This window comes from Acinetobacter sp. SwsAc5, assembly GCF_013391485.1.
GTDB lineage: Bacteria > Pseudomonadota > Gammaproteobacteria > Pseudomonadales > Moraxellaceae > Acinetobacter > Acinetobacter towneri.
This window is the reverse complement of sequence record NZ_JACAXD010000006.1, coordinates 57,672-115,342: the sequence shown is the minus strand read 5'-3', so window position 1 is coordinate 115,342 and position 57,671 is coordinate 57,672. Positions and strand designations below refer to the sequence as shown.

General features: G+C 37.9%; 55 protein-coding genes (2 of these 55 cut by a window edge). 19 read left to right on the top strand and 36 right to left on the bottom strand.

All coding sequences use genetic code 11. The annotated features are described in order from the left end of the window. The 5 genes from HYG89_RS05165 to HYG89_RS05145 form a co-directional block, all read left to right on the top strand. Positions 1–766, top strand: the 3' end of a protein-coding gene (locus HYG89_RS05165; RefSeq protein WP_178866426.1) for a conjugal transfer protein TraG N-terminal domain-containing protein. 2,513 nt of this gene lie to the left of the window's left edge; 766 of the gene's 3,279 nt are visible here — the last part of the coding sequence; its start codon lies beyond the left edge, outside the window; it ends in the stop codon at positions 764–766. A gap of 147 nt (positions 767–913) precedes the next feature. Continuing rightward, positions 914–3,889, top strand: coding sequence for a conjugal transfer protein TraG N-terminal domain-containing protein (locus tag HYG89_RS05160; protein WP_178866424.1), 2,976 nt, complete (start codon positions 914–916; stop codon positions 3,887–3,889). A gap of 137 nt (positions 3,890–4,026) precedes the next feature. Continuing rightward, positions 4,027–5,505, top strand: coding sequence for a hypothetical protein (locus HYG89_RS05155; RefSeq protein ID WP_178866422.1), 1,479 nt, complete (start codon positions 4,027–4,029; stop codon positions 5,503–5,505). A gap of 14 nt (positions 5,506–5,519) precedes the next feature. Continuing rightward, on the top strand, positions 5,520–6,080 hold the full coding sequence (locus HYG89_RS05150) for an outer membrane beta-barrel protein (protein WP_178866420.1): 561 nt from the start codon (positions 5,520–5,522) through the stop codon (positions 6,078–6,080). A gap of 12 nt (positions 6,081–6,092) precedes the next feature. Next, positions 6,093–6,662, top strand: coding sequence for a hypothetical protein (locus tag HYG89_RS05145; RefSeq protein WP_178866418.1), 570 nt, complete (start codon positions 6,093–6,095; stop codon positions 6,660–6,662). A gap of 52 nt (positions 6,663–6,714) precedes the next feature. On the opposite strand, the gene HYG89_RS05140 is transcribed toward HYG89_RS05145, so the two are convergent. After that, positions 6,715–7,257, bottom strand: coding sequence for a DUF2726 domain-containing protein (locus HYG89_RS05140; RefSeq protein ID WP_178866416.1), 543 nt, complete (start codon positions 7,255–7,257; stop codon positions 6,715–6,717). A 194-nt stretch (positions 7,258–7,451) separates the two neighbouring features. Between HYG89_RS05140 and HYG89_RS05135 the strand changes: the two genes are divergently transcribed. The 4 genes from HYG89_RS05135 (at position 7,452) to HYG89_RS05120 (ending at position 12,444) form a co-directional block, all read left to right on the top strand. After that, complete coding sequence (locus HYG89_RS05135; protein ID WP_178866414.1) at positions 7,452–8,606, top strand: tyrosine-type recombinase/integrase; 1,155 nt, start codon at positions 7,452–7,454, stop codon at positions 8,604–8,606. Positions 8,607–9,423: 817 nt separating this feature from the next. Continuing rightward, entirely contained in the window at positions 9,424–9,954 is a 531-nt protein-coding gene (locus HYG89_RS05130) for an H-NS family nucleoid-associated regulatory protein (RefSeq protein WP_178866412.1), read from the top strand. A gap of 334 nt (positions 9,955–10,288) precedes the next feature. Further along, positions 10,289–11,131: a ParA family protein gene (locus tag HYG89_RS05125; RefSeq protein WP_178866410.1), complete on the top strand. Its 843-nt coding sequence runs from the start codon at positions 10,289–10,291 to the stop codon at positions 11,129–11,131. Positions 11,132–11,178: 47 nt separating this feature from the next. Further along, the gene (locus tag HYG89_RS05120; RefSeq protein WP_178866408.1) at positions 11,179–12,444 is read left to right on the top strand and encodes a ParB N-terminal domain-containing protein; all 1,266 of its coding nucleotides are present in this window, start codon (positions 11,179–11,181) and stop codon (positions 12,442–12,444) included. 66 nt (positions 12,445–12,510) lie between these two features. Here HYG89_RS05120 and HYG89_RS05115 read toward each other — a convergent pair whose 3' ends face one another. The 4 genes from HYG89_RS05115 to HYG89_RS05100 form a co-directional block, all read right to left on the bottom strand. Continuing rightward, positions 12,511–12,852: a hypothetical protein gene (locus HYG89_RS05115; RefSeq protein WP_178866406.1), complete on the bottom strand. Its 342-nt coding sequence runs from the start codon at positions 12,850–12,852 to the stop codon at positions 12,511–12,513. Positions 12,853–13,061: 209 nt separating this feature from the next. Next, positions 13,062–13,940, bottom strand: coding sequence for a hypothetical protein (locus HYG89_RS05110; RefSeq protein WP_178866405.1), 879 nt, complete (start codon positions 13,938–13,940; stop codon positions 13,062–13,064). 644 nt (positions 13,941–14,584) lie between these two features. After that, positions 14,585–14,971, bottom strand: a complete 387-nt coding sequence (locus HYG89_RS05105) for a hypothetical protein (protein ID WP_178866403.1) — start codon at positions 14,969–14,971, stop codon at positions 14,585–14,587. Positions 14,972–15,312: 341 nt separating this feature from the next. Next, positions 15,313–15,696 carry a hypothetical protein gene (locus HYG89_RS05100; protein WP_178866401.1) on the bottom strand — a complete coding sequence of 128 codons (384 nt, stop codon included), beginning with the start codon at positions 15,694–15,696 and terminating at the stop codon, positions 15,313–15,315. A gap of 578 nt (positions 15,697–16,274) precedes the next feature. Between HYG89_RS05100 and HYG89_RS05095 the strand changes: the two genes are divergently transcribed. Continuing rightward, complete coding sequence (locus HYG89_RS05095; protein ID WP_178866400.1) at positions 16,275–16,655, top strand: H-NS family nucleoid-associated regulatory protein; 381 nt, start codon at positions 16,275–16,277, stop codon at positions 16,653–16,655. Between the two features lie 123 nt (positions 16,656–16,778). Here HYG89_RS05095 and HYG89_RS05090 read toward each other — a convergent pair whose 3' ends face one another. From HYG89_RS05090 to HYG89_RS05060, 7 genes are all read right to left on the bottom strand, one after another. Further along, the gene (locus HYG89_RS05090; RefSeq protein WP_178866398.1) at positions 16,779–16,955 is read right to left on the bottom strand and encodes a hypothetical protein; all 177 of its coding nucleotides are present in this window, start codon (positions 16,953–16,955) and stop codon (positions 16,779–16,781) included. Positions 16,956–17,122: 167 nt separating this feature from the next. Beyond that, positions 17,123–17,563 (bottom strand): hypothetical protein, encoded by a 441-nt coding sequence (locus HYG89_RS05085; protein WP_178866397.1) that lies wholly within the window; start codon positions 17,561–17,563, stop codon positions 17,123–17,125. 240 nt (positions 17,564–17,803) lie between these two features. Beyond that, positions 17,804–18,262: a hypothetical protein gene (locus HYG89_RS05080; protein WP_178866395.1), complete on the bottom strand. Its 459-nt coding sequence runs from the start codon at positions 18,260–18,262 to the stop codon at positions 17,804–17,806. 230 nt (positions 18,263–18,492) lie between these two features. Beyond that, complete coding sequence (locus tag HYG89_RS05075; protein WP_178866393.1) at positions 18,493–18,924, bottom strand: hypothetical protein; 432 nt, start codon at positions 18,922–18,924, stop codon at positions 18,493–18,495. Between the two features lie 328 nt (positions 18,925–19,252). Beyond that, a complete protein-coding gene (locus HYG89_RS05070; RefSeq protein ID WP_178866392.1) occupies positions 19,253–20,656 on the bottom strand; it encodes a hypothetical protein in 1,404 nt (467 codons plus the stop codon). 163 nt (positions 20,657–20,819) lie between these two features. Further along, entirely contained in the window at positions 20,820–22,238 is a 1,419-nt protein-coding gene (locus tag HYG89_RS05065) for a hypothetical protein (protein ID WP_178866390.1), read from the bottom strand. A gap of 262 nt (positions 22,239–22,500) precedes the next feature. Then, a complete protein-coding gene (locus tag HYG89_RS05060; protein WP_178866388.1) occupies positions 22,501–23,466 on the bottom strand; it encodes an ArdC family protein in 966 nt (321 codons plus the stop codon). Positions 23,467–23,737: 271 nt separating this feature from the next. On the opposite strand from HYG89_RS05060, the gene HYG89_RS05055 reads away from it, so the two are divergent. Next, on the top strand, positions 23,738–24,082 hold the full coding sequence (locus HYG89_RS05055) for a hypothetical protein (protein ID WP_178866386.1): 345 nt from the start codon (positions 23,738–23,740) through the stop codon (positions 24,080–24,082). 123 nt (positions 24,083–24,205) lie between these two features. Here HYG89_RS05055 and HYG89_RS05050 read toward each other — a convergent pair whose 3' ends face one another. Continuing rightward, a complete protein-coding gene (locus HYG89_RS05050; RefSeq protein WP_178866384.1) occupies positions 24,206–24,622 on the bottom strand; it encodes a hypothetical protein in 417 nt (138 codons plus the stop codon). 228 nt (positions 24,623–24,850) lie between these two features. Between HYG89_RS05050 and HYG89_RS05045 the strand changes: the two genes are divergently transcribed. Both HYG89_RS05045 and HYG89_RS05040 read left to right on the top strand, forming a co-directional pair. Next, on the top strand, positions 24,851–25,351 hold the full coding sequence (locus tag HYG89_RS05045; RefSeq protein WP_178866382.1) for a hypothetical protein: 501 nt from the start codon (positions 24,851–24,853) through the stop codon (positions 25,349–25,351). Positions 25,352–25,400: 49 nt separating this feature from the next. Then, positions 25,401–26,465 carry a hypothetical protein gene (locus tag HYG89_RS05040; RefSeq protein WP_178866380.1) on the top strand — a complete coding sequence of 355 codons (1,065 nt, stop codon included), beginning with the start codon at positions 25,401–25,403 and terminating at the stop codon, positions 26,463–26,465. A 53-nt stretch (positions 26,466–26,518) separates the two neighbouring features. Here the strand turns inward: HYG89_RS05040 and HYG89_RS05035 are convergent, their stop codons facing one another. Both HYG89_RS05035 and HYG89_RS05030 read right to left on the bottom strand, forming a co-directional pair. After that, positions 26,519–27,403 carry a DUF6685 family protein gene (locus tag HYG89_RS05035; RefSeq protein WP_178866378.1) on the bottom strand — a complete coding sequence of 295 codons (885 nt, stop codon included), beginning with the start codon at positions 27,401–27,403 and terminating at the stop codon, positions 26,519–26,521. Beyond that, complete coding sequence (locus HYG89_RS05030) at positions 27,403–29,334, bottom strand: hypothetical protein (protein ID WP_178866376.1); 1,932 nt, start codon at positions 29,332–29,334, stop codon at positions 27,403–27,405. The genes HYG89_RS05035 and HYG89_RS05030 overlap by 1 nt, the downstream gene beginning before the upstream one ends. Before the next feature lie 158 nt (positions 29,335–29,492). Between HYG89_RS05030 and HYG89_RS05025 the strand changes: the two genes are divergently transcribed. After that, the gene (locus HYG89_RS05025; RefSeq protein ID WP_178866374.1) at positions 29,493–30,299 is read left to right on the top strand and encodes a hypothetical protein; all 807 of its coding nucleotides are present in this window, start codon (positions 29,493–29,495) and stop codon (positions 30,297–30,299) included. A 62-nt stretch (positions 30,300–30,361) separates the two neighbouring features. Further along, the gene (locus HYG89_RS05020) at positions 30,362–30,586 is read left to right on the top strand and encodes a hypothetical protein (protein WP_178866372.1); all 225 of its coding nucleotides are present in this window, start codon (positions 30,362–30,364) and stop codon (positions 30,584–30,586) included. A 201-nt stretch (positions 30,587–30,787) separates the two neighbouring features. Here HYG89_RS05020 and HYG89_RS05015 read toward each other — a convergent pair whose 3' ends face one another. The 6 genes from HYG89_RS05015 to HYG89_RS04990 all read right to left on the bottom strand — a co-directional run bounded on the left by HYG89_RS05015 (position 30,788) and on the right by HYG89_RS04990 (position 35,789). Continuing rightward, positions 30,788–31,486, bottom strand: a complete 699-nt coding sequence (locus HYG89_RS05015; RefSeq protein ID WP_178866370.1) for a PIN domain-containing protein — start codon at positions 31,484–31,486, stop codon at positions 30,788–30,790. Between the two features lie 400 nt (positions 31,487–31,886). Further along, positions 31,887–32,324, bottom strand: coding sequence for a hypothetical protein (locus tag HYG89_RS05010; protein ID WP_178866368.1), 438 nt, complete (start codon positions 32,322–32,324; stop codon positions 31,887–31,889). Positions 32,325–32,356: 32 nt separating this feature from the next. Then, entirely contained in the window at positions 32,357–33,499 is a 1,143-nt protein-coding gene (locus HYG89_RS05005) for a hypothetical protein (protein WP_178866366.1), read from the bottom strand. Between the two features lie 9 nt (positions 33,500–33,508). Beyond that, on the bottom strand, positions 33,509–34,003 hold the full coding sequence (locus HYG89_RS05000; RefSeq protein ID WP_178866364.1) for a hypothetical protein: 495 nt from the start codon (positions 34,001–34,003) through the stop codon (positions 33,509–33,511). A 65-nt stretch (positions 34,004–34,068) separates the two neighbouring features. Continuing rightward, complete coding sequence (locus tag HYG89_RS04995; RefSeq protein ID WP_178866362.1) at positions 34,069–34,689, bottom strand: hypothetical protein; 621 nt, start codon at positions 34,687–34,689, stop codon at positions 34,069–34,071. A gap of 59 nt (positions 34,690–34,748) precedes the next feature. Continuing rightward, on the bottom strand, positions 34,749–35,789 hold the full coding sequence (locus tag HYG89_RS04990; protein ID WP_178866360.1) for a tetratricopeptide repeat protein: 1,041 nt from the start codon (positions 35,787–35,789) through the stop codon (positions 34,749–34,751). A gap of 53 nt (positions 35,790–35,842) precedes the next feature. Here HYG89_RS04990 and HYG89_RS04985 point away from each other — a divergent pair, with 53 nt between their 5' ends. The 4 genes from HYG89_RS04985 to HYG89_RS04970 all read left to right on the top strand — a co-directional run bounded on the left by HYG89_RS04985 (position 35,843) and on the right by HYG89_RS04970 (position 43,113). Continuing rightward, positions 35,843–38,956: a hypothetical protein gene (locus HYG89_RS04985; protein ID WP_178866359.1), complete on the top strand. Its 3,114-nt coding sequence runs from the start codon at positions 35,843–35,845 to the stop codon at positions 38,954–38,956. A gap of 3 nt (positions 38,957–38,959) precedes the next feature. Next, on the top strand, positions 38,960–40,768 hold the full coding sequence (locus HYG89_RS04980; RefSeq protein WP_256733931.1) for a type IV secretory system conjugative DNA transfer family protein: 1,809 nt from the start codon (positions 38,960–38,962) through the stop codon (positions 40,766–40,768). Positions 40,769–40,777: 9 nt separating this feature from the next. Beyond that, positions 40,778–41,062, top strand: a complete 285-nt coding sequence (locus HYG89_RS04975) for a hypothetical protein (RefSeq protein ID WP_178866357.1) — start codon at positions 40,778–40,780, stop codon at positions 41,060–41,062. Positions 41,063–41,340: 278 nt separating this feature from the next. Next, positions 41,341–43,113 (top strand): UvrD-helicase domain-containing protein, encoded by a 1,773-nt coding sequence (locus HYG89_RS04970; protein ID WP_178866354.1) that lies wholly within the window; start codon positions 41,341–41,343, stop codon positions 43,111–43,113. Positions 43,114–43,157: 44 nt separating this feature from the next. Here the strand turns inward: HYG89_RS04970 and HYG89_RS04965 are convergent, their stop codons facing one another. The 15 genes from HYG89_RS04965 to HYG89_RS04895 form a co-directional block, all read right to left on the bottom strand. Beyond that, positions 43,158–44,753: a conjugal transfer protein TraH gene (locus HYG89_RS04965; RefSeq protein WP_178866352.1), complete on the bottom strand. Its 1,596-nt coding sequence runs from the start codon at positions 44,751–44,753 to the stop codon at positions 43,158–43,160. Continuing rightward, complete coding sequence (traF, locus tag HYG89_RS04960; RefSeq protein ID WP_178866350.1) at positions 44,753–45,865, bottom strand: conjugal transfer protein TraF; 1,113 nt, start codon at positions 45,863–45,865, stop codon at positions 44,753–44,755. The genes HYG89_RS04965 and traF overlap by 1 nt, the downstream gene beginning before the upstream one ends. A gap of 9 nt (positions 45,866–45,874) precedes the next feature. Then, the gene (lepB, locus tag HYG89_RS04955) at positions 45,875–46,486 is read right to left on the bottom strand and encodes a signal peptidase I (protein WP_178866348.1); all 612 of its coding nucleotides are present in this window, start codon (positions 46,484–46,486) and stop codon (positions 45,875–45,877) included. Positions 46,487–46,510: 24 nt separating this feature from the next. Beyond that, positions 46,511–46,846 carry a hypothetical protein gene (locus tag HYG89_RS04950; RefSeq protein WP_178866347.1) on the bottom strand — a complete coding sequence of 112 codons (336 nt, stop codon included), beginning with the start codon at positions 46,844–46,846 and terminating at the stop codon, positions 46,511–46,513. 4 nt (positions 46,847–46,850) lie between these two features. Beyond that, positions 46,851–47,711, bottom strand: coding sequence for a hypothetical protein (locus HYG89_RS04945; RefSeq protein WP_178866345.1), 861 nt, complete (start codon positions 47,709–47,711; stop codon positions 46,851–46,853). Between the two features lie 2 nt (positions 47,712–47,713). After that, the gene (locus HYG89_RS04940) at positions 47,714–50,302 is read right to left on the bottom strand and encodes a TraC family protein (protein WP_178866343.1); all 2,589 of its coding nucleotides are present in this window, start codon (positions 50,300–50,302) and stop codon (positions 47,714–47,716) included. Positions 50,303–50,528: 226 nt separating this feature from the next. Further along, the gene (locus tag HYG89_RS04935; protein WP_178866341.1) at positions 50,529–50,936 is read right to left on the bottom strand and encodes a hypothetical protein; all 408 of its coding nucleotides are present in this window, start codon (positions 50,934–50,936) and stop codon (positions 50,529–50,531) included. A gap of 198 nt (positions 50,937–51,134) precedes the next feature. Next, positions 51,135–51,818 carry a type IV conjugative transfer system lipoprotein TraV gene (traV, locus tag HYG89_RS04930; RefSeq protein WP_178866339.1) on the bottom strand — a complete coding sequence of 228 codons (684 nt, stop codon included), beginning with the start codon at positions 51,816–51,818 and terminating at the stop codon, positions 51,135–51,137. Beyond that, on the bottom strand, positions 51,818–53,155 hold the full coding sequence (locus HYG89_RS04925; RefSeq protein WP_178866337.1) for a TraB/VirB10 family protein: 1,338 nt from the start codon (positions 53,153–53,155) through the stop codon (positions 51,818–51,820). Before HYG89_RS04925 ends, traV begins: the two co-directional genes overlap by 1 nt. A 12-nt stretch (positions 53,156–53,167) precedes the next feature. Further along, on the bottom strand, positions 53,168–54,127 hold the full coding sequence (locus HYG89_RS04920) for a type-F conjugative transfer system secretin TraK (RefSeq protein WP_178866335.1): 960 nt from the start codon (positions 54,125–54,127) through the stop codon (positions 53,168–53,170). 12 nt (positions 54,128–54,139) lie between these two features. Then, positions 54,140–54,775: a TraE/TraK family type IV conjugative transfer system protein gene (locus HYG89_RS04915; protein ID WP_178866333.1), complete on the bottom strand. Its 636-nt coding sequence runs from the start codon at positions 54,773–54,775 to the stop codon at positions 54,140–54,142. Beyond that, positions 54,775–55,062 (bottom strand): type IV conjugative transfer system protein TraL, encoded by a 288-nt coding sequence (locus HYG89_RS04910; protein ID WP_178866331.1) that lies wholly within the window; start codon positions 55,060–55,062, stop codon positions 54,775–54,777. The genes HYG89_RS04915 and HYG89_RS04910 overlap by 1 nt, the downstream gene beginning before the upstream one ends. Positions 55,063–55,076: 14 nt before the next feature. Continuing rightward, on the bottom strand, positions 55,077–55,625 hold the full coding sequence (locus HYG89_RS04905) for an OmpA family protein (protein WP_256733930.1): 549 nt from the start codon (positions 55,623–55,625) through the stop codon (positions 55,077–55,079). A 53-nt stretch (positions 55,626–55,678) separates the two neighbouring features. Beyond that, complete coding sequence (locus tag HYG89_RS04900; protein WP_178866327.1) at positions 55,679–56,365, bottom strand: hypothetical protein; 687 nt, start codon at positions 56,363–56,365, stop codon at positions 55,679–55,681. Next, positions 56,346–57,671: the 3' portion of a GspE/PulE family protein gene (locus HYG89_RS04895; protein WP_178866325.1), read on the bottom strand. It continues 156 nt past the right edge of the window; 1,326 of the gene's 1,482 nt are visible here — the last part of the coding sequence; its start codon lies beyond the right edge, outside the window — the gene reads right to left on this strand; the stop codon is at positions 56,346–56,348. Before HYG89_RS04895 ends, HYG89_RS04900 begins: the two co-directional genes overlap by 20 nt.

Genomic DNA, 57,671 nt, shown 5'->3' with positions numbered 1-57,671 from the left:
AATGGGTGAGCGTAATGCACGTTTAGGTGGCCATCATGACCAACAGACCATTGAGAAGTTAGGTATTTTCTTTGCGGCGACAAACTCAAACAATTCAGATGTGACGTTGGCCGCAATCAGTACAGTTTCAGGTATTGGTTTATCTGACCGTTTCAATGAAAATTCGTCTATGTATAACATCCAAGGCGGCAATGATCATATTAATGCAATGAATAGCAATATCCGTAATGATGGTATTACCAATAAGGATATTAATGCACTGGATAAAGCTGAACGAAATAACATCAGTCCTGAACGTATGGGGCAGATTGTAGATAAATCCATAATTGCGACCGCAGCAGCGGTTGGATTAAGCAATAAAGAGCTTAAAGATGCTGAAAACAATGTAGTTGTCGATTACAAGCATTTAAATTACGAGCAAGAACGTGCACGTATTCAAAGCGGGTATGAGAAAGATGCCAAAATTCTTGTGGAGAAGAAAGACCTTGGCTTGACCAATCCGGATGGAACTTTAAAGGACCCTAAACTGAATGATCCGGTGAACGGGAAAATCCTTAAAACGACAGAATATGATGATCAACTGAAAGAAGCTGTTGAGAGAGGTGATCGAAACGCGGTCGTTGAAATTCTTACCAAGGAAAATGAGGTCTTAACAGGCATTGATGCTCAAAATCAGGCGGCAGCAATCAGGGCGGCGGCATTGGAATCGATACCTCAAGATTCAAGGCCAAGTGGCAGCACCAAGGCACAAACTCAAGTTGATTGATTATTAAAATAAAAGTAAGTGGTTATCCACTTACTTTTTTTAATTTAATTTGTTTCTGTAATGTTTGCTTATCTATTTTAATTTTATTAGTTTAACATTTATAATATTATTTAATATTGTTAAAAAAACGATAACGGAATTTAAAATATGGCTGACCCATTTGTTATATATACCATGGGCGATACCAATTTGTTCATGGCAGCCTTGAATGGCGTTGCAATGCTCTTTAATGGTCCCGACCTGTTTACGGGTAGTGGCTATATGAAATTGGGCTTTGGTGCATTTTTTGGTGCAGTCATTCTTCTGACAATCATGGTATATAACGCGGCATTTAAGCGGCAGTTTGAACTCAGACTGCTATTAGCACCGTTATTCTTATATATCATTTTAACCATGCCCAAAGTGGATGTTGCTTTAGAGGATATTTATGGCCAAGATGCTGTAAAACGTGTAGACAATATTCCTATTGGGTTAGCTATTCCGGCCGCTGTAGCCAGTGGTATCAGTGTCGTTTTAACAAATATTTTTGAACAGGCTTACAGCGTAGTCTCAGGCCATCAATCTATGATGCCGCGACTGACTGACGATGGCTTTGTGACTCCATTAAAACTGCTAAATGCTTTAAGGTCAGCAGCGACCATGGAAGGCTCAAGCAGCTTGTACCAAACAACTAAAAATTTCTATTCAAACTGTATTAATAACAACCCGCACTTCAATGCAGAACAATATAGAAAGTCTGCAAAGCCACTCGAATACTTAGCAACAGCAGGGGGTCAAGCAGGCGGTCTTGTATATATTATTCAGGAAGGTACAGGGAGTGATAACCCACAGGATTTGGTGACATGCCAACAAGCAGGGCAGATTTTAATATCTACAATGGATTCATTCATTGATGGCAATAAATCACCACAGGACACGTACAATATTATTGGTGATGTCACTAAATATAACTTACGTTCTGTGCTGAATGGTCAAATGCTTAGTAACGGATCAGCATCAGGTTCATCACCTAACAGCACAGCCAATTCGCGTGGAGCAGGGTTAACCGGTTATGTTTTTGAAGATGTATCTGACGCATTTGCTTCTATTGCTCAGGTTTCAGAAACACAAGCCCGTAATTTCGTTGCAGCAACATTATTTAACCCATATATGGAATCAGCTGCTTACTGTTCTGACCAAAGTTCAGGTCTTACCGGCATGGCGAAATGTACCGCATGGGTATCAGCAACTAACCAGTGGGAAGAAAAGAATGCCGCATCAGCAACAGGTTTTCTAAAAATGATGCAAGATGGTCAGAACATTCTGATCATGCTTTCTTTCCTACTATTCCCGATTATTGTTATTTTTGTGATGGTTCAGGGTGTTGGTTCATTCAAAATTCTTGGTAACTATTTAGCATTCACCGTTGCAGCCTACTTATGGGTTCCAATGGCATCTATCATCAACTTCTATATTCAGAACGAATTAGCAGAAGAATATTTCAAGGTTATTGCATCTACTGGCACTGACACATTGACTCTTTTCACAGCTTCGCAATTTTACGGTGCTGTAGCGCAAAAATTGAGTTTGGCCAATGGGTTGCTTGCTAGTGTACCTGTACTTTGCATGATGCTGTTCTCAGGCATGATGATGGGTATGAATCAGTTGACTTCACGTATGAATAGCGCTGATGGCGGCAATTATGATGCGAAAGTTAACTCGCCGGACATCCAAAAATCTGCTCCTATTGCGACTACGAACTCTGCTATTTCCATGAATGGTAGTGGTGTTGCTGAACGTCAAGGTTTGTTAGATGCTAATTTCCAAAGTTCAAGATCATATACAGCAACTCAAGCAGCTGCTCAAGAAAACAGTCAAGCTCATTCAGAAATGAATGCCAAGATGATAGGTTTACAACACGCTATTGCTGCTAAAACAGGTATTAGAAGCAGCAATTCAACTGGCTTAACCAATGCAACGAGTGAAACGAATGGTCAGGTATCCAATACATCCGATGTGGTAACTGATGGTTCGATCAATTCATCTGCGCATACAACCACTAATGCAGTTACAGCTAGTACGGCAGATAACAGAAATGAAACGGATGCTTTAACTAAGGCAACACACGGTGGATTTAATGGAAATGCTCAACTGAATACACCAACAAAGGGTGTAATGCGTAATGCTGATGGCTCAGTCAAGAAAGATGCCAATGGCAATGCCATGACGGAGAATAAGAATTGGGCAAGCGCGAGTGTTGGTGGGGCAGCCGGTTTTAATATTACTGGCACTGATGCTACCGCACACAGTTCGGGAGTAAGCCTGAATAAAGCCGATGGTGAGAACTTCAATGAAAGTAAAGGCAGTCAGTTTAACCGCAATCATCAGCAACAATCCGGTACGAATAACGCCTTCCAACAAGTATTTACGAATACTTCGGCCAATGAATATCTGAATAGCAAGGAAGTACAGGAAGCTATCAGCAAAGATGAAGATTTGAAAAAGGCTTGGAATGAAGCTAAAACGGCTGTGGACAAATCCACCTATACCCAACAAAAAGCAGAATCGATGGCAATGTCAATCGGCGGTAACATTGGTCAAGTTGTAGGTTCCGCTAATTACAATCAGGGTGGGGTTCAGGCGCTTAATAATGCTATTGCATTGAGTAGTGATCGTGAGGGTATTCAGCAACGTAGCCAAGAGTTCATAGCTCGCGGAAACATTGCGGGTAGTGATGCACATAAACAATTGGCAGGCTCTATTGTTGCGAGTCTAAGTTCGCCTGATGCAAATGTACGTGCAGCAGCGCAAAACCTGATTTCACCGAATTCTGCACAGCGTATGAATGATCTGTCAGCTAATGTCGGCAACACACAGATTCAGGCTCCGGAACGTCAAAACTATGGTCCGATTAATACAGGTTCTCTTGATCCATCAAGAGCCAATAACATTCAACCTGTTGGCAACAATAATCTAGGTCATACACCACGTATTGCGGCTTCTCAAGCCCCACCACCAAACAAACCAACTCAGCCTACCGCTACGCCTGCACCGCAAATTCCTCAAGCGAACAACTCTAATAATGCCGTTTCAAGTGCAGCACCGGCAGCGGAAGCGATTCTAGGAGCAACGAGAAAGCAGTAAGATTTATTATATTTAATAAAATAACCCGCAATTAAAGCGGGTTATTTTATTAATTTTTATTTCTTTAATGTTTTTATTTTTTATAATAATTGATACTATAATGTTTAAAATATTTTTGGCAAAATTTGGTCAACATTATGGATAGAAATATAAAACAAGAGTTTTATGAAAAGCTGATGAATCAAGGTATCTGTAAGATTAACAGCGTACCGCTACCATATAACATCAACCATTTCTCGACCTATGTTGAATGCCCTTACTACAATACCAGTGACACATCTTTCGCAATTCAATATTTGCGTTCAAACCTTTATTTAGAAAACTTGCGTACACAACCCTTGATGGTTTCAAACCTTCCGGTTGCATACTTTTCTGAAAATGAACTATGGATGCTGCTTAAACAAAATGTATATTCAATCCTGACATTTCCTGTAGGGGAAATCTCAGAGGAAATGTATGTCTATGCAATTGGGAAAGACCCAATGCTATTCGCGTTTCTTGGAACCAAACATCAAAACATTGAGATCGTTAAGTACATCATTGACTTTGAGCCTTTAATGCTTGAATTCGTGCATGATGACCTACGTTACTACTGGTTATGTGAAGCGGCTGTATCCCGTAACTGGCAGGCAATCAAGCATGTACCTACGGGTGATGTTCTTGATGAAGGAATTATTGAAAAGGCTTTAACTCATAAAGATGCCTTTATTATTGATATCGTTCCAAGCAATTTCCTGAATCAAGATATCTATGCGCGGCATTTTAAAACCCATCCGAAAAAGAGTATTGATGCAATCGTAAGTGCTCTACTTAATGTTCGTGATGTTGAATTACTTATTAATTTGATGGATACGACAGAGAATTTTGCTGTTGCGCGTCTGTTCAAGGAAGTAAACCCTAAAATCCTGTGCTCTAATGATCGGGAAGAAGCGCTATTAAAGCTATTTGCTTTACGTCCTAAATGGATTCATTACATTGATCCGGTAGCAATCACACCTAGAATTTTTGAACAGTCTATTGCAAATAATGAACTGGTTGCATTAACTCCGCTTACATGGTCAGCAGATATAATCAAAACTGCATACAACACCAACCGCAAGGCATTTATCAATATTCCAGTTTCACGCATGGGTAACATTGGTGAAGATCGTATGTTCCAAATCTTGCTGTCAGCTATTGACGAGGGGTGGATCAACGAATTACCGGCACACTTTTTCTCGAATATCTTGCTCGACAACGAGAACACTCATGCCTTATTAATGGAGCATCGTCCACAATATTCAGCAGTTGTAGCCAATAGTGATGATTTCGATTTTGATTTGCTGTCTAAGTTTGACTTTTCGGTAGATGAACTACTGCGGGTTAATGTAAAAGCAAATGAGTTAAGTGACGATCTGCTTGACCGCAATATTGCAAATTACGTTCTTTTAAACGATAGCGATAAAACCATGGAACGATCTATCAAGTTCCTTCAATCATATCCGCATCATCATGCTCAGATTCCGCAGAAATACCTTGAAAATAAAGATAATGCGCTGACCATTGTTGAGGGCGCTCCGATGGTATGCCGTTATCTACCTACCAATCAAGTATTTGAAATTTTCAAGAAGTTTTAATAAAGGGGTTTTTTGTGAAAACGCAGATTCTTTACGGTTTAAGCATGATGACGGTACTGGCGTGTTCAACGGGTGCTCATGCTTTAACTACTTATATGGGGTTAGACATAGCTCATAATGACGGTACGCTAAAAAAAGATAGTTTGAAGAAAACCAATCTTGAGCTTGAACAAAGTGGGATGTCTTATGGCTTAACTCTTGGTGCAGCAGTTACCGACCATATTGCTGTCGAAGTCTTTTACAGCAAATATGAGGATGGAACAGGCACTTTTGATGTACTTGGAGAAGAACTTGAAGTAAAGCAACAAGGGTATGGGGCTAGTGTAAATTTCCGTCATGATATCGTGGGTGATATCTATGGTGTGGCTACGCTTGGTATGAAACGCCTAGATACTAAAAAGGTCGTGTATAAAGATGATTTTGTGATGCTAAAACATGACGACAACACCAGTTTCAAGCCGTTCTTTGGCGCGGGTATTGGTGTAAAAACAACTGACCGGATCAACCTTGAAGCAAAGTATTCTCGATTTGAAGATATGAATACGATTAGCGGCACATTTATTTACCGTTTCTAAGACTGGATAGACATGAAAGCGATCACAAAATTAACAGCAATGACTCTATTAGGCTTTGCAGGGGCTACATCAGCTAATGCTTATTATGAGGATGAGAAAAATACAAAGTTCTATATTGGGTCAGATATAGCACGAATTAATGGGAGTGTTGAAGGTAAAAAAATCTTTATTAACAAAGAACAGGACCTTACCAATTGGGGATTCACGACCGGTTATGAGTTCAACAGTATATTCTCATTAGATGCTTACTATAGTGAAGATGATAAATTTGATATCAAAAACTACGGTGTCCGTTTCAATGCTCGACCAGTAATTTATGGTCCGATCTATGCTGTAGGAACATTAGGTTTAAATCAGACAGAATTTGTAGCTAAAGGTGCTCCGTTGACAGACAATCCATTTGCACCGGATTTTGATCGTAATGGCAATGCAAACTATGAACAACATAAGGATAAAACTGGTATTGATTCACTTTATGCTGTGGGGCTTGGATACCGCTACCAACAAGTAGACTTTGAAGTGAAGTACCATAAATTCGGTGACTTTGACGGCGTAATGGGATCACTCATGGTCCGTTTCTAAATAACAGATATTAAATAAGGAACCATATAGTTCAGCTATATGGTTCCTTTTTTTATGCTGATTTTTTTATTTCTTCGATTCTCAGTGGGATATAGTAGTTAATAGCTTCTGCAATCTGACGATCTGAAACACTATAATCAATTCTTAAAGTAGGAATACCGGCAGATGACGTTATAGCATCTCTTTTTTTGTCGCGCTGCTTCACCCGTGATGATCGGTGACTAGACCCGTCAATCTCTAAAATAAGTAAGACATTGAATTCTAGGTCGGAAATTAACATATCTACGTGATTTCTATTATATTTGTTTCTAGTCCTGACTTCACTACTTGTTAAAAACGCACTAAAACTAACCTGAGTATGCAATAAAACATTGTCAGGCAACATTGCATTAATTTTATAATAGTAGTCTTGTTCATAATCCATCAAAAGTTTTTTAGAATATACCGCATCCTCGATATATTCACTTACACTATCATCAGGAACATCAACTGACTCCAAAGCCACTTCCTGATTGGGTTTGTTGCTGACACTTCTAAAGATAGAGATTATGATCAGAAGGGTTAAAGCTAAAAATCCTATAGCTATATAAAACATAATCCACAAACTGAACAACTATTTAAAATTAATTATATATGATATTTTTTTCACAAACATTAGATAAGAGAATTTAAAACAATTTAATAAATTTTTGGGTTATAAGATTTATATTAATATTCTAATTGCTTTAATATTTTATATATTTGATCTAAAATAAAATTGATTTTGTATTAACAATAAATGGCCAATAGATGCTTCATAAAGGAAATAGCTTAATCGCTACAGACTTGGACCGTTATCTTTCTGCGAACAATCCAATCGGAGCCAATTCGGACTTTGACTTGATCAACGCATGGCTACAACACTGTGCCAGTAACTCCAAGAATACCTATGATAGTTATCTCAAAGAGGTTAAAAGGTTATGTATCTTTTGTGAGTCTATTGGTACTCATTTCACTCAGATCACGGCACTGGAAATCAATGAATACTTGGCGATTCTCAAGGAACCGCCGCCACACTGGTTGAAAGACAATAAAAGTACGGTTAGCCGATCTACTCAAATTCTGTATAAACCCTTGGCTATAAATTCTGTTGAGTATGCCCAAACCGTATTAAAGAATTTCTATGGTTATCTTCAAGATGCAGGGGTGATATCAATCAATCCGGTGAACCTCTCTGTCAAAATCAAAGCTGATACACCTTATGATCAGGCAGCCAAAGCTTTATCTTTTGCGGCGTGGGATTATCTCAGTGTTTGGCTAAAGCACGAAAGCGAAAAGGCAAACCATAAGAATAGAAGTAAGGCGATTAGAGATCGATGGCTAATGCACTTACTATATCATTCAGGTGCGCGGCGAGGATCAATTGTCGATCTGACAATGAACGCTTTTAAAATACAGGATAAAGGGCAGTACCGAGTTTGGACATTTGAGTTCATGCAAAAGGGCAACAAACCTCATGAAGTCATTGCAACCGATGAGCTAATTGATGAATGGACTTATTACAGGAAGGCGATTGGATTACCAAGCTTTCCATCAGGTGATGAGGGTCATATTCCTTTAGTTACAGCTGTAAGTAAGAATCCAAGTTCTATTCTGAAATCTACTAATAGCATTTCAACACGGGGAATTAACTATGTAATTTCAGAGTGTTTGGAATTGGCAGCAAATGACTGCGAGGATTATTTCATTTCAGAAGAATTGAAGAATACAACTTGCCACACATTCCGGCATACCAATGCAACACATCGATTAAGACTAGGGGCAGATTTGGTATCAACTCAAAACCATCTTGGCCATAGATCAATTAATACCACCATGATTTATTTAAGAGATACTCAAGAACATCAAGTAGAGAATACCCAAATCTTAAATCAAAATTTGAAAAAACGAAGTAAAGATTTCTAATATCCAATAACCGTGATAAACCCCGTAATGGGGTTTTTTTGTAATAAATAGGGCTTTCAGTTACAAATACTTACATATAGATATCTAAGTATACATCTGCGAACTAATTTGCATTTTGCTCAATAAATAAGCAGTTCTTAATGTTTTCTAAATCATTTTAAAAGGGTTTTAGAAGGCTTAAAAAGATGGAATTTGCTCAAGTTTAGTGAAGTTAAAATAAACTATAAGTAAATTTAGAGCTTTAATTTATAAAATCTAATGCGTAATAACTCTATTTCTAAATGCTAAATGTTCAGAGAAATTAATTTCAAAAGTAATGCTTTTGTAAATTGGATTGAACCCATGTAACAGTAAAAAACATTAGCATAATCTTACAAAAATGATAGGAATTGTTGACAAGCACATGGCTAAAAATCCGGCATTTATTACTGCCCATAATAAAAGTTATGAGCAGTAATCAGGGGAGTGGTGCTATAACCGGCTTATTTCATTGTGATTATCCTTGGCTGTAATGTTGAGCTAATAGCTCAACTTTTCAGGGTTTTAAGCATTTACACCCCTAAGATCAATAGACTAATTTGCAAAAAAGATTATGATGATCGGAATAATTCTTTTACATTCTCTTACAAAGTATTGCTATTGTTGTGGGCAAATGTTTAATATTACCTAAATAAACATTTCCAATATTATTTTATGCTAGTTTAATACTTAGATTCAGTTCGATTCTGGAAATCAGCATTAAATAAATTGGTTAATGATCTAGGAAGAAACTACTGAGTAGTTAATTTCCCATCTGAATAGACAGAAAGGTTCCCAAATGAATATGGTTAATCGAAACAAAAAAACTAAAAGCAATGAGCTTGCAAAAGCAGACTTAATTGCTAACTTGGATATGCCGGACATTTTACAGGCACTACAAGATGCAAATGACGTATTAGAGTCTCGTAAAAAACTTGATGCTAATGAAGCTGAATTGCAAATTGTTAAACTTGTAAATCAATATCAAATTCCCTTTGATCGACTGACCGATCTGCTTAAATCTTCAAATGCGATCTATGGCAACCATGGTCGTGTTAAGAAAATTTATGTGGATAGAAAGAATAAACGTAATAAGCCTTGGAGTGGCGTTGGTCGCCCGCCAAACTGGATTCGTGCAGCTATCGAGGAAGGTATCGACATTGAACAATTTGCTGTTGAGACAACTGATGAAACTCAACATACAAGCACTTGGTTCTTTAACCCTGCCCGACCTACTCAGCGTTGGAATGGTATCGGCGCTAAACCAATTTGGTATAAAGAGCTTGAAGCACAGAATGTTGATATGAGTCAGTATATGACTGTGCTATAAGTTATTGTATGTCTATTCAACGAAAGCACCTTTTTAAGGTGCTTTTTTTATGCCTAACTATTATCGAATAATAAAACAATCTGAAAACGATTCTATTTATAGAAAATAATTTTAATAATATTTTGCTTTTCTTTAATGTTTTTATCTATTGTTTTCTTATGTTTTATCTGCTAACACTATCAAACCACCTTTTTTTGTCTATTTTTTGATCTTTTTCTTAACTTTTAAAAGTGTCCCATTTTTTTGGACGGGTTAAGAGGGTTTGTTTTTCGATTTAGATGAGCAATAATGTTTGCATTAGCTCAAACATATTAATTTCTAAGGTGCGTTATAAATGAATAAAGAACAGGAAGGTCGCGTAATTCTCTTAGCGGCGCAAAAAGGTGGTGTAAATAAAACTTCAACCATTATTAATATGAGTTCTGTTTCGCATGGCGAAGGAAATAAAAGACTTGTTGTTGTTGATTTAGATGCACAGCGCTCAACAATTAAATGGAATACTAAATTCCGTACGGCAGAGACTTTGAAATCTGTTGATGCTTATTTCCCTGCGGTTACTGAGATTCCCGAAGGTATTACTCTTGAAACACTCATAGAGCTTTTACGTCCTAAGTTTAATGAAATCTACTTAGATACAGCCGGTTATATTGGTGATAAAACTGGCGAAGCTAAACGTATCCTAGAAGAAGCGATTCCACTTGCTGATTTCATTATTACCCCTGTTCGTGTAGGTCGTTTTGATGTTGATTCAGCATTTGAAACAATGGAATTCATTAATGATGTACTTGAAGAATCAGGTAAAACAGACGTTACCCGCGTACTGTTAGCCACTGATGTTCGTGGCCGTGATAAAAGCATGAATTACCTTAAAGAGGAACTCTTAGCTGAACGCATGGGTGAATTTAAAGATACATGGACATTATTAGAATCTTATATTCCATCATCGACTATCGTGGCAAAGAACATCGATAAAGGTGGTTCAGCTTTTATTCCTCAACGTGTTAATAGTGTTATTACAGCTACGGTCAAGGCTTATCGTGAAATGCTTAATGTTGGTGGTATCAAGTCTCGCGAACAATCTGAAAAAGAAATTCTTGCAAGTGTGACCAAAGAATTAGCCAAGTTGAAACGAGCTGCTAAGAAAGCGGTTGCAGAAGTAGAAGAAACTGAGGACTAAGCGATTTTGCTAGTCCCGCTTAATAAAATAATTTCGTAGGGAAAATTATGAATAGTAGTAAGTCGTTACTTGCAGAAGCCTTAAATGGTATGGGCATCGATTCAACAAACCCACCTTCAACGAAGGAAAAAATTGAAACCAGTTCGCACCAAGAGTCTTTAGTTGAAATCAAATTAGAGCAGATTGCGATTGCGCCACAGGTGCGTAAACGTATTGCTGATGTAAATGATTTGGTTGAGTCAATCGGTAAAAAAGGGTTAAACCAAAAGTGTGTTGTCCGTCATTTCTTAAACGATGATGAAAAGGCTAGATTAACTAAGTTATATCCGAAGGCTAAATATGTTCTTGTTGTTGGCCATCGAAGAATGACTGCCTTGAATATATTGGGCAAGAAATCAGAGAGTTTCTTGCTTAAACCTAAAGGCTACTATACAGATATTTGGCAAGTTCTCGAAGATCAGCTTGATGAGAATGAAAACCGCGAAAACATGAGCATTTACGATCATGCAAATTCCATGTTCCTTGCACATCAAAGTAAGCCGGAAGCGACATTTGAAGAAATTGGTGCTGCATTTAAATATAGTAAAACAGTAGTTTCCAAATATATTCGTATTGCCACTTATATTCATGAGGAAGCAGAAAAAACCCTAAGTAGTTGGGGTGTCACCTCTGTAAATTCTCTATATCACATTGCAAAATTTATTAAGGATGGTTTGGACTGGCAATCACTGTTAAAGCAATATGCAGTAGATAAAGATGGTAACTTTGACCCTTCAAAAATTACTGACAAACTTGTTACTCAAATCAAAGATGATATTGAGAATCCTAAGCCTGAACCGACTGAGGTTCCACCAGTTGAAGCAGCTGTAGATATTGATCCATTGATTGTTAATGGTGTTCAGGATCAGCAACCGACCGATCAAGCACCGGTTAATACTATCCCTGCATCTTCTGATCCAGTTGAGGAAGTTGAAAAGCAAGATACCTCTACTTCGCGTGGTGAACCATCAACTACCAATGTACCGGCTTCTGCAAATCCAGTGTCACAGCCGGCGACAAATGCTAAGGCTGAACCATCTGACAATACCAAGTCTGAACCAGTAGAAACACATAAAACTGAACCTACTACGGCGCAACCGGTGATAGCTTCAAATAAAGCCGATTTCTTGAAAGGTATTGCTTTCGTTCTTGGCCAAGACCCTGATTGTGATGCTAAAGCGATTGCAAATATTCTGAATAATGGCGAGTCCGGCTTTGAATTGGATGCCCATTGTCAAAGTATCTATGATGAATTGATCCAGTTGGTTAAGTAGTCATAAACTCTATAGAGCAGGCTCCCTACCCTGCTCTTTTTTTTTGGGAAGGGGAATCATTAATGATTATAGTTTTGGTTCGATACGTTCATTATTTTTAGTTGGTTCCGTACGATCAGTCTGCTGTCTGTCATTTAAATATTTACTCGCCGCCTTTAGCAAAGCAGAAGGCAGTTTTTCGGATACAGAATTAATAGTATTTTCAGCAGCATGAATTACTAAAAGAATCATAATAAATTTTGCCCAAACCAATGAAGCCACTGAACACAACATAAGCACAATCAACCAAATCAGAAGTGAAAAACCAAAGACTGAGGTTAAGAGGGTGGCAACCTTAATTCCGATCAGGAATATCACAAATATTGGTCCCATGAACAAGATAAACTTTAGGGTACTGTTCTTCTGCATTGCATATCCTTAATTATTTTGATGTTTGTTATGGTCATTATACCAAAGGTACTTATATCCCTACTAACTTCATATTTTTTCGTAGATAGAATTCATTGAATAGAACAGCCAAATAAGGACAGAACATGGTAAGAGGATATAAAGAGCATATAGAAAAGAAAAAAGCTATTCGAGGGAATAGCTTTTTTAGTAAGGATAGTAAGAGCTGATTAGGCTGATACTTGATGTTGTGAACAAAATTCAAAAATTGCGCAAAATTCTTGTAAAAGATCAAATTGCTGACAAACTTCAAAAACGACAGTTATATCAGAAATCAAATTTTTCAAGATAACGACAATTTGCAAATTACCAATTGGGCGTAAACAGTCAATGAGTCGCTGAAAAAAGGAAACTTCATTGCTTTTAGGTAAACGACCAACAGTGTTCAGCTTATTTACATAAGCTTCTATCAACATGCGTTGACGTAAGCTGAGAACTGGTTCATGAAAACAAACTCCAGTATAGAAGTTTAAGCAAGAATGAGTTACATCAGTACAGAAATTGAAATAGTGAGGTATATCATTAACTACAGAAGCAGTATCAGAATAAGTAACGGTACAGCAAGCATCAATGATGGATTGAGCATCATCTAAAATTGCTTCGATACTTTCCTCAGATAATTCAAGAAGGCTTGGAACAAGATTGGGCAATGTATGGAGACTATGAAAAACAGGAAGTGAAGTAGCTTTGCGAAAAGACCACACATTACCTAATTTAATTTTCTTGCGTCCAACATTTAACAATATTGTCTTAGAATGAATAAACATTCCGAATGCCAACCATACAGCCAAACTCGAAATCGGTTTATCGACATCTAGTTTTCTAAAATCCCATGTAATAGAAGATACAAACTTGTTGTGATGCAAATCAAAACCAAAAGGAAAATTAGTCTTAACAGCTAACAAAGTTTCTCTTAAATCAATGGAATAATTGGTATTGCCGTGGCAATGGGGCTGTATATTCTCGAAACCATAACGTAAATAGCTATGGATTCGCTGAACGTAACGTGCACCAGTTGGTGTGCCTACTTTAGAAACTAAAGCATTCATGGTGATACTCCGATTAACGCTCGGATGACGGAAAGGTACGCTTTTGCGTTAGACCAAACCCGTCATCAAGCACTATTAAAAAATAATGATGAATAAGGTTAGGTCAGCAAAATAAATGCGACATTTCAGGAACTATCGTACTTGCTGATTTGATATTGTTCAATAGTTTTATTTTTAATAGCCAAACCATATAGCGGATAATTTTTTTATATTCAAAAAAATCCGGACACCGCCCCTCTATTCAGTATCATTGTAGGCTTTGAACCCTGAGTAACGATTGACGGGATCACATAGGTATAGCGAATCGTCACAGGCATCCGGAACGCCACGGCGACTTCATCAGAACGTGATTCATAATAAGTCTCTTTATCTTGAGTAGACTCATACGGGGTTGGTGGTATCAGCTCCCCTTCTGAATTGAAGTTCTCTTTCAATATATTCAAGCATTTAACAAAATACAATTATTACACTGATAAGACGGGCTACTGCCATAATAAGCTTAAAAGAATGCAGCATTTTGGTATAGATTTCCGCATGAACGAAGAATAATTTCATTCAATGATTTTTGATCCAACCAAACCCCAATAAAAAAAGCCATCATAGAAATTTCTAGGATGGCTTTTTAATTGAATGGGTGCATGAAGTTAATCACGCACCTGTAACTGTTCAGCGTATTTGGTATAGGCATTGGCTATAACGACTAGAGAAGCCAATAAACAGCCAAGTCCAATAACTAAATACATCATGATTGCGTATGTAGACAAATCTACTGCACCAATCAAAGGATTGACTACACCCATAGAAAGCATGATTGCAGCATAGAAGCACAGCGAAATAGAACAAAGCAAAGACATGAAGAACGTCATTGATCGATAGCAAAGGATCAGGACCATATAGGTGACTACTAGACTGGCCATGAGTCCTGTAAATACACCAAAGGCATAAGCTGTTTCGGTTGGTGCATTCAGGCAAGTCAGCGAAATGATTGCTAGAACAAACAGAACAACTAAAGCATTTTGGATATTATTCATAAATTGATACTCCGGATTACGCTCGGATTGCGGAAAATTTGTTTGCACAAATCCCCCACAATAACCAAGCATGGAATTGTTAGGGATTTTACTTTTGTGCAATAAAACACAAATCTTCAAAAAGAATACTAACTGTCTATGTCAGTCATTTCTAGTATTGAAATCGGTTTTTTGAGTGATAAAGGGGCTTAAATCAGAGCGATATCACAGAAAAACAGCTGAAAAAGCGCGGATTTGAACTTGCGCCGTAGCGGTACTAAATTGGACGGTATCAGAAATGAGAAAAAGCTATTCAGAATAAATCTAAATAGCTTTTTAGAAGGATAATTATTGATGATGAATCAATAACTGAATTCAAAACAACTATCAATGTATGAAAGCATTGAAATTGATTTGGTGATATCTATAACTTTGAAATCAAAGTCATAAGCAACTGTATTAAGTCTCCAATCAACATAAGCCCTAATGAAATTAGCATTTATGATGTCGGATGAATTAATTAAAATATCAATTAACTCAGGTTTAGCCAAGTGAACTGAAACATCAGAACAAACATAGTCACGGTATGATTTAACTAAATCATATCGAGCCAAAGCCATGTATAAACCTAATGGACCAGTAATAAGGCGCATACCCAAAGAAGCAAACATCGTATTAGGATTAACCCAAAGACGGTTTGGAACTTGAGAAAAATTGATAGTGAAATGCTTAGATAAAGTTTTCATTGTGTTTACTCCGATTAACGCTCGGATGACGGAAGAATCGCTTTTGCAAGCAACCAAACCGTCATCAAGCACTATTAAAAAATAATGATAAATTTGGGTTAGGTTTGCAAAATAGATTGCGAAACTTCAATTAAAATACTACTTAGAATTTAGAAGTTTAGCAACTGGATAAATGTGAGCTACGGCGCAGGCCATGTTTAACTAATGTGGATTGCTATAATGATAAATATAGGAGGTTACAGTGTTGAGTGAATTCCTTTCCGGTGCACTGTCAATCGCATTGCTACCCGTGGTAATTTGGGATTTATCGACCCCCGATAAAGCCGGTTTCAAAAACCTTGACCGGTCATCTTCTCTTGATTTAATGAAGCGCTACCCCATTTTCAGCCTACTCTATCGGATGCCATTATGAATTCAGAGAAATACAATTGTAAGGACTACATGCGTAATAACCTTTAGACACAGATTAAAGTTTTAAAAATATTCTTTAATTTAAAAATATTAAATTAATTGAAATCGTTATTTTTATCTATTAATTTATAGGCGTGGTATTTTAGAAACTCGTTATAGGGACAAAAATGGAATTGAATGGTAAAACATTGGTAAATTTATCAAGTCAAGAATTAATCGAATTAAAAAGTAAAGCGGAAGAATTAATACAAACTAAAGTGCAGCAAGAGGAAATTCAGATTCTTGAGAATTTTGTAGAACTGGTCCGTAAAAAGAAAATTCCTTATGCAAAAATTATGCGGGTTCTACGTGAAGAAAATGCGATTATTGCCCCTCTTGATCACGAAGGTTATGAAAGCCCTATCTATTTCAATCCAAAGAATCCTACCGAGGTCTATGATGGCCATGGCCGCCGACCTAATTGGGTGAAGAAATTAGGTGATGAGGGTATTAACCTGAAAGACTACATTATTAATAAGGACGCTCATTTCAACCCGAATATGAGTTGAACTATGGCCAAGAAAGTACGGTGCTAAATGCGCCGTATTTTTTGTCTGCTAAAAAGAAAAAAGCCAATCTTTAAAAGAAAGGCTTTTTAGTCAAAAAATAATACAAAGATTAATTTGTATTTTTTAATTAAGGAAATTATAAACCGTGAGAACAAGTGCAAAAACACAAGAAATCATGGCTAAAATATTCCAAAATTTAGATGCTTTAGGCTTAGTCTTGGTAGACTTAATAGCAGAAAGCATAGGAACGCTTTTAACAGGTTGATCTGAAAAAAGTGTTGGTTTAGTTGATTTTGACATACAGGACTCCGATTAAAAAAATGATACTCGGATGATGAAAAGCAATCGCTAGGATAACTAATCATCATTAAGCATCGTTGATGAAAATAAGTTAGTTAAAGCAATTACATTTTCAACTGTAATAGTCAAAAAAATTAAATTATAAAATGTAATTAAGACATGCAAAGTTACATTGTAGATGAAGATTTATAGAGTTTGGACAGTTGATTAAATAATTCCAAAGTTTTATTCGCGTGATTGAAAACGGAAATAAGCTGAGAAACCATAAAAATAACTGCGATCAAACTTAAAACCCCATAGCTTGAATCAGAAGTGATCGCTAGATCGTAAGTAAACTGAGCAGCATAGCAGCCAATAAAACTTAAAAAGATCGCAAAAATCACTTGGAGTACACTGAACGTAAGTTCAGAAATTTCAGATTTGAATCTGAAATTAGACAAGCTAAATGTTATATAACAAAGCGCACCAAATACTGCTAGAGACAGAACACTTAGGAACTTTTCGTCTGCGTAAAACCACAGAATCAAAGAAGATGCTAATAAAGCACCAACAAGTGTAAAGAAAACAGCAAAAATGATGGTGTCGATTACATTAGATAATGTATTCATAATAGATACTCCGATTGGCGCTCGGAACACGGAAGAAAACGCTTTTGCGAATGATCAACCATGTCCAAGCTTAATTTAAAAAAATTAAGAATTAGAATTGGTTGTATTGCAAAATAGATTGCGGTTCTTCAAGTCACATCCTATCTGCACGGATGTTTTTGATCAAGTGTTTTTTGTCATAAAAAAAGCTATTCAAATAAATTGAATAGCTTCTTAAATGCGGATTAATCAGGTTAGTGATTAAACTGGAATTGCCTTAATGTGTCGGTGAACAACATCAAGGCGATTAAGTCCGGCCCATACCTCAGTAACATTCCAATCACGGTGAGTAATAACTTCGCCGGTACGCCATTGAATGTAAGACAACACGAAGTTGGCAGATTCAACGTCTAAACCACGGGTTGCGGCATTATAAGCAGATGGATCACACTCATAACGCACATTCACTGGATTGAACTCACATTCATAATCACTTATGTAGGTGAGTAGATCGAAACGGCCTAGAGACGCATAGAGCGAATCTAATCCACTCAATAACTCCTTTTCAAAGGTCTTTTGAAGGCTGAGACGAACCAATTCAGGTAGATCAGGTTTTGCTAAAACTTGTTTAATATTTTCATCCATAGCTAAAGAACGCTCGAATGAATTATTAACCATATTTGCAAAATTGAATTTTGTACCGAATTTTAATTTACACATAGTTTTTACTCCGATTGACGCTCGGAATACGGTTAAATCGAATAGTGATTCAACCGTATCTAAGCATTAAAAAAATAATGAATTAAATAGATTGAAGAACTATAAAAGCTCGATTTAACACAGCCATGGTAGATGTTGTAGATATGCAGTTCAAGCCCTTGCAGAAGAAAAGCTACTTAGAAAATTCCAAATAGCTTTCAGTCAAATAGATCACAGTGATTAAACTGAGATTAGATAACTTTTTTCTGTTTTTTGATCTTAGGTTCACCAATATCAAAGCCGTATGTATTAAATACATTTCTGAAAGTATAGATCACCGATCCAACAACAAGAGCTGCTAGAACAAGGAAAATTAACGCAACAAAGAGCTGATGGTACTGGTGTGAAGTCACATACTGGTAGCCTACGGAACCGACCATGAATGCGATTGTCAGCCCTACACAACTGCTTTGAATTGCATCTTTCCATACCTGAACTTTAGATTCTACAGAGAACCGTTTACCAATTGACTCAAGGCCAAAGCTAAACAGAATCAGCAGACCAATGACAGGTATCAGATTTTCACCAAAAATGCTGAAAACCACATATAAACATCCGGTAAAAATCAGGATGTATGCCGCAATAGCAAGCGATACTAGAAGGAATTTAGATGTCCTTGACATGAAGTTACTCCGATTGATGCTCGGATGACAGAAACGATCGCTTTTGCGAAAAATTAACTGTCATCTAACACATTAAAAATATTGAAAGAATTGAGTTAATTAGCAAAATGAATCACGATGTTTCATTTGTTATCGTATAGATTGAATAGATATAGTTCAATATGTTTTTTTATATGTCTGATGATGTATGGACGGCGCTTTGGCCGACCTTACATCAATGGTGTTATCAGAGTGCGCTGATCCAACAAAAATATTGGAGCTGACTCGGATTACCCCTACATACCTAAATAGTGGATTTTGAAAAGCATTGAAAAGTTTTGGTTCTCGGTTAGGCTTTTCCGACTACTGGCTCTACAGTGGTTAATTTTTCAAAGTGTGCATAGAAGCAGGCCAATTGAAACTTATGCTGATTAAGTTTTTGATCGATGGCTTTTATAAAAACACTTTCATAAGGCATTTTTTTCGGAGGATTAATCGTCATAAGTGTAAATAGCTGATGATCAATTTCCTCCTGTTGAACCTTATACAAGGTGAAGAAACTTTCGCTTCCTTTTTCAGAATTTAAACTAATACTACCAACCTTAATTTTAGGCTTATGAATGCAATCAATTTCATAGTAAGTATTGACGTTAAGCTTAATATTGCATTCCAAAATATATTGCTCCCCTTTCCATACAATAGGTTCAGAGAAAAGAATCTCTAAAGGAATATATGTGAGATAGCACCGGAATAACTTTTGAGATAAGTCATAATCAATTTTCGTATTCTTGTCCTGACTCAATCCAATTGAGCCTAATTTAAGATCAAGTTGAAATTCAGTTATATTTGCCAAAGAAATATTGAAAAGTCTTGTACGGATGATTTCTAAAATTTCGTCATGACTAAATTTATAATCATTTTGATCTATTGTGATTGGACCAATAGGATTCTTGGGATCAGTAAACTCAATCAGCTTTTCAGATTGATATTTAGAGAATGTCTTGCCGACCTTAAAGGTATTTTCCGCAAGGTGATTTATTGAAAAAACATAACCATTGTTACCAAGCAATTTTTTGTAATTAGCTAAACATTCTTGGGAAAATTGCACCCTCTTTTTCCCATATCCAAGATCAGTAATATTTATAGGATCAAAAAGATTCAAAGGTAGTTTATTTTGATTCATTAAAGAGCAGTAAATAGATTGGCCATGATCATAAATATCTAAAATGTTTTGATCGATTGTAATTGATTCAGGCAATCCTTGATCAAAGGTTGATGCAACTAGCGTATTGAGGATAGATGAATTGATAAAGCTTATTTTATCCGTGTTGAGCATTGATACTGCGGTCTTTTCAGCAGACAGCTTTATACTTTTTAACGGGCTGTCTTTACCAAGGAGGTTCAGATCAAGCTTGCAATCTAAAATATAGGCAACGATATATTGAAAAATATAGTCAAATATTTGAACTTGACCGGAATCTGATAGAAATGAGTAATCTGATTGTCTGAGTCGCTCTAAATAGACATCTTTGGGCTGTAATGGTTCCAATACTTCGTTTTTCTTTATAGCTTCGTTTAAAGCCGTAAAGCTCTTGTATCCATAAGCATAAGAAAGAATAGTAAGACAATGATTGGGGCTAAAATCGTATTTTAGCAAATTTACCCATGCAAGAAACATGGCCAAATTGTGTGCATGATTTTGAAGTGAGTTGGTTTCAAAATTAAAGGTGCGAGTAAAATCTAAAGGCTGCATTATTTTCCCCAAACGATTCACTACGGCGTAAGTTTAAAAAAAATCGCATGAGTTAAAATGCAATTTAAGAAGTTTTTTACTGATGTGTTTTAGCTCTTACGCAGGCAAGGTTGATCACTCCTGACCCAAATATAATTAAATTTCAGGTCAGGCACAAGCACCACTAGATTAAATTTTTCTCGTACGTGTCAATTAGCTGATTATAGTATCTTGATACTTCATACTTGGACCTGTTGAGCTTTTGGTTCACCTTTTTGATGTAATAGTCCTTAAAAGGCAAAGCACCTGAACTGAGGGATATCACAGTGAATGAATCAATATTGACTGGTATGCCTACGTCATCATGGAACAATGAAATGCTAAAGGTAGATTCATTACTATGAGTTTTTATATCAAGGATTTCAAAAGCAATTTTGTTATATGAATTGGTGACGGCATAGTGAACCAATAGGTCTTGTAATACACGTATATGCAGCTCAGCTTTATGGCCATCTATATCTATTAGCCTAGTGAACTCTATTTCACTTTTGCAAGGTGTTAAGAAAGCAAGAACTTCTGATAAATTAAGACAATCCTCATGTATATTTTCAATAACAGAATCATAGTCATCATCTAAAGCCAAGGACACAGCATAATGCGATAGATCACCAAAGGTAGTCGGTAGTACATAGGTTTCAAATATAGACCTATAGTGCTGTTCTCCAAGCTCAGGATAGCGTATTGACGTTATTTCATAGTCAGGCTTAGGTACAATAAAATCTGCACAGGTGGTTGTATTTGCATTTGGTGATTTCGGCGGTTGATCAACAATAAGATGAGCGCTATTAAAATGATGGCCAACAAATTTATTTAAGCCATAGATTTTTTCATTTAAGAAATTCACAAGCCGAATATCAAATAAAATCTCATATTGATTTGATCCTCTAACATCGAGTGATTCAACCATATCAAAGGTGAAATCAAATTTTTCAAAAGTATAAAGATTCTTTAAAGAATAGTGATATGAAAGAAATTGTCTGAGGTACTTTTTAGGTAAGGTGAAAGTACATGGGAACTCATATATATAATGAGATACGAGTACCGTATTGAGGAATGCAGCAGCTAAAAAAGAGCGATTTTTGAGATTAAAAAACCTTAACACCGAAACATCTGCATGGAGCACAATACCATTCAAATTTGATGGACCATTGAGCGTGTTTAAGTCCATATTTACGTCAATGATATAACTCGCACACATATCAAAGAAATGATCAATTTGGCTATAGGCCAAGCCGACCCCTATTTCACTCAGCCCGAATAAGGCATTTAAATCAGCATTGATTAGCCGGTCAAAATAGGTTTGATTAGTTTGGATTGATTCTAATCCTGAATTCGTTGTAAGCGCCGTCTTTAGAGCTATGTACGTTTTAAAGCCATGAGCGATTGCAAGTATTTCCAAACAGGTATTAATCGTAATATTAATTTCAGGAATACTTTCGCCGTCTAAAGTTGGACCGAAATACCAGTTAGATATTTTCTTAATGTTGTAGGCGTGAGTTTTAAAATCATTAGATTCAAAGTTAAAATCATCAAAGATTTTCATTTTATTTGTCCAAGCGATTCAGGCGTAAGATTAAACAGTCGCATGGGTGAGTATGCAGCTATATATTTTTCCAAAATTAATTGATGTGTTTAAGCTCTTACGCAAGCAAGGTTGATCATCCCTATCAGCAATATAACAACATTTGATTGGTCAGTGAATCTCTAATCTTTAGTCCGCAAAAGACCCTTAGCGAATTTTAGGCAGAAAAAAACCACTCAAAATAAATTTTGAATGGTTTTTTATTGAAATTGATTAGTGAGTATTAAGCACTAACTAATTCATCAGAAGTAGATTCCGAGGTATCTGTTGGAACAGATGCAACAGAAGCTTCTTCAGGATAAAGTTGATCCCACATGAAAAAAGCAGCTTTACTTGCTTCTTTTAATGCTGTTTTAAAGAAAGTCTTAGTATCTTCTTTAGAAGCCTGTAACCATCCGTAAATATAATCAGCATGTGATTCTAATGGAATCTTTTCAACTCCGAACATAGAAGAAGCGAGTACAGCGGTAAGCTCTGCAACAACTTCTTCTTTTGCATAATCAATTGAACCAAAAACATCTTTTTTCCAGTCTGGACGCACGTACCGGTGAGTAGCGTGGCCAAGTTCATGAAGTAGCGTATTAATATAGCCAACTTCACTATGGAATTCTTCGGGTACTGGCAAATGAACTTCATGCTTTGAAGGAAGGTAGAAAGCACGACCTGATTCATGATGATGAACAACTTTGACATCCATTTTTTCAGCAAGTGAATAACAGATTTGTTGTTGTTCGGCCAAGTCAGGTAGAGTCATCAATTCTTGCGAAATGATTGGATTACCATCAGCATCAATACATTGGTCCAAGTTGAAAACGGTATAATATTTGGCAAACCAAATTTCCTTACCATTTTCATTGAGAACCGGTTTTTTAGTTTCTTTATCTTGCAAGGTGCTCCAAAATTCCACAGGAGAACCTTTTTGACCTTTTACAACAGACCAACCTTTCGATTTAATCTGATTGAATGTGGCCCATTCGCGAGATTTGAAACCAAGTTCATTAGCAAGATGAGTCAGAATGAAAGCGTTAATTCCGTTATATCGCTTACCAGTGGCAGCGTTACGATGCGGACGAGCTGCACCGAAAGGAATTTTCCAGTTTCCTGAAAGAAATAGAGCTTCAATCTGATCAGCCAAAGCAGCAAATTTGTCTTTAGCAGTTTCTTTATTGATTGAGTTAGATTTAGTCATGGTGTTACTCCGATTGACGCTCGGATGACGGAAAAGTTCGCTTTTGCGAGTCTTAACCGTCATTGAGCAATTAAAAAATTAAAAGCTTATGAATAGTTAAGAGTGCAAAATCAATGCGACTTTACAATGATTATCCTACTCAATGATCAGGACTAAAGCAATTCGTTTTTGAATGATTGGCGCGAAAGGTATTATTAATTAATAAACATTTATGCAATATTTGGATTATACTTTTATTGTAAAAAGCTAATCATTAGAAGAAGGACAGAATATGCCAACAATCGAAATCAGTGAAGAAACCCAAGCGATCCTAAATAAACTTGAACAAGAATATGGTGTATCCCCTGCTATCCTTTTTGAGAAGGCTGTATACATGGCTGCGAAGATTAATAAAAGTGACTTAAACGATAATAGTTCTGTAGATAATCTTGTCGGACTACAATTGGCTTACTTAGGCTGTGCACAGGCAATGATGAAAAATATGAATGCCGCGAAGATGGTTTTTGAAGCATCACATCTACGTTTAACTATCGAAGATATGAATAGTGCTGATTTTCAGGAAAATGGTTGTATGCCTGACAATGAAGTTCAGCCGATTTCTCGGTTGCAATCGTAGACAGAACGGAAGGCGCTGATATTTATTGAAGGTTTTGCATTTTTATACTGGCATATTAACCAGTCCCGAATATTGAAAAGCAAAAAGCCCGTCATGACGGGCTTTTTTTATGCTTTGGAATTTTTATACCTTAGCAGTCTGTTTAAATTTCGCATTAGTGTCAGGATAAACATTCATAGTGTATTTATCGCCATTCACCATGACCTGAATCACACCCTTCCGACTATCGATGCGAAGTACAGTCGCATTAAAGTACCGGATAACTTCATGAGCCTTATGCACTGAAATTGGTTTTTCGGATTTTAAAATATCACTATATAACTTCTGATCGTGAAGCTCACGGAAATCCGCAAGTAATTTCGGTCCTAATATTACAAAACCGATAAAAGAGATTAGCAACACGGCGAAAACACCGGTCATCATACCCAAAGATAAGCAAACGGCGAATGCTATAAATGGGATGGCTAAGATTATGAGCGCACGTAGAGCGACATTATTCATAGTGGTGCTTTCATGTTGATCTATAGTTACTGGCTTCATCTTACATTCTCACTTTCAACATTAACAATTATTTTTATCTTACAAGCCGATTATAACAATCACACTTTGTTACTGTAAAGTGGTATATGTTATATTTTAGGCAGATTAGTATGTATCTTTTCTAATTTTACATTAGTACAAGCTCATACTAATTAGATACTAGACATATAAACATGCCTATACTATAGTTAAAATCATCAAATTTATAATTAGTACAGGGTTATTTATATGAAAAATGAATGCGTTGTAGTCCTTACTGCCCGTGGAAAGACCCGCATACTCCGTGAAGGTGGCAGCCAGTCATGGCGTTTAAATGCCCACAATGCAGGCAATTGCCCCTACCTAGTATGCGTACAAAATCGACATCAAAATTGGGGTGAGCCGGAAGCGCCGCACCATACAGCTTTTTTAGTTGGAAAGATTTCAGGTGTTAGTAAATCAGCGGAACCGGAATGTGATGATCGTTGGATTATCCATATCAGTGAGTATGCAGACATTAATATCCCTGACTGTTGGGATGGCAACCGGAATCCAGTTGCATACCGTACCCTAGAAGATTTAGATATTGACATTACCAAGCTCCAATTTACTAAACTGGACAGCGCACAGGATCAGGATCGCATTCAAACACCGCCTGTAGAAAAACTAAGTATTGAAGAAGCAAAAAAACTTTTGGCCAAAAGCTTCAACGTAGACGAAGAAAAGATCACGATCACGATCAATTTTTGAACCTTGATAAGTACATCTAGCAATCTATCAACAATTGGAGCTTCAAGCCATGAGCTTTCTATCACAACAGTCTATAACCAAGTTCAAGCTATCATCCTTTCTCTCGCCAAAGGTGCGGCAACAAATACAGCTTGATGCAGACGATATTATTTATGATGAACCCCTTCGCAGTATTATAGAGTTCTCAGGGCTTGATCTGACACCGGAAGAACAAGCAGGCATTAACTTGAGTGATGATCACAAGTTGCTATTGGGTATCGACTCTAAGGATCGCCTTATCTGTGTACTGGAACGTGAAAACCACACAGAAGTCTATAGCTTTGAACAGCTACCTACTGGTACATATAAAGCGATCATTGACTTTGATCACTACCTCAATTTTAAAGTCATGGTCGAAGGAAACGGTGAGGTTGGGCCTATTCCGAGTGTTTTTGTTGAAGGTGTATTGTCAAATCGAGATACCCTAGATCAGTTACTCAAGGACCCCGAAGATCAGGTTCATGCCTACTACAATGCTGTTATTGCTTTATGTGCGCATTTCTTTGATATGGGTATGGATTTTGAGGATGATGCACTTGTTAGGTTAGATAAACTTCAAGGGCTATCTACCTTTTATTTGAAGTCTCTTAGCAATCACGTATTACGCAATCAGCTAGATAAAGAATTCGATAACTCTAAACCGTATGACGATTGCGTTACTATCTTTTCCACCGAAGTTATTGAGCTGTTTGAAGAAGATCGATTGGCAATTGATCTTGAGGATGACGAAGAAATGATGATCTCTATCGATAACCGGAATCGCTTGTTCGCTTCAATTGTCGGAATAGATGAAAATGGTGCTTTCGATTATGAATCAAATTTTGTTCTTGAGCAGCTGCCGGCCAAATCATTCAAAGTGATTCACACCCTGTATTGTGAAATCGTTGATTATGTTGAACAAGAATTTCCCGAAGGTGTGAGTTACATGGAAGAAAAGGCCTTATTTAATGTCGTAGTAAATCTTTTGCGTGGCCGGAGCATGTTCTATGAAATGCTTAAAATGAATAAGAAAGACTTGAAGAATTTAATTCGCCATAAAATTTTACCTATCGAATTCTCACAGTATTCGTGCTGAGATTGATAAAGCAAAAGCCTTACTGAGTAAGGCTTTTTTATTAGTCGTATTTCTTAAATCTGTTCTAATACATCGGATTGAACTTTTAGAAATTTTCGCAATTTCTGATTCTCTTGCTGCACATAATAAAATTTAAGTAATTCGTTATTGAAATCTGTATATAGGGCCGTTAAATGGTTCTCTATTTCGCTTTCTACGGCCCCTTTCCGGTAGATCAGTAGTGTGGCATCAGCTGATGCGTATTGCGGCAACTGGTAAGCTACGGCGCACACATTCAAGCTACTTACAGCTGAACAGATATAAGCAAAATCATGATTAGGAATGAGGATTGCTTTATATGCCGCGTTGAACTTTCTAACCGCATCCGGCTCAATAGTAATGAAGCTGAAATTTGCTTGCAGGGGAACGGGTATGTTCAGTTCACTGGCTATATATAACGCCGTGGCAAAATGATGTGAGCCGCCGCTATTCGATAGGTATAAACAGTCTTTCCATCCAAAGACGCGAATATTGTCATTGGTCTTTTCTTGGCTAATGATCCTGATTTCGCTATGAGCCAAATTTTTTTTAAGTTCCTCTTTAGTCACTTTGAAATATGGTCGGCAATAACGCTCTACAAAGTGAGCTATGGACCCACATTCCATTAAATTTGACTTTGATGCACCGATCCCGCCGACCTCAGTAATATCAAATGCGAGTTTGCCACCGGATTTTATCTCTACAAACATTTCATGAAAGATATCTGTCAGTTCATTAAGTACAGGTTCCACATCTTTATAGGTCGTAAAGTAATGGACTGGTGAATCATAGTTATGATTATTGGCTATTTCTTTCAGTTTATGCAGCTGCGCCACATCATAAAGATAGATCGAATTTTTATTGACCCAAGCTACCTTATTTGGCTCAAGAGTGAGTAACTGATCTTTCAGGGATTCCATTAGATAATCTCCTGACTAAGTTCATGCGAATAGTTAGGCTGATTTGGAATATTGCTTCGTGAATAGTAGATAAGTTCAGGATTGAAATTTAACTGATCGACAAGATTTTTAGTAGCCATTAAAGCACTATGACTTAATGAAGAATTGGACTCGCCTTTTACTTGGTGCATTACTAAATGTTTTGTTCCAGTGTGATGCGTCACAATTGAAATTCCTACCGTACCGCGCTCATTATTACCATGCACAGAAAAAGCAATATATGTTCCTGAGCAGATTTGTTCTAAAAAGGTCGAGAATAGGCAATGCTTCATTGTAATAGCTTCTTCAAACACCTGATGGCTATCAGTGAGTAGGCAGAACGTATAGCCATCTATAGTAGTTTTAAATGGCTTGAATTGCTTCCATTCAATCAGCTCCCCTTTTTGTCTTTTTAAAGCCTGATCATGCCAAATATGGGCATTACGAATTAAACTATTCAGAGTTGTCCGTGTGCTAATTCGCTGCAAATTAGGATAGAAAGATTCTTTAGGCATTAATCCATTAGAGTTCTCTAGGCTGTTATGTGTCGTATAAAGAACAAAGTCAGCTATTTCATTGAGGACGGCGTTTACCTTTCTGCGTTGTTCTTTCAGATGTTTTGGTAAATGGTCGGCATCGTAGTAGTCAAATGACTCATTGAATACATAAGCGCGTGTGAAATTATGGGGTGTATCAAAATGGATAAATTCAGCATATTGGTCAGCTAGATAGCTATAAAGAATATCGAATAAAGCAACGGCATGATCACGCAATACTTTCACATGAAGCGGGTTATCGACTTGGAAAAAGTCATGAATATTTATACTCGATAAAACCCGAAAGACATTAGGATTCACTTGGGTATGTTTGGTATGACCAAACCAGTAAGTCCATATTGCAAAGAAAGCCTTGTAGTTACTGTAATTATTAACACTACAGGTTAATAGCTGAGTTAATAGAGGAAGATCAAGCTGAAATACACGGCGCACAGAGACTTTATCAAGGAAAGTTCTGTATTGGTCTTGGCCCAATAGCGTTGTATAAGAAAAATAGTCCGGATTGTCCGGAGTAATCTCCTGACCATCTTGAAAATGGAGTGCATAGACAAGACGTTGAACCGAATCGGCTTTCCATTTAATTAACGATTCCTTGTATTTGGAGAGTGTTGAATACAAGACTGTATAATTAATCAGGTTTGAAGGTTCTTGGATATAGCGAAGTAGTCCAACCATATCCTGATCCAAAATACTGAGAAATTCATCATGGATTTTTAATGCAAATTTTTGAATGTCACTATTTAGGTCTTGGCAAAGTTCTGTTTTCTGCATAGCCCAAAATCGAGCAATATAATTTGTGACAGAGATAAGCACATCATCTTGAGTCTTATATTCGTACAGCTCATGGTCTATCAGCTGACCTTTGTTTTCTTTGGTCGTTAATTTCCTTGATATTTGAGCTGTAGTAAATTCATCCGGATTTTCAGGAAAGAAATATTCTTTAATCGCTAAGTAAATAAGGGATTCAATTAGGGATGAGTCTGACTTGGTAAAATGACTGGATTCACGATTAAACAGAACATTAAACCTTGATAGTACCGACCGAGAATTCTTATTGACGGCAGTCCATTCGCCGTAGTGCTTGATATGCACTTTAAATAGATTCGTCAGGTCTTTACTGCCCTGTTCATTTAAAACAAGTTTGATCGCATCACAGATGGTAAATGTTCGATCCGCTTGATTGGCAGCAATACCTGTATCCATAAATTGATTGCAGCGGTCAATAATGGTCTTTAAAGCATGTTTACTTTCAGAATTTAATAGGTGGTCATAGATTTGATCGTAGGATGCACGGCCCTTTAAGGAAGCGTCAACATTCTGCAAACTGGTAAAGAAGCCGTATAGCGTTAATGACATAAACATAAATCTCTATTTATTGACATTTAGATTATAGCTCACATCCCTTTTTGTGGTATATAGTTATATACCAAACTTAACAGTAATTTTAAGGTATCCCACTGTATAACTTACATTTTTAATAAAATATATTTATAATTCAATTTATAATTTATAGATTGGTATGGATAAGTGAAAAATTTTCAATATTTATAGTAGGGACACTTACTTCAATAGTAACTCATGCTTATACAACAGATTATGATCAAAAATATTTCACCCCTATTAAATTGAATGTTGATAAGGTTCATAAGATTATTAATAAAGCGAATAAAAGCGACCCAAATGTTCTGCATACAATTTCAGGTGATGGTTACGGTTCAGTGATATTCATTCCTAAGAGTAGAGATATTAAAGATTCCGATATGGCTCTTACAAATACTCTTTCTTATGGTTATTCTACAAACTATGTTAAGAAAAAGTATAGATACACTGTTACCTCTGTCTCTACAAACTGCAAGCTCTCTTATCTTGTTATGGGGAATGCTTATTTTAATGCTAATGGGACTTTAACTAGCATTCAAACCCATATAAATAACGTCAATCCTCAACATGAACCTCAATGTAAATTTGAAGGAAAGCAAAAATTAAATCCAAATACTTTTTCAGACTTGAGACTGGATACAAAAGAACTTAACAAATTATTTAAAGAAACAACTAAAGCTGATAAAGATATTTATGCTGTTAAAAATATATCTGATAACTATAAAGAGCTAGTTTTCCAACCTTATGTATATGATGAACATAAGAATACAAACAAAAAGACAATCTATAGTTATGTATATTCAAAAAATGACAATGGGAAAGCTCTATACTCTTTTAAAGCAGATGAATTAAATTGTGATAATATGAGCCGTGAAAGTGCAGCTCTTACCTTTAATAAAAATGGAACATTTAATGATTGTGTATTAACAATCGGGTCGTAAACTGAACATTATTGTTTTAAACTATCATTAATAATTTAAACTTAAATTGTGAGTATAACTGTATGAATAAAATTCAAGTTAATAAAATAGCAAACGCTCTTTGTTATTTGCTATTCTTAATTTCAGGGCTTAGTGCTTGTATTGCAATAACTTTTACAGATTATGGCACTAATTCGCATCTGTTCTTAAAATATGGTTTTTACATTACAGCTTTACTCTCATTAATTTCTTACATTGTAACAAAGCTTACTACAGTAAAAAAAAATAAAACAAGTTTAGAAGTATAATGTAAATTCATTCAATTAAGTATGGTGTAAGCTATTGATTTTAAGTTGAGCCAGTTCAAGATTTTAATGTTCAAAGATAATGATATGTGGGTTAGTGCACCATCTTCAATTTCTTCATTTCAACATGAACAATTATGCAAGCACTAAGCAGCTTTAGACTGTTTAAATGAAAATAAAGCCCTTTTTTTAAAGGGCTTTATTTTAGCTATACACTGGGTTTGATACCGGTCGATTCTCTTTTGCCAGTGGCATATCAGATTTAATCACTTTGTAAATATTTGACTCATTATAAACCACGGCGCTCGATTGAATTTGCAGCACCTCCATGACTATTAAATCTTCTAAAACTTGCTCAATATTTATATCAGGCTGTTTTAGTACAGCTTTCAATGAATTCATTAAAGTCCGCAATTTCTTTGGCCTATTTTGTTGCTTTTCTAAGTATTCACAGTATTTTTTGCAGTTAGGCAAATTGAGTTGCAGCGCAGCAATCTGATCCGGCGTACAATGAGGTTTCTTATCTATTATATTCACTGGTTGTTCCGGTATAAATTCAGCTGAAAATCCGTCCATTTTTAAAAGATCAGCAATGTAAGACAAAGCTTTATCCTTGGACATAATCTCGAATGAATATCCTTTGTGAGACAAACGGGTACTGAGCTTACCGGCTAAATAAGACAATCCAAAATCTGCCGAGTCCTTACCGATCTTTGGCATCTTCATAATTGTGAGCTGTCCGGTAGAAATGAACTGGTTTAGCTTCATTACCGCATCCAACGTAAAACCGGTCGGTGACTTGGCGTATACAATATAAACATAAGCGTACTGAGCGATATAGGCAAGTAACTGATTTTCATTTTTAGGGATGTTTTCAATATCAAGAAGTAATACTTTTTTCATTCAATACAATTATGTTTTGTTTCAGTTAATAGTAGATATAAGATAAATAAATGGTTTTGTCTATCAAAATTGATTTGCTAATGATTAGAATAAGAAAATGCAAGGCATAGAATAAACTTAGGGATTTTTTGCGTAAATACGAACAATAAAAACGTGCATTATCAGAACTTGTTGATTCATTTTTTTGTGCACAAAAGAATAAAGCCCAAACATAAATGTGAGGGCTTTATTACATCAGAGCAATGCTCCATACTTATGATACAAGTCCATAAGTCCACGTAAAGAATGACTAAATCAGACTTTATTGAATATGCTGTTAGTATTACATACTGAATAATTTTGTCAAAAGTTTTATTTTCATATAATCCTATTTTTTCAACATCATTACGCTATGACGTATTTATTCGACATTAGAATTCAGTAAGTAGTTATATTCAGGCAGTTCAGCCGCAGTCATATATACAAACAAGGCATACACAGCTTTAGGATCAGCTGATTTGGCATTGTCGAGTAATTGGTTCTGTTCAGATTCAGATAGTTCCAGTACCGATCTCAAGGCCTTGCCTTCACCATCAAAAGCAAACTTGGTATTCATGATTCCTTGAGCATAGCAGACAGATTGTTCGTCAGTTTGGATGATGTTATTGATGTCCTTGGTATTAAAGGGCTTGCCTTGACAATCAGTAAAGTTAAAGTCTGGCTCACTGAATACTGTAGGAGCCGGTAAATCTTCCTCATGTTCTGCTGCAACACCAATAGGTATGGAAGCAAAAGCATTGGCTGTAAGAGAAGCCAAGCCGAAGATGGTTGCAAAAAACCATGGTTTAATTTGTTTCATTGTAATGTCCTTGTTTTCCTGATTAACGGCAATCATGGACAAACCTCAGATAACGCAGGCTGAACAGATTGTTGAGGATTTGGTGATGCAGCCAGTTGATCGAATTGATCAATGATTTTTTTCATTTCCTTTAAATTTGGAAAATTAAAAGAGATAAAGACTCTGCCTTTTTTGTCTTTTCTCTGAGGATTAGGAACCTTCACAATTTTCAGCGCGAATAGTTGTGAAGTAATGATCTGTGAATCTAAGACAGAACATCTTATGGTCTTTTTCATATTTTTGTTTTTAGACGCTTTATTAAACGGAGTGCGACCGAATTTTATAAAGAATTTCAGTTCTTCTACATTATGTGGCAGACGTTTTGATTTCCCATTACAGCTTTGCAGGGCATATACCAGTCGTGCCAGTCTTTCATCTTCTTTCAGGACCGCCAGTGCCGCATTTAATGGATTTTTGAGCAAACCATTATAATGTTCCGAATTGACTGCTATATCCTTAATTGACTCGCGCTTTTCTTTGTTCGACAAGATAAGTGGTTCTACAGCTGCATTAATCTTTTGCTGTTTCTTGGCACGGTTTAGCTGAATTTTATAGTTTTTATAGACGACTTTATGCTTTGATAAACTACGGTTCAGACTGACTTTTTGCTCAGGCTTAATATATGAAGCATACTTCAAGTAAATACTTTGGTAATACTTAAAATATTCAATATATTGCTCTTTAGACAACTTCGGTTGCTCAAGCTTTTTCCGTATATTCTTGAGCACTCGGCTTACAAAATAGCTCTTTAACTCCGGATCGGAATCACTATTAATCAGGTAGTTTGCAGCATAATCTATGACGTAACCGCGATAGAAACCTTGATCAAGGTATTCATTCGCAGTTCTGACGATAATCGCATCAATCTTATTTTGCTGTTGCGGGGTTATTGAATCACGGTGCGCGATTAAGTTGGTTGGAACCAGTATGATTTTAGCACCATACTCATTCCGAACAGATTGATCGTCTACTGTCAGGAATACTTCTGCACCTACAGGAAGATCAGCAACCACTTCATTGATCTTTATAACGAGATTGGCCACAGCCGTTGGCATGAGCTGTTCACAGTAGAGGTTTACCCTACCGACCTTTTCGATCTTAAACCATCCAAATTGGGTAGTCAGCTTATCATTCATGGGGAACCTTTATGAAAAAGATAGATCAACCTGATGTTGGATCAAATTCTTATGGCCACGATCGATAGCAATTTTGATCGCATTTTCAATAGAATCGGCAAAAAACCATTCATAAGAGCATGAATTCCAAGTACCGCTATAGCCGTTTACTTTACCTTGGCTATTCTGTTTTACTGAATGAATGTCCTGACACAGCTTAATTTTGATCAGGAATGGATACTGGCAGTTTTGATGCAGTTGAGAAATAAATTCACTGATAAGGTTAGTCCGATCAAAACTATCCGCATTCATTAAACCTTCTGCAATCTTTCCGAAACCGGAAAACTGTTCTTCTAATAAGTTAATATTGTAGTCATTCATGCCTTCAAACATTTCAGCGATATTGCTTGGAACCATATACGGGTCCACAGTCGGCAGATAATGAATATCGGCAATTCTAGCAGCCATGGCCTGCATCGACTCAACGGCGTTTACTATGTTAATATTCTGTCTTAGATAGCTCATACGATCCTCTTTTGTATAATTATTTTCCAACAACTAAAAGATTGAATTCTTCTGTAGTCATAGCGTTAAACCGCTTTTTTCAATTCTTCTGTTGAGTCGATAAATCTAAAATGAGAAGTTGTCGGCAGTAAACGTGTGAAGTACGGGATAGTCTTTTGCTTCTTCTCGTATTCTTCATGGATGTTATAAATTTGAAGTTCATTGTCCTTGTTTAGTACCACATCACATGACACCACATAGCCGACAGTTTGAAGCGCTTTACGAGCAAGGCTTTTAAAACGCTCAAAATTTTTGTCGTGCATGACGGTGTTCTTAATCAGAGGGTAGGTAATCAGTCCTACCACATGGCCTTTATGTAATGCTGCCCAAGCATGAGTAATCAGGCGTGATTCCAAGTAATCTTTTTGGCGTGGGTGCAGTTCAGGTATCTCACCCATGTCATTCATCAGATCAAATTTATTGAAGCGTTTGCGGCACTTCTGAAAGCGATACCAACCCTGCTGAATCGATTCCGGACGAAACGGTGTATTCACATAGATGCCGACTTTCAAATCCGTATTGGGTATAAAGCCTAATTTTCCCGTGGTAATTTTTTGGGAATTATGAAAAGCGATTACGTCATTCAACCGGTTTTTCACATTCATTCGAGCATCAGCCGACTGAATATGTTTGGTATTCGGCAACATAATCGCTGATTGAACATGCTGTTTACTTACGCAAACTAAGAACAGGCATTGTGAAAGGATCATTCAAAAATATTCCCTGCATCTAAAACGGTTTTGGTGAGGTTGATCGGACGGAAAGAGCCTGCAATTGAAACACCACCGGCATTGGCAATTCGGTAATTATCTTTACCCTTTTTAATATCTTCTGCTGATGGCTTATATGCGTTATACATTTTCAGGGCTAGATTTTTGTAATGCGGCGTTGAGTTCGGATACTTAACCATGGCTTCTAGGTAGTAGACCATTGTTGGATAAGATTGCTGCAATACAATGCCTTCCGCTGCCAGTCGCGCAAGTGTATAGGCCGCTTCCAAATCGCCTTCCCGTGATGCCATGGCCAAAAGGTTTACAATATTTTTAGCTTCATCAGGGCGTAGCTTCACACGGGTAACATTCAGAATACCGTATCGGGTTTTACATGAAGTTAAAGATTTGGCACTGATACATTTCTTATAGGCTGAAATAGCACTAGGATACTGAATCTTCTGTTCATAAATTTGGCCAAGGGCATAGTTGGATACAAGCATCCCCTTTTGTGACGCGATCAAGAACAGTTTTTCAGCTGTATCCATATTGCGCGGCACACCTCGGCCATTCATATACAAGATGCCAAGGTTATATATGGATGCCGGATCACCGGCTTTGGCTCCGACAGCCCAAAATTGTGCAGCTGTCTCATGATTAACCTTCACCACACCCACATTGTTGTCATAGATATAGCCCATCAGAACAATAGAAGGCAGATGGTTCTTTTTCGCGAGTTTATAAAGTTCCTCAACGGCTTTTTTATCTTTCTTTTCCAAAATGCGTTTGCGCAGCTCAATATACACCGTTGAATCCGGTGCATAACCGCGTGTATTCAGCTTGGGTAATTCAGGTAGCCAACTCGGTCGTTCCAAGATTTTATCGGATGACGGCGCTATTGGAGTATTAGCATGAGCTGATGAACCCGCTACAAGAGCGATACCAAGTAAGAAACTGGTTATAAGATTTTTCTTTTGGATAAACATTACGAAAATATATCCATTAATTAATAATAAAATGATTCTATATTTATCCAAGATATTTTTCTATAATCATTCAGAATTAATTTTTTATTATTATATTTAAAGCTATGTATAAGACATTTGAACTTTTTTTTAAAGCGCTCTATGTCATAGCCTTTTGGACGCTGATCGGCTACGTTCTTGAGACTAGGAAAATAGGAACTTCTTTCACAGATGTCGCATTAACTACGATAATGGGATGGTGTGTCTTTTTGGCCGTTGGCTGTATCTTCCTTTTATACATAACATCAAGCCACGCAAAGCATAAAGCCGCTGTGAAGAATAAAATCACCCATGAAGTTGTTGAAGATGGAATGACGTTTACGGTAGGCGGTCACTCGAAGTTTGACCCTGTTTTGCCAAAGACATATCAGGTCGAATCCAGTGTTATTAGAAAATATAATGAAAATAATCCGATTCAAAATAATATAAACAAAGCATTAATGGATTCTGTTACAGCAGTTAAAGAGCTGATAATCCAAGAAGAAAATACGCCCCACCTTTCCGAAAACGAAATCTTTGATAAAAACGAAGGTCGTGGTGAAGATGTATACGGTACAGAAGTGAGCGCGGTACTCAAAATCAATCAGCCAGTAGACTCACTTGACAATGACAATGTTAAAGACTTCGTTAAGCAGTCTGATGAAGATATCGCCAATGAAGCGAATAAGGGCTATGTCGCACCATCTGAGTTATCTGATAGTGATAGCAGCCGTGCGATTGATAAAGGCATCTTGTTCTATCAGACTCAGTTCAACGCCTTATACAGCTACATCATTAACCATCATCTATATGAATTAGCCGAAGGTGTCCGCAAAGGCAAAATAGTGATCGTCAGTCAGGAACCGGACAACCCTCAAGATGAAATTTATCGCGGTAAGAAGATTTATACCCGTGAAGCGTTCCAAGCCAAGGAAATAACACTTAAAGCGGAAGCTGCAAGCCTTCGTGCACAAATTGATGAAACTTTAGAAAAAGTCCTGACTCATATTCCAAAGTTCAAATATCGTGGTATCGAAACCACCACGCCAAATATCAAACCTAGAAAGGAATATGACTTCTCTAATTATCAGCTGTTAATCTTCACAGCGCTGTTTCCTTTTGCTTCGTGGCTGCAAATCCGGTCTAACCGTGGCTTAAACATCCTTGATCCAAAGATTGCTGAACATCTATCAGAGGAAGAAAAAAAGAAACTAGACAAGTCCGAGCTTGGATTGAGTTTGCGTGATAAACGGGTACTGTTTAATGCACGTAGAATGTATGACATCTATGTGCACCGTGACAGAGATTTAGCAGAATCCGGTGTATCAAGTTATAACATGCCCTTCACGATCGGTCCGGATGGCAAAAAGTACAACACACTGGATGAAGCTGTAGCCTTGTGTGAGTTTTTCCGTCAAGCCATGACCATCAAAGCAATTAAGGCGAAACCAAAACCACAGAAGAAAAAAACGGCGAATAGTCAGTATAGCGATAGTGACCTGATCGGGCTTATCTCTAAGCTATTCCACGAAAAGAACCGGTTTAATACCCAAAACTCGGATTCACGTATCGGTATTATCAAAAACGATATGGTCTATATTGACTATGATTCATTTGTGCCGAAATTTAACGGTATATTTGCACAACGATTCCCGCACCTAGCAAACAATAACGAATTCACCAATGCTCAATACGCTCTATACAAGAAATTAACGGGAATGGGCCTTTTGGCCATGCGTAAACGCAAGGATACAGAACTCATAGAGTCCTATGAATTCTATGATAAGGGCGAACTATTCTCTATCTATTGGGATTTTGGGAAAGGTGGCCAAGGGATCACGATTGAAAACACCTTGATTATCCATGCGGCGCAAATGTTTAAAGACCTAGTGCCAATGAATCAGGAATCAAATGGTATTCCTCGAATCATGGGTGTGAGTCAAGACAGGGCTATCCCACACTCCCCTTACTCTAAGCAAATCCAAAGCCTGATTGAGCAGGCTCAGATTGAGAAAGCGCGTACCAAGGCGGTACAACAAGAAATCATCAAAGCAAATGAAGGATCAACCAAAAATCTTGATGATACTTTGAATGACATTAATGCGCTTGTTGGGGCGAATACAGATACCTTGGTTGCAGATATACCTAGTACGGCTGTAGCAACTGCTCCAATTAAAGTAGAGCCAAGCAAAGCGCCGTCAGATAACTTAACTGCTAAAGGTCAAGGTGAGCTTTCAACAGATCAGATTAAAACAGAATTGAATGTAGATGATGATGAAGCCGAGCGCTTGAAAGCATCAGCTATGGACGTTCTCAAGGTCTACGGCGCGAACAAAACCGATTTTGATATTGCAAGCCGTAAGTTGGAAAAATCCGTTCAACGTAGCGCGGAATATTATTTGGATAGAAATGTTCAGGTTCTACAAATGCGTATTGCACCGGAACATGAAGAAATTGAAGTCATTAAATCCAGTCCGGATCATAAAGGACGTAAGTACAACTTTGCTGTCCATGAGAACAAGAACAATATCTACTTGCTTAAATACTCTCGTAGCACTGTGAATGAGTATGCCAAGACTATTGATCTGACCATCATCAAACTGTTGACCGTTGCCCGTAGCCAAAACTACATTGATGACACTTTTGAATACTCGAAAGACAGTAAGCATTTGCTGATTTCCAACAAGAATATCGGTCGCATCTTTAATGTCTACGAACAGATGGCGATATTTCAGAAAAAAGGTGAATCTAATCTTTGGAAATCAATTAAGAGTGATTTCAAGAGCACCGGCAAGAACAAAAAGAACCAGTACGATCAGCTGTCTATCATCGAATGTATTGAGTTCAAAGAGTCCATGGAAGAAGCTGTCTACAAGAAAATGGAAATGGATATGTGGGATGCAGACAAAGCCAGTGACTTATTCAAGAAGATGTTTACCAAGCTGCAAAGCATGGAACACGATTTGCCGCGTCTCAAAATCAGCTTTGATAAAGATACTCAGCACTACATCATCCCTAAAGGTATGTTGGGCAAGCTGAATAGAATTGGTTTGGAAGTGAACTCATTCCTTGCATACGTTGAACAATATAAAGATTCAGGTGATCTAAAACCTGAACTCACCAAATACTCGAATAACCTATTTGCATTTGAATCTGATGGAATCACACAAGTGAACTTCCTGATGATTGAGGGGCTATAATCTATGAGTACCTTTTCCCTTCTCAATAAGTCGTTCAATCAGCTTTTTGGACTTTTGAAGCTACCGAGTACATTCACGTACTCGGATTTACGGCATTTGGCCATAGGCGGTGCGCGTGATGGTTGGATGCTATTGTTTTTTGTATTGGGTGCTATATCGGCAAGCCCATACTTTATTGAAAGTATATATCTGCGGTTAGCCTTCATGTCAGTCTGTGGCGCGGCAGTCGCAATTTTACTGTTCTATAGCAAGATCAAGTTTTTCTACGACAAAGTATTCATGTTTGATCCGATCAAAGATGAGGACCGTGCTCGACCGTTTCAGATCACATCAAGTAACCCTGTAGGCACATTAGAGGAAAATGTGGGAAATGGTATCTGTGTAGGTTATACAACCGATACGGGTGAACCAGTTTTTATCCCATACGATTTGATCAGTCAGCATATCTCTATCAATGGATCAACAGGTACAGGTAAATCGGTACTGGCAGCAAGCATGATGGGCCAACAAATGCGCAACGGCGGCGGTCTAATCTTTGTCGATGGTAAATTGAGTAACAAGGAACTTTTAGCGATTTGGCAGCTTGCATGTTGGGCCGGTCGTGAACTTGACCTTTTGATCATTAATGCCGGTAATCCGGATATGAGTAATACCTATAACCCGATTCTACAAGGTGACTACCAAGAAGTAGCAAGCCGTATCATGATGCTGTTGCCGGACACCAGTAATAATGGCGGCGCGGATCACTACCGTTCAGCAGCCTTATCTGCACTTAACGTCATCCTCGCTGCTTTCCACCGGATCGGACTGGCTTATTCATTCGATGATTTAACAAACTGTATCATGGACTATGATGCGTTTAAGTACATCGAAGATAAGCTGCTCATTGAGCATCCTGATTCTGATGAAACAGTCGGTTGGTTGTCGTTGATGAAGTCCTACTACACCAAAGGCTTTTTTGATTTCAATAAATTCCAAACCATGCTGTCAGGTCTTGCAGCACGTTTATCTCAATTCAGCCAAGGTTCATTTGGCCGTGTAATGAATGTATATAATCCTGAGATCGATTTTGAAAAAGCTATTCTGCAAAATAAGATCATTTATGTCATGTTGCCGACCATGGCCAAGAATGAACAATCAATTGCATTGGCCAAGATCATTATTGCGGATATGCGTACAGCGATCTCACACTTTCAGCGTTTGCCGAAGCACATGCTACCTAACCCACCGTTTATGGTGATACCTGACGAAGCAGGCTCCTACATTGACCAGTCGTGGGGCCGCATCTTTGAGCAGTCACGAAGCAGTCGTATTTTCCTATCTCCATGTTATCAGACGTATGCAAACTTGAAGCCGGACGGCTTGGATACATTGTCTGAAATCGTTATGGGTAACACCCTTTTTAAGATATTTTTCAAACAGTTATCAACACTTTCAGCGCAACAAGCAGCAGAAGAAATTGGTGTTTATAAAGATACGACTTGGGCGGTTGCCACTGGTGATGGTATGTCCGCAAGTGGTGATGAAGTGAATACTTCCCCGATCCAAAACCAAGGAACAAACAGATCATTGAATTTCACTCAACGGGATGAAGAAGTTTATCACATCAAGGCAGAGCAGTTTAAATACATCCCTATCGGTGACTGTATCTTCTACTACGGCGGTACACACCTTTATCACTTACGTGTACCTCTATCCATACTGACACCAAAGGCTGAAAGTGAATTTGGTCCGGTGCAGTTCAATCACTATTACATGGATGAGGTAAAAGGTCTTGATCTACGCCAAGTAGTACGAGATTCTGTGAGCTAAGGGGCCAGTATGAACTTTGAATTATTTGTTATCGCGACTGTAGCTGTATTTCTTATCATTATTGTCATTAAACCATTTCGTGAAATATTGATTTGGTTTATTACTGATATTTTTGTACCGGCTGCCAAATTTACTTTTAATTACTTCCTTCTCTATGGGATGAAGGTGATAAAAGACATTTTCTTGGCTCATGGTCAACTATTGAAGAACTTGGTTGTCTCTAGGGCGGTCGTCTTTCCTAAAAATGAAGATTTACGACAAGAGCGCGATAAAGCTATGAACCGTAAGACATAATCGTGAAAGCGCCGTGGCCCAAAAGGTACACGGCTTTTTTAAATAAATATATATAAGAAAAATATTCTATATTTGATCATTTTTTAAGCAAAGCTTATTGATTTTCTTATATTGCTGCTAAGGTGCGGGTTTAGCTGCCTTAACGGTTAATAAATAAACAATATCCGCACAGTTATCCACAGATTTTGTGGAAAATATGGACAAGGCACACTGGTTGAATTATAGCTTATATGTGGTATATTGTTATATATAGAAGAACTAAGTATGAGATAGATTATATGTTAGATAGTAAAGTTAGAGAGTTCTTACACGGTTTAAATACAACACCCACCCAAGAACAAGAAGCCGCCGTAGAGCAGGCTATTAAATTAGCGAACTATAAAATTATTGCTTACGCCGGTACGGGAAAAACCTCTACCTTAGTGATGATCAGTCATGTCCTTGGACATCTGATGAATAAGAGAGGACTCTATCTAGCATTCAATAAAGCTATCGCAAAAGAAGCTCAAGGCAAATTTAACAATAAGGTTGTATGTAAGACCTTCCATGGACTCGCCTACGCGAATGTTCCGAGCTACATTTCATCCAAGATCAAGAATCAACGTATCTTTCCAAAGCAATTGGCGCAGCGTTACGATCTTCGGGATGAGAATATTCCCTATGGCAAAGATTATCTGAATCAGGTAAAAGACTGCTCTAAAGAAAAATATCAGCAAATCCGCGCTAAAGGCGGTTCCCGCTTCGTCTCAGCTCAATACAAGATGCAGCTGATCAATGATGCCATCATCGTGTTTTGTAAATCTGACAGCAAACAGGTGGGCCTAGAACATTTCAAAAGGCTCAATTGGCTTGATGAGGAAACTTTTTCAAAGCTGATTAGTGATTTATTGCCTACGGCGACAAAACACTGGAATGCACTGATTGGTGACAATGACCTACATATTTCCCATGACGTATATGTGAAGTATTGGGCAATGACTGATCCACAGATCACAGGCTTTGATTACATCATGATGGATGAATCTCAAGATATGGATCAACTAATGGCTAAATTACTGGCCAATCAAAAGATTCCGGTGATCTATGTCGGAGATTCTAATCAAAGTATCTACGGATGGCGTGGAGCTATCAATACGCTTAAAGATTTAGACTTGCAAGAGGTACGTTTAACTAAATCTTTCCGTTTTGGTCAGCAAATTGCTAACCATGCAAATTTATTATTGGCTTTGCTAGGTGAATCGTTACCGATTATTGGCCATGAACCAATCAACAGCAAAGTTGTTGTAGATCATCCGGAGACTATGCCAGTAGAAGCGATTTTATGCCGTACCAACAAGGGTGCATTCTATGAGTTAGTAAAACAATCTCAAGCTTTCCCTGATCGCAGATTTGCGCTTTTAGCTGATGTGGGCGAAATCCGTAACTGGATGGTCGGTGCACGTAGTCTCATGAAAGGCGAACCTGTATATCATCCCGACCTTGTATGCTTTGCATCTTGGGTGGATGTTATCGAATACGCTGAGTTGAACAAAGGCGATAACAGTTTTCAGTATATGGTCCGACTACTGGAACAGTTTGATAATGATTTTGATGAAGTGTTCGCCGTCTTGGATATGATCAGCACTGATGTAAATAGTGCAGATACAGTGATTTGCACGGTGCATAAAGCTAAAGGCCTAGAATGGGATAACGTACTCATTTCTGATGATTTTGAGCTGTCTTTAATGACAGATAAATTTGAAGGGACTGGCCGTGCGAAAGATAAAGATGATGGTGAAGTGTATTTGGAAAACTGGAATGCACTTCCCTTCCCGACTGAAATGAAACTTTATCCATTTGGGAACCATCAAGAATTTGTAGAGTCCCGTTTAGCGCCATTGCGTACTTTAAATAGTAAAATGGCTTTCCAACGCTACCGGATCACTGAAATGGATGATGAGGAATTACGTCTATTGTATGTGGCGGTGACACGGGCAAAACGTAACTTGTATGCGGCTAGTCTAAGTGATCTATTCATTCTGCTAGAAAAACTTAGAACTAACTTAGATTAAGTCTTACAAAAAAGCCCTCAATCGAGGGCTTTTTTATATCGATCTTAACGGCGCACCGTAAAGTTTGGATGGTATTGTGAGTTGGCAACGAAAGTCACGTACTTCTGCAATTCGTTGTTGTAAGACATTCTTTCGTTAGGTTTCAGCTGATTGTTCATAATTTCAGTACGCAAACGCTTCATGTTTTCTACGAAATGAGCAGGGGGTTTTGCTTTAACATTTGAACCGTTGAATGTTGCTTCTGCTGCACTAATTAAGGTGTAACCCAAGTTCACGGCCATGTCTTTAATTACATACTCACGGATATGTTCAGCCACATGCTGCATTTGTGCAGGATCATTACGCAATGCGTTCATATAACGAACCAAATGATGTGGCATAGCATTGAGCATACGCAATTCATCTTGTGATAACTGTGCACCGGCAACACCCGATTTACCAACCAAACCTTTTTGACCGGCAATTTGTTGTGCAATTGTATTTGAGTCCAAAGCCAAATCCGAACTATCTAGCCCATAGAAGGCTAAATTGACCATGTGAGCTGTTCCTTTGAACATGCTAGACAAAGATGTAGGTTTTAAAGGCTTAGAACATCCATCCTCTGCAAGCGTATTGTTCCCTGCCTGACAGACAAACATACTGTCTTTGTTTTTATCAGGGGAGATCAAATCTTGGAAGGTGATAGTCGGAGAATATACTTGCGGCTTAGGTTCACAGTTACCTTGACCCGCTTGACAGTTATTTTGTTCTTTATCTGTAGGAAAAATTTCTGTACCGATAATATTCATCAAAAGATATTTAGCTTCATCTTCATTACCGCCAGTTGGAGCAACTAGAGACTTATAAGATGCAGATGCGTTTAAGGCTCTCCATGTTACGTTACCGGATGATTCAATCTCTTGAGCAGCTTTTTCAGAGGTGGTTTGAGCTTTGTCAGAGCCTCTTAGTTCTTTCCAACCTTGTTGGAAGCGTTCTTTAACCTCAGTAAAGTAGTCTTTTTTCTCACCAGTATTTGTACTGATTACACCCTTCATGGAATCCCATGTTGAAGAAAGTGATGCACCGCTTAAATCAAGTTGGAATAATTTACGTGCGGCTTCACATGAGTTTTTAAGAGCTGCGTTCATATCTTGAAGCTTCTTAGACCAACTTGTAAGTAGTGAAGATAAGGGCTGACTGATTGCATTAAGACCTAATTGAAAGAGCAAACCAAGCGCGTTTTGAGCGATTGTACGCAGTAATTGTGTTAGCTCTTGGGCATTAATAAAAGAGAAACTTCCACCAAACAGGTTCACCCCACCACATCCGGCACTTACTCGCGGCGGGTCAAATTGAGCAATATTAATCGGTTTGATCGGCACACGGGCAACAATGCTGCCACCACTAATCACGCCACGTTGTTGTGTTTCAAAATAACCGGCATCGGTAGTATTTGAATACATACCACCCATGAAATTATCAAGGTTATAGGCCTGAGTCACAGATGTCTGTGTCGATGCTCCAACCGCCGCAGCAATCAAACAACTATAGCGAATTGTTTTAATATTACGATCTAAAACATTACGCTTAACAAATGATAATGCTGTGTGGAAATTCGAGCTATTTTTTGATTTAGGTTTAATTAACATATTAGCTACCATTATTCGTTACCAACAGCTTGTTTGATAATATCAACAATCTTTGTTGGATCATTATTCAAGTCGTTTTCAACCTTTTGCATACGAGCAATTTGGTCAGGGGTTAATACACCCTTAGAATATGGATCAAGTTTCTCTTTTTGTTCTTTTGTTAATAGATTAGTTTGATCCGCAACTAAAAGGATTTTGGTTAAAAGAGAATCTTGAGTCATAAGCCCCTGACTTAAAACATAAAAGTTATTAGGCGGAGCCACCATTACAATAGATGGAGTTATTCTTAAACGTAGACGTTTCGCTTGTCCTCTATCAGGTAAGATTATCTCATTTGCGTCCATATTCGGCAATCGTTTTCCATCCATACTAATCATCATTATCTTAAAGTTATTTTTAATTCTAAAATCTTTAAGATATTGATATTGCGAAACACAGAAGGAACAACTCGAATCGTAGAAAAACCATAAACCAGTAAACGATGTCAAATGTTTAACAATATCTGCTTTATCTTTCTCTAATGCTATATTGAAAACTTTATTTGTTGCTGTATCAACTGGTACACGCGCTGTTTCATCTAAGAAAGGATCAGTTTGTGTTAATGTCGTTGCGGCTTTAGAGAAATTCTGCGCCTTATCGAGCGTTAAACGCTGCATATACATATAAGCTTTAGTTTCAGCAGATGGGCTACCATCATCTTCAAATGGCCTATCAATTGCCCTCATTAAAGTTTCAGGCATTACTTGTTTTAACCACTCGGCAGATAAAGCTTTAGCTTTCGGTTCAGATGCTTGTACTACGATAGGCTGATTGAACTGTTTTGTAGCCGGATCATAGATATCAACTTTTTTATGCTCGACAGGCGGGGCTTTAGCTGCTTCTTCTGCTTTACGTTGCTGTTCCATCAACTTACGCTGCTTTTCCAAGGCTTCCTTTTTTTTAATTTCAGGGTCCTCATACCAGTACCAACCTTCCGATCTTCTATCGTAAAAGTTCGGGGAATTTTGTGTATTCGGTTGATTTTGTAGAGCAGCTTGTCGTTGTTCTGATGCAGACTGAACTGTGAATGTTTGTGCCATTAAAATTGTGGCTGCAATTGCATTAAGAGCATATTTTTTCATCATGCAACCCTCTTAAAATAACCATGGTTTAGCGTGATTGATTTTTTCATCAGGTTTGAATTGCAGTTCACCCCAATAACGTGAATCAAAAGACCGTTCATACGAGCCAAGTACCACAACAGCATTTGGTGAAACAATAAAATCACGTTGTAATTCAGCTTCGGTTTTATGCAATTTCTCTAGGGCTTGAGGGCGTAGATTTGCCATTTTTTTGCCATTTACGAAGAATTCCATCCCTTTGACCTGAACGTGATCCCCCTCTTTTCCGACCACTTTCTTAATAATCGACATACTGGCAGGGATATGCGGTTCCATTTTGTTTGTATGGAACATGATGTACTGACCAACCAAAACTTGATCATAGGTCAAAGCTTTTTTATGAACTTGAAATAGGATGTGATCATTAGAAGAAACATTACTAAGATCAACACCAAGCGAATACTGTTCCGAAAATTTCACAAAGTAGTATTTTGAAAAAACGATTACAGTAAAAAACAGGATGATTACCCATAGAACAGCAATCCTTTTACCTTTTGTTTTTTCATAAATTTCGCGAAAAAAATCAACTAGCGGTGTAGTTAAATACGCTCCAATTCGATAGGCTTTTGATTGTTTTAAATTCATGGTTAATATCCTATTTGTTGATAGTTAAAGCCCGTCAGTCGGTTCAATAAACGCCGGTGTTGTATATGCACCCGAAGGCAATTTGATATTGTGCTTCTCAATATCAAGTTTTTGCTGTTTTGAACTGTTGCCGCGACCGTGCTTGTTTTCATGATCCGGAAAACTCTTATAGTCATAAGATTCCTGATCATCTTCCTGATAGAAGTACCAACCTTCTGCCTTTCGGTCATAAAAATTGGGCAGATCAGAGTTTTGCTTTCTTAGGTCTGAGAAATGGTCATGCCTTTGATCATGTTTGGTATTAGCCAAAGCATTCATTGAAATGCCTAAAGCTAAAAGAGGAAGCAAAAAAATCTTCATTTTTTTACTCCACATCAATTGACTGACCATTGGCATTGGTCATGATTTCAGCACTATTCAATTGCTGTTCAGCTTGTGCATTAAAATTTATTTGCTGCTCATTAATTGCTTCTTGTGCTGTTTCTGAAATTGTTGTCGCTGCATAATTGCGTAGTACGTCATAACGTGCTTTACCGCTGTATTTAGTTTTCAATTCAGATTCATCTACTGGCTTGATACCTAATTCATCTAGCAGATCGTAAGTGATATCGTTATCGCGGCTGTAGGCATAAACATTGTTACGGTTTACGAGGATATAGCCTTTGTCCAAGTAATCCTCTACTAAGTTTTGCAGATGGTCACGGTATTGGTTTGCAAATTGTTGAGACTGATTCGGGTTTAAATTTGCATTAATTACATGGTTTGTTGCAGAAGTGGCCAACATTTCAACATCAATAACAGCCACGTTCCCACCTTTTGCGGAAACACTAGGAAGTTTTAAATAGTTGAATTTCCATGCCAAAAATAAAGAAACAAGCAAAGCGAAGATAACAAAGCCAATGATCCATTTACGGTTATCCTTCTTCTTTTCTTCCTGATATTGCTTCCATTGAGCATTTATCTCAACATTGTCTTTAATTTTTGTCAGCAAACTTAAAGCAGCTGAATTTGATGTATTTGACTGCAATTTTTGGATAAATTGAACCAGTGTAATATCACGAATTTTTTTATCGTTATATTCCTGAACCAAGAAGCTGATCAGAGTCGTTTCATTTTCGGTCAATGGCTCAGGACCAGTGAACGATTGAATTTTTTCAATAAACAACTTTTTATCGTATTGACCATTTACTAATGCGATATCAAAGATTTGATCTTGGATGTTCATATTTATTCACCTAAACGGGCTGAACGATTGACAATATTCTTTTTAAATTCAATTAGAGCCTGTTTCAGATCGACTTCGCCCGTTGTGATCAATCTCTCTAAATCTTGAATATCGCGATCCTCTACCGAACCCTTGGCTGAAATCTGTTCTCGCTCTTTTACCAAGTAAGACTGGATGATGTCTTTTACTGGTTCACCGGCATCGAGACGATTCAGGAATGGAATGAAGTATTCATCTGATGATGAGTACAGGACTTTTTCGGTCTCATTAAAGACGATACGAATAGTTGAAATATTGTCTGTATCGGATTCAAAAATCATGGCTTCTGAATACTGGCCTTTGAATAGACGTAAGGATTCCATGGTCTTAATTACGAATGGATCGTTCTTGATATACCCATTTTCAACAAGTTTTTTGATTTCCGCAGTTTTATATGGCAGATAAATAACATAGTTCGCATTATTGATAATGCTTTTGATAGCTTCTGACTGAGCAACTTTCTCAATATTCTGTGTTACTAACCAACAGCCTGCACGGTATTTACGGATACGCATGTAGAAGTCATCGATATATTGCGCCACTACAGGAATAGCTAAATAACTTGTTACTTCTTCAAAGATTACAAACTTACGCGGATAGGTAGAGTTAAAGAACATATCGTTTTGGATACGGGCTAACAGTACCATCATCACTACAGTCTTTAACTCAGGGAAGGCTTTAAGTCCTTCGAGTTCGAGTACAACCATCTGAGCGTCAAGTTTTAAATTGTTGTCGCCATCAAAGTATTTGCCGTAAGAGCCACGGTCAGTATAGTCATATAACTGACGACCTAACTTCCGGACGTTTTCATCATCCTGTTTTGCCAAGAAGTCAGCAACATCGGTGATTGTGGTTTTTTGAGCGCCCATATTGAAGGAACTGACAATAGCCTTCTTAATCATGGACATCAGATAGTCATCTAGTGGTGTACTAGGTGATGCCATCTGCTTAACAATACGACTCAGCTGCTCTAACTCGGAGTGAATGTCAGTTACCAAAGTAAATGGGTTAAGACACACATGGCTTTTATCCGTGAATTCAATGAAAGTACCACCTAGAACGGCACACAATTTTTTGTATGAACGGCCTTCATCGATAATCCGAATCATTGCACCGGATTCATATTCCTGTTCAATGAAGTTATTGACGGTTGCTGATTTACCACCACCTGACGAACCAAAAACTAGACCATTATGGTTCTGACCACGCATAGGGTCGAAGCCATATAAATTACCACGGCGGGTATAATAGACTTGTGAGTATCCCGATCTAAGATTTCGGTAATCACTGAAAATCGGGGCAAAACTAGCAGCATGTTTAATTGTCATAGTAAACATACGGTTAGTATTTTTTAGAGATTCAAGGCTTGGATATAGTGGTAATGCGTTCCACAACAAAGGAAGGACAATTTTGTTATCAGGGACTACAGATAAGCCATCTGTCTTATAGTAGTTTTGGAGCCGAGCTGCGATCCCCTGTAAGCGAAGTTTGTCTTTGTTGAAAAGCACAATATTGAAATAAAGCTTACATGGAAGTTCACCCTGTTTCGTTTCGTTGAACATCAAGGTTAAACCACTCAAACGCTCACGTAATTTAGGCGACATCTTCAATGCAAAGGGTGTCGCGGTGTCTTGGGTCTGCGTATAGTTTAGGTCTATACTATTGTTTTCTTTATGAATATCAGGAATTATGATTGTGCAATTGACCATGAATGGACATGAAACTTGCTTTGTACTGCCGAAGTGATCACCAACCAAGTTATTCATCAAAGCAATGGTATTTTGCTTTGGTAATGCTTTAACTGAAAGAACACTGAAATACGTGTCATCAATTTTCACAAAGTTCGGATCACGATTATCGATAGCTGTAGTTTTTTGGAACATCTGTTCTGAAACTTTCTGATTGTCATCAAAGACGTAATCAAATGGCTTGTATGGATACAGAATTGAACGTACCTGAGCTACAAATTCCTCTTTAGTTAACTGTCGGATATCGCCCATCACAGAGTTTTTCAGGTTGTCATAAACCGAAAGAATCTGTTCTTTGGCACGTTCCAAATCATATTCACTTAATTTGAGGTCAGCCGGAACCTTGACACTCACCAACAAGCGGTTTGTACGCAATGTAATACCGGATGATGGAACGATCGGTTTAACCGTACCTTCACGAAGGGCTTTTACACGCGCTTGGATGATTTCAATAAGATCGGTTTTCTGTCTTTCAGAAAGATTACTGTTTAGACGTACAGCCTGCTCTTTTTGAGCAACATAATCTAAGACTTCATCTTCAATATGGTTAGTCGCTATGTGCGTGAATTGAATAATGGAATTCGCCGGCAATTTAACTGAAATACTACCCGCGAATAACTGAAAATCCACTTCGTCCATGCCGTTAAGTGTTGTAGCAATAAACGATGCACCGATATATGACTGTTTTTTATTGTTTTCACAGTAGAAAAAGTTATCTTCTGTAGGGCTTAGAATTGGAGTAAGGTCTGAAAGTCGATAACGGCGTAACACCTTATCTATTATAGAAGCGGCACTTGTAACCATCGATGTTCCTGTTATTTAAATACAGTTATTAATGGTATTATTATATTTGTTTTAATAAAAATATCTATAAATAAAAATATAATGTTTTAAAAAAGTTTAGATTATTAGATAAATAAACTTAACGCTATTGTTTCACAATATTTAAAAAAATACGTTTGTTAAATCATTGATATTAAAATATAAAAAAACCCACCTTTCGGTGGGTTTATTTTTTTGGTTGGAACTATTAGATAGTCGCACCAAAGAAAGCCATAAGAACTTTAGGGCCGTATAGAGCTACAAGAGCGATACCTACAGAAAGGATAGTACCGACTAAAGACTTCGCTACGAAAGCAGAGTAAAGAGTAAGTAAAAGACCTAACATTGCAGCTAATAGACCGCCTGTACCGTTCATAAATTTCAGTAACCAGTTAACCGGAGCACCTAATACAGTTGAAGCTGTGTTAACGTCACCCGCAGCACCAGTAGTTGCGTTTAAGTCAGTACCTAGAGAAGATTCTTCGATCGCCATTGCATTGTTCATAATAGCGAACAGAGCAACAACTACTAATGACATCACTACATAGTTGGCAAAACGGAAAGCTTTTGATTGCGTAAAAGCTTGTAAATTGAATTTTTGTGCTACTAATTGCATAACCAATCCTCTTTATATGTTTTGGATTATTTTTAACAAGAACACTCACCTTGCTAACGTAAATTTTACATAGTTTTTTTATTATTTCCAGTCTTTAAAACAAAATTATTAACGAAACATTTATTATCTTTATTTCAAATCATTAATGAAACATTAAAAAACCCGCAAATAGCGGGTTTTGATATAGTTTTCGGGGATTTACATGCCGCCCTGAGTCGCTAACTCGTTCTGTTTCTGCATAGAATCCGATAAAGGCGCTTGTTTTACAGGCTGTGGGTTCTCTTGGTTATCAATGGCTTTACGAATATTCGCTGCTTCTGTTGCTGCTGCGTCTCGCGTAGAGTCCAAGGTTGGACCTTGAGTTTGGCTTGGAGACATATAATCTGCCTTATTCGGTGCTGTCACTGGTGTATTACGCATTACTGAGTCACCAAAGTTCCAACGGCGCGGTGTAATCTCGGTGAACATATATGAACCCCAATTCAAGGTTTCATTTTGATCTTTCCAAGGTGCAACCCAAATCCGTAAAACTTTAGGTTGTTCCAATACTGGCATTGGTGATGATGCTGATTGAAATTGTGGCTTACTGAACAAGTTTAGAGCTTCATTAGCCGGAGTCTGTTTTTCAGATTTTTTAGATTTAGAGCTTTTAAACATGCCTGATTCTGATCTTTCGTGATCATGTCCTTCATGTAGATTGGACTGATACACACCACCAAAATTATCATCATTGGTCATGTCATAAATCTGAGTTGGCGATTTACATACCACCCCGTCCGGCAGGCCACTACAACCGTATTTGTTTGCGTAACCACTCATACATCCAGTCATTACAGTCGATAAAGTTAGTGCAGTAAGAGTCAATAAATTACGTTTTTTCATTATTTTGCACCTGATAATTGGTTTGTAAGAATGATCGTCACACGGCGACCGGCATCAATTTCAATAACTGGCATGGTCTGTTCAGCGAGGTCCATATAAAAGTTTGCAACACGATCTAGTGCATTACCAACACCACTTGCCACAGCAATTTTCCCTGCTTGACCTACATTTGGAGTTTCATATTTCACATCATCCCCTGAACCAATGTTCAATGATGGAACTTGTGAAGGAGCCATCTGTTTACCCAATCCGGCAATTGTGCCTGCAAAGATAGAACGCGCGATTGCTGCACCTTGTTTAGAAACTACACGACCACGTAGCCCATTCTTACCATCTTCACCAACTACATAAGCTGAGATTGGGCCATCAATAATTGTTCCGTCTTTGAAAATACAAGCTATCTTTTCACCACGCATTTCAGCACGTTCACTGGCTAAGTTACCCACACCTGAAACAAGGACGAAACATTCTTTTGCAAGCTGTGAGTAACGGTTAGGCAAGATAGCATTCGTCTTTACACGGATAAGTGCCGGTACTGCATTTGAAGAACCACGGCCGGCAGTAGCATCCATACCGTTGATTAAGACACCATCCATCATACTTCCGGTAGTCATTCCATGTTCAATCAGCAATTTAGCTTGGATTGAGTCATTTTTATGAGTGGTGTGACCATTTTTTGTATAACCGTTGCTTTGGATTTTGCTTGCATCTTTATCGCTACGGATGATACGGAAAGGATCAACTTGGGTTTCACGCGGAGAAATCATTTCATCCGGTGTCGCACTTGGAACAGGTTGAGTAGGCATCACAGGCATTTGCTCAACAGGCGCATTCGCATTGTTGCTCACAGTAGGATCAAGACCTTGTAGAGGTGGCAGATTGATACCATTTGCCCCACCTGATTCACGGCCAAGTTTCATAGCATTCACTTCATCAGATACAGCTGCTACTTGACGCGCAATATCACTCAGTTGTTGGCCAACAGCCTGATTACCTTGACGGTAATCATTAGCGATTTCTTGCTGATTCTGCATCAAAGCTTCTTGTTGCTGTCTTTGGCGTTCAAGTTCTGATTGAGTCAGACCTTTTAGTTCTGCAACACCCACTTCACCGACCTTTGGTGCTACAACACTCTGACGATCTACTTGGCTGTTCAGCTTGTTTTGGCGTTCCGGTTCAAGTTGAGCCTGTTTTTTTGCATCCAATCCAATTGCTACAATTACCAAGAAAGCCAATACAACTACAGCAATAATGACATTACGTTTTGTAGGGTCGATTTGAAGCCATTTTTGCTTTAATTCGGCCATTTTTGCTTTTAAGGCATTATTATCTTTCATTACCAACCCCTGTTAATCGTGAATGGAGTCGTCACCATTGCCGACATCGGCAACAATAATGACTTCGGTAGTGTCATTTGGTGCGAGTTTAATTTTTTCGTTGAATGCCACAGCACGTACGCCCTTATGCCAAAATGAAGGCTCACTTAACTCAACATATTGACCAGTGACGTTCTGCGCGGTGTAAACATAGATATTATTTTCTACACCGGAATAGATCGCTTTCGGACGTAGAGTTACTGCACCTACACGCGCAATCGTTTTCTCACGTACATTTGACTTTGAGTAACCATCAGGCAATTTCCCAACAGCTACTTGTGACATATTCAGGCGAATAACGTCTTGGTAATCCGTTGCCATTTTTGCATTTGGATTAGATAAGCGTTCACGCATAGTATTGGCGAGTACCACTGAAATGTTCTGCATTGGGATGGCTTTAGGGACGAGTGTTAAAGATGCAACTGGCGAATTATTTGCCAAGTTATCATCTTCACGCACGTACACACCTACTGGCTGATCCGATTCCATTACCACATAAACATCTTGACCAACGACTTTATATTTAGCACCACCATTTACTAGAACGATTGGGTTCCGGAATGGCGTATTGATACGGTTCATATTGGCTGCACTCACAGCGACCACATGCGTATCATCATTATCAATCGTTACCGTTTGCTGACGTAAATTAGCCTGATCTAAAGAAATCGGAGCACGGGCTAACATATTTGGATTAGTTAGACTTTCATGCGGTAATTGTGCAAGCTGTGTATTGCCTGTCATAGGCGGCATATTATTTACGGGTGGAGCAGCATATTGCTGTACCGGTACATAGTTATTGCCCGCCCCGCCCTTTGATGGAGCCGGAATTTGGTTCGCGTTACGAAACGGACGATCATCAGCAATACCCCAAGCAGAGATAGTTGCTAATGCGATAAGTGATACAAATTTAGTTGCTTTTCTTAATTGCATTTCAACTACTCCTTATTGCGCTTTTAATGGTTGGTTGCCCGTTGCTTGTTGAGCAGCAGCTTCGTTAGCTCTCATTTGAGCCAATGTTAGAGGGCGTGTGCCTTCATAGCTGTTGAAATGCACAATCATCGGCTTTCCGCTTTGCATACGAACAATAAATTCATAAACCACATTTGTTTCCTGAATACGGTTACTTACCAATGAAGATTGCAGAGCACCTTGCACGAAAATTTTGTTGGTTTGCTTTTCATAAAATACGTTTTTAGGAATGAACCAAGCGTTGAAGTTATCTTTAGGCAACTTGTTAGATAGTGCATTCAAACTTTCTTCCATCTGACGTTGAAGTGCCGGTGACAGAAATTGGTTTAATGTTTTTAGATTATTAGTCAATGTCTTAGGCGTGGTTGAACCGATCAGGCCGGAAGCAACTAAAGCAATTGACTGATAATATTCAGAGTTTGCTGAATCCCAATTGATCTGATATTGCTGATCGATTGTTGGTGGAACTAAAATCACTCGTTCACGTTGAGTTGATAGAGCTACAGCCAGTACCAAAGAAACAATCGCGAGTACAAAGCTTGTAAGCACACCCCCGACCGCAATCTTGTGGGACAGGCTCCAATTCATATTAAAAATTGAATAGCGCATTATTCCTTGTACTCCTGTATGGAACCATTTTTAAAATATTTATTAAGAGGTACGATTCCCCATCTATAAGGATGGTGTAAATAAAATCCGGGCATAGATTGTTTCTTATATTTGACGTAAATTTTGAAAAACAGGATGATCAAACCGCACATCACGAAGAAATTGGTATGCGTGAACAAGCAAGCAAACACAATCACGATCAAGAAACCAAATTCATCCATTTCTAAGAACATTAGAAATGGTGGGCCATCAATTCCGTCCGGTATTTCCATTGGTTTTAGCGACATATTCAGTCTCCCACTTATTCCGCGACATTGATCACAACGACAGCGCGGCGGTTTTGTGCTCGACCGGCTTTAGTCTTGTTACTAGCAATTGGATTTAGCTCACCTTTGGAACTTGTAATAATTCGGTTTGGTGATACGCCTTGCTTCACAAGCCAGTTTTTAACTGCATTTGCGCGTCTTAGGCCAAGTTTTTGGTTGTATTTAACTGATCCAATTGAATCCGTATGACCTACAATTTCAGCGTCAATTTCAGGGTTATCCAACAAACGCTGTGCTATCAAACGTAATTTGCTCAAATCGCCTTTTAGAATTGCTTTATCAAAGTCAAAGTGACGGGCATCAATGATAGTTTCTTCGCGTTTAGCTTCTACAAGACGAATCCAAATAACGTCATCACCTTGATTCATGCCTGCGCTTACTTCATCACAGCCATTGCACACTACTGTCTGTTCGACAGTAGGAACTCGTACCACTTCACTTGGCGCATACACCTTTAAGACATTAAAGGTCGGCTGCGGAATTGTGACCACGTTCAGTACCGGAGGTTCAACAGGTTTAGACATACACCCTGTCATCAATACGGTAGCTATCAGTGCTCCACTTTTAATAATATTTTTCATCGTATAGCTGTTCCGTTTTCGCTAATGTATTTACTGGTAATCGCGTTAGCAAAATCGATAAAAGAGGTTTTGCTTTCAGCAATCGGTTCAGGATTCAATGTGTAAATTCCACCCACTGTTAATGTTGGCGTGTATTCCACCTTGTATTTGGACCCCAAAATAATTGCGTTTTTAACTAAGCGTTCAGTTTGGGCGGTTGTCCAATTTCGTTTGAAAATTTCGGTATTCAGGCCTGCACGTTTTGCGGCTTGGTAATAAGTCCATTGATCTGACGGGTCTTTGTTCTCCTGTTTGATCAGTTGATAAGCGTGTTTTTGAAACTCATTGATCCGAACCTTGTTGGTTTGCCAAGCAGCGTAATAGGCATAAGCGCCTACAACTGAGTTTGGTTCTTGAGTAATCACCGGAACACGCACATATTTAAATTTCTTAGGAAGGCTTGATCCCCAAATCGCCATTTCTTCATCGTATTTCTCACCGTACGGACACGTATAGGTAAAGAAAAAACGTACAATGTTGTATTCATTGGCAACATTGGTACGGCCAAAAATCTGAACTTCAACTTTTTGTTGAGTTTTAGGATCAACCGCCTGTACTCGACCGGAAGTGAGTAAACTGTCTTGAGCCATCACTGATGTTGAGATCAGCCCAACCATCAAATATTTAGAAAAAGTCAGGCGCATCTTTAACTTCCGCTAGTTGCTCAATCGTGCAGAAATGTTTTTCAAGTAGAAAATCTTTGAGTGAAACACGCTTAATGGCAGATGTTTTCTCGATTTCTGAACGGGCATATTCCAATTGAGTTTGAGTAAGGTATTTGAGCGCCACCAAGCGTTCACCTAACATCATTCCGTCCATATTCATTAATGATGAAGCCTTAGAAATACTCATTGCTTCTTCTAATGAGGTCAGACCTTCCAGTGCATTGCGAACCGCACACTCAGTCAAGGTTTCGTACTGAGGTTGTTTTTTCGCAATCTCATAAATATCTTCAATACGGTTTTGAGAAACTTTTTCACGAATTTCGTCAGTCATGACCAAAAATTCAATAATCGGTAGACGACCTTTATAGTTTTTAGGATCAATACCCCGACCAAAATGCTGATTGACTAGATGAGACATATTGTTGCGGCGCAGCCATTCAGCTTCTAACTCAGATGGTGATGCTGTATTTCGCTTAGATTTACATTTACGAACTAAACGCTGTGCGCTGACTGCAATTAAAGTTTCATTGATATGGCTTGCTTCAATACCCATTTCCATCAGACGACTTAACGCACCGACAGATGAGTTGGTATGCAGGGTACTTAGTACCAAGTGACCGGTTTGCGCAGCTTCAATTGCTGTTTTAGCAGTTTCGTAATCACGAATCTCACCGACTAAAATAATGTCAGGGTCCTGACGCAATGCGGTACGCAAAGCATTTGCCATGGTAATGTTCATGTCTACGTTGACATGCTGAACACCATGAATTGAGTATTCGACTGGATTCTCAATCGTGAAAACCTTTGATTCAGGACTATTAATCTCATTCAAATATGAATATAGAGTTGTTGTTTTACCTGAACCCGTTGGACCAGTAATCAGGATTAAGCCGTGTGCTGAATTAATAGAGTTAAAAATTGCTTCACGTACCGCAGGGGCCATTTCAACATCAGCAAGTCTACGACCTGAGTTTGACTGATCAAGTAGACGGATAACGATGCTGTACCCATGCGTAGTCGGAATACTACTGATACGCAAATCGAGACGAGTACCATAACGAAGCCATCCACGCGCATCGACCTGAAAGGTCTTAGCGTACGATTCTTCAATTTGACCACGCGAATAAATCTTTTCACGAATCGCACTGAACTGGTGATCTGTTAAAAGTGGACCGTATTGACGCAATTTACCGTCTTTACGAACACGGCAGATGTTACCAACTTCAAGAGATTCAAAGTGAACGTCAGAGATACCGTTTTCTTGAGAAGTTTTGAAAAGCTCATT

Bases quoted from the DNA above. Each gene is read 5' to 3' on its own strand.
- HYG89_RS05160 (WP_178866424.1), top strand. From the start codon at position 914: ATGGCTGACCCATTTGTTATATATACCATGGGCGATACCAATTTGTTC.
- HYG89_RS05155 (WP_178866422.1), top strand. From the start codon at position 4,027: ATGGATAGAAATATAAAACAAGAGTTTTATGAAAAGCTGATGAATCAA.
- HYG89_RS05145 (WP_178866418.1), top strand. From the start codon at position 6,093: ATGAAAGCGATCACAAAATTAACAGCAATGACTCTATTAGGCTTTGCA.
- HYG89_RS05140 (WP_178866416.1), bottom strand. From the start codon at position 7,257: ATGTTTTATATAGCTATAGGATTTTTAGCTTTAACCCTTCTGATCATA.
- HYG89_RS05135 (WP_178866414.1), top strand. From the start codon at position 7,452: ATGCTTCATAAAGGAAATAGCTTAATCGCTACAGACTTGGACCGTTAT.
- HYG89_RS05130 (WP_178866412.1), top strand. From the start codon at position 9,424: ATGAATATGGTTAATCGAAACAAAAAAACTAAAAGCAATGAGCTTGCA.
- HYG89_RS05125 (WP_178866410.1), top strand. From the start codon at position 10,289: ATGAATAAAGAACAGGAAGGTCGCGTAATTCTCTTAGCGGCGCAAAAA.
- HYG89_RS05120 (WP_178866408.1), top strand. From the start codon at position 11,179: ATGAATAGTAGTAAGTCGTTACTTGCAGAAGCCTTAAATGGTATGGGC.
- HYG89_RS05115 (WP_178866406.1), bottom strand. From the start codon at position 12,852: ATGCAGAAGAACAGTACCCTAAAGTTTATCTTGTTCATGGGACCAATA.
- HYG89_RS05110 (WP_178866405.1), bottom strand. From the start codon at position 13,940: ATGAATGCTTTAGTTTCTAAAGTAGGCACACCAACTGGTGCACGTTAC.
- HYG89_RS05105 (WP_178866403.1), bottom strand. From the start codon at position 14,971: ATGAATAATATCCAAAATGCTTTAGTTGTTCTGTTTGTTCTAGCAATC.
- HYG89_RS05100 (WP_178866401.1), bottom strand. From the start codon at position 15,696: ATGAAAACTTTATCTAAGCATTTCACTATCAATTTTTCTCAAGTTCCA.
- HYG89_RS05095 (WP_178866400.1), top strand. From the start codon at position 16,275: ATGGAATTGAATGGTAAAACATTGGTAAATTTATCAAGTCAAGAATTA.
- HYG89_RS05090 (WP_178866398.1), bottom strand. From the start codon at position 16,955: ATGTCAAAATCAACTAAACCAACACTTTTTTCAGATCAACCTGTTAAA.
- HYG89_RS05085 (WP_178866397.1), bottom strand. From the start codon at position 17,563: ATGAATACATTATCTAATGTAATCGACACCATCATTTTTGCTGTTTTC.
- HYG89_RS05080 (WP_178866395.1), bottom strand. From the start codon at position 18,262: ATGTGTAAATTAAAATTCGGTACAAAATTCAATTTTGCAAATATGGTT.
- HYG89_RS05075 (WP_178866393.1), bottom strand. From the start codon at position 18,924: ATGTCAAGGACATCTAAATTCCTTCTAGTATCGCTTGCTATTGCGGCA.
- HYG89_RS05070 (WP_178866392.1), bottom strand. From the start codon at position 20,656: ATGCAGCCTTTAGATTTTACTCGCACCTTTAATTTTGAAACCAACTCA.
- HYG89_RS05065 (WP_178866390.1), bottom strand. From the start codon at position 22,238: ATGAAAATCTTTGATGATTTTAACTTTGAATCTAATGATTTTAAAACT.
- HYG89_RS05060 (WP_178866388.1), bottom strand. From the start codon at position 23,466: ATGACTAAATCTAACTCAATCAATAAAGAAACTGCTAAAGACAAATTT.
- HYG89_RS05055 (WP_178866386.1), top strand. From the start codon at position 23,738: ATGCCAACAATCGAAATCAGTGAAGAAACCCAAGCGATCCTAAATAAA.
- HYG89_RS05050 (WP_178866384.1), bottom strand. From the start codon at position 24,622: ATGAAGCCAGTAACTATAGATCAACATGAAAGCACCACTATGAATAAT.
- HYG89_RS05045 (WP_178866382.1), top strand. From the start codon at position 24,851: ATGAAAAATGAATGCGTTGTAGTCCTTACTGCCCGTGGAAAGACCCGC.
- HYG89_RS05040 (WP_178866380.1), top strand. From the start codon at position 25,401: ATGAGCTTTCTATCACAACAGTCTATAACCAAGTTCAAGCTATCATCC.
- HYG89_RS05035 (WP_178866378.1), bottom strand. From the start codon at position 27,403: ATGGAATCCCTGAAAGATCAGTTACTCACTCTTGAGCCAAATAAGGTA.
- HYG89_RS05030 (WP_178866376.1), bottom strand. From the start codon at position 29,334: ATGTCATTAACGCTATACGGCTTCTTTACCAGTTTGCAGAATGTTGAC.
- HYG89_RS05020 (WP_178866372.1), top strand. From the start codon at position 30,362: ATGAATAAAATTCAAGTTAATAAAATAGCAAACGCTCTTTGTTATTTG.
- HYG89_RS05015 (WP_178866370.1), bottom strand. From the start codon at position 31,486: ATGAAAAAAGTATTACTTCTTGATATTGAAAACATCCCTAAAAATGAA.
- HYG89_RS05010 (WP_178866368.1), bottom strand. From the start codon at position 32,324: ATGAAACAAATTAAACCATGGTTTTTTGCAACCATCTTCGGCTTGGCT.
- HYG89_RS05005 (WP_178866366.1), bottom strand. From the start codon at position 33,499: ATGAATGATAAGCTGACTACCCAATTTGGATGGTTTAAGATCGAAAAG.
- HYG89_RS05000 (WP_178866364.1), bottom strand. From the start codon at position 34,003: ATGAGCTATCTAAGACAGAATATTAACATAGTAAACGCCGTTGAGTCG.
- HYG89_RS04995 (WP_178866362.1), bottom strand. From the start codon at position 34,689: ATGTTGCCGAATACCAAACATATTCAGTCGGCTGATGCTCGAATGAAT.
- HYG89_RS04985 (WP_178866359.1), top strand. From the start codon at position 35,843: ATGTATAAGACATTTGAACTTTTTTTTAAAGCGCTCTATGTCATAGCC.
- HYG89_RS04980 (WP_256733931.1), top strand. From the start codon at position 38,960: ATGAGTACCTTTTCCCTTCTCAATAAGTCGTTCAATCAGCTTTTTGGA.
- HYG89_RS04975 (WP_178866357.1), top strand. From the start codon at position 40,778: ATGAACTTTGAATTATTTGTTATCGCGACTGTAGCTGTATTTCTTATC.
- HYG89_RS04970 (WP_178866354.1), top strand. From the start codon at position 41,341: ATGTTAGATAGTAAAGTTAGAGAGTTCTTACACGGTTTAAATACAACA.
- HYG89_RS04965 (WP_178866352.1), bottom strand. From the start codon at position 44,753: ATGGTAGCTAATATGTTAATTAAACCTAAATCAAAAAATAGCTCGAAT.
- traF (WP_178866350.1), bottom strand. From the start codon at position 45,865: ATGATGAAAAAATATGCTCTTAATGCAATTGCAGCCACAATTTTAATG.
- lepB (WP_178866348.1), bottom strand. From the start codon at position 46,486: ATGAATTTAAAACAATCAAAAGCCTATCGAATTGGAGCGTATTTAACT.
- HYG89_RS04950 (WP_178866347.1), bottom strand. From the start codon at position 46,846: ATGAAGATTTTTTTGCTTCCTCTTTTAGCTTTAGGCATTTCAATGAAT.
- HYG89_RS04945 (WP_178866345.1), bottom strand. From the start codon at position 47,711: ATGAACATCCAAGATCAAATCTTTGATATCGCATTAGTAAATGGTCAA.
- HYG89_RS04940 (WP_178866343.1), bottom strand. From the start codon at position 50,302: ATGGTTACAAGTGCCGCTTCTATAATAGATAAGGTGTTACGCCGTTAT.
- HYG89_RS04935 (WP_178866341.1), bottom strand. From the start codon at position 50,936: ATGCAATTAGTAGCACAAAAATTCAATTTACAAGCTTTTACGCAATCA.
- traV (WP_178866339.1), bottom strand. From the start codon at position 51,818: ATGAAAAAACGTAATTTATTGACTCTTACTGCACTAACTTTATCGACT.
- HYG89_RS04925 (WP_178866337.1), bottom strand. From the start codon at position 53,155: ATGAAAGATAATAATGCCTTAAAAGCAAAAATGGCCGAATTAAAGCAA.
- HYG89_RS04920 (WP_178866335.1), bottom strand. From the start codon at position 54,127: ATGCAATTAAGAAAAGCAACTAAATTTGTATCACTTATCGCATTAGCA.
- HYG89_RS04915 (WP_178866333.1), bottom strand. From the start codon at position 54,775: ATGCGCTATTCAATTTTTAATATGAATTGGAGCCTGTCCCACAAGATT.
- HYG89_RS04910 (WP_178866331.1), bottom strand. From the start codon at position 55,062: ATGTCGCTAAAACCAATGGAAATACCGGACGGAATTGATGGCCCACCA.
- HYG89_RS04905 (WP_256733930.1), bottom strand. From the start codon at position 55,625: ATGTCTAAACCTGTTGAACCTCCGGTACTGAACGTGGTCACAATTCCG.
- HYG89_RS04900 (WP_178866327.1), bottom strand. From the start codon at position 56,365: ATGCGCCTGACTTTTTCTAAATATTTGATGGTTGGGCTGATCTCAACA.